Source organism: Massilia sp. FBCC-B171 (assembly GCF_059134155.1).
Genome location: NZ_CP101443.1, coordinates 4,385,141 through 4,442,209 on the forward strand (window position 1 = coordinate 4,385,141; position 57,069 = coordinate 4,442,209).

A 57,069-nucleotide genomic window follows, 5' to 3' on the forward strand; every position below is an offset into this window, starting at 1 on the left:
GTGCGCCGTCGGTTGCTCTGCGTTTGCAGCGCTAATAGCGTCAACGCGACGCATACTTTCGCGTGGGCACGAAGTGCCCACCCTACGAAGCCCGCGATTCAAGCCTTCAATGCTCCACCCACCCCTTGGCATGCTCCACCGCCCTCGCCCAGCGCGCCCGCAACTCAGCGCGGCGCTCGGCCGGCATCTCAGGCTCGAAGCGCCGCTCGGCGCACCAGAGCGCGCCGATTTCTTCACGCGACGCCCAGAAATTCTCGGCCAGGCCGGCCAGGTAGGCCGCGCCCAGCGCCGTGGTTTCCGTGACCAGGGGGCGCACCACCGGCACGCCCAATAAATCGGCCTGGAACTGCATGAGTAAATCGTTGCGCGATGCGCCGCCGTCGGCGCGCACTTCCATCACCGGGCAGGCGGCGTCCTTTTGCATCGCCGCCAGCAATTCCGCGCTCTGGTAGGCGATCGCCTCGACGGCCGCGCGCGCGATGTGCGCTGCCGTGGTGCCGCGCGTCATGCCGACGATGGTGCCGCGCGCGTACGGGTCCCAGTGCGGCGCACCCAGGCCGACAAAGGCCGGCACCAGCATCACGCCGCCGGCGTCCGGCACCGAGGTGGCCAATGCTTCGACTTCGCTGGAATCCTTGATGATGCCGAGGCCGTCGCGCAGCCACTGGACGGTTGCCCCGCCCATGAAGACGCTGCCCTCTAACATGTAGTCGGTGCGGCCGTCGACCTTCCAGCCGATGGTGGCGAGCAGGCGGTTGCGCGAGACCGGCGGCACGTAGCCGGAGTGCATCAGCATGAAGCAGCCGGTTCCGTAGGTGTTTTTGACCATGCCCTTGTCGTAGCAGGCCTGGCCGAAGGTGGCGGCCTGCTGGTCGCCGGCGATGCCGGATAAAGGGATCGGCGCCCCGAACCATTCTTCGCGTGCCATGCCGACGCGCTCGGAGCTGCGCACCACGTCCGGCAGCATTGCCTCGGGCACGCCGAACAGGTCGAGCAGGAAGGGGTCCCAGCGCATCGTGTGGATGTTGTAGAGCATCGTGCGCGAGGCATTGCTCACGTCCGTGACGTGGCGTCCGCAAAGCTTGAAGGCGAGCCAGCTGTCGACCGTGCCGAAGCACAGCTCGCCCTTCTGCGCCCGTTCGCGCGCGCCCGGTACGTTCTCGAGCAGCCATTGCAGTTTGGTGGCGGAGAAATAGGCGTCGAGCTCGAGACCGGTGTTGCGGCTGATCTGGCGCGCATGGCCCGCTTCGCGCAATCGGTCGCAGGCGCCGGCCGTGCGCCGGTCCTGCCAGACGATGGCGCGGGAGATCGGTTCGCCCGTGGCCCGGTCCCACACGAGGGTTGTCTCTCGCTGGTTCGCGATGCCGATGGCGGCCACTTGCGCTGCACTGACCCGGCTGTCGGCCAGGACCGTGCGCGCGCAGGCGAGCTGGCTGTTCCAGATGTCGAGCGCGTCGTGCTCGACCCATCCGGGCTGGGGAAAATGCTGGGGAAATTCTTGCTGGGCGCAGGCGAAGACCTGACCCTGGCGGTCGAACAGGATGGCGCGGGAACTGGTCGTTCCCTGGTCAAGAGCAAGGATATATCGAGGCACGTGTCCCCCTGCTGGTATTCAGTGTAAAGCAGGCCGATAGGCCGGATTCTGTGTAGTGGTTTCCCTTGCGGGACGCCCCTATGACAGCCATTCCTCTAGGCGCCGAATTACTCCGGCGCTCAAGCTTCCTACCCGCACGCTCCGCGAGCAACATCAACGCGTGCCTATTTGGAATTGCTCCGAGTGGAGGTTACCGCGTTTCACCGTAACTTAATACGCTCGTCTCTGTGGCCCTATTCCTCGCCTTATACCTCCTCGGCTTGCGCCGAGCAGGCTTTCAGCGGACGGCCGTTAACCGTCACCCTGCTCTATGGAGTCCGGACCTTCCTCCCGCCAGCACCTTGAGAGTGCCAGCCAGCGGCTGTCTGGCCTGCTTCACGGGGACCATTGTAACCGATGGGGGGTAAGGATCGCGATTTCTGAAATTTGGTGTCGCCATTTGAAAAGCCCCGCCCGCATCGATTGCATAGAATGCCACGATGCCCAACCTAGAGGACACCCGACACATGACGCACCCTTCCCGCACCGGCGGCCAGATCCTGGTCGATGCACTCCACATCCACGGCGTCGACACCGCCTTCGGCGTGCCCGGCGAAAGCTATCTCGATGTGCTCGACGCGCTGCATGACTCTAGCATCCGTTTCATCATCAACCGCCAGGAAGGAGGCGCGGCCTTCATGGCCGAGGCCTACGGCAAACTCACCGGCAAGCCCGGCATCTGCTTCGTCACGCGCGGCCCGGGTGCGACGAATGCCTCGATCGGCGTGCACACGGCCTATCAAGATTCCACGCCGATGATCCTGTTCATCGGCCAGGTCGGCAACGACTTCGTCGACCGCGAAGCCTTCCAGGAAATCGACTACCGCCGCATGTTCGGCGAGATGGCGAAATGGGTCGCGCAGATCGACCGCGCCGACCGCATCCCCGAATACATCGCCCGCGCCTTCCAGGTCGCCACCAGTGGCCGTCCGGGCCCGGTGGTGCTGGCGCTTCCCGAAGACATGCTGATCGAGACCGCGATCGTCGCGGATACGCGCCGCTACCAGCCGGTGCAGGCCGCGCCCGCAGCCGCCCAGATCGACGCCCTGCGTGCGATGCTGGTGGAAAGCCAGCGCCCGATCGTGCTGCTCGGCGGCGGCACCTGGAACGCCCAAGCCTGCGCCGACCTGCAAAGCTTCGCCGAAGCGAACGCGCTGCCGGTGGCCTGCAGCTTCCGCTTCCAGGATTTACTCGATAACGACCATCCGAACTACATCGGCGACGTCGGCATCGGCATCAATCCGAAGCTGGCCGCGCGCGTGAAGGATGCCGATCTCGTGATCGCCATCGGCCCGCGCCTGGGCGAGATGACGACCGGCGGCTATACCCTGCTCGCTTCTCCGGTCCCGAAGCAGCGCCTGGTCCACATCCACGCCGACCCCGAAGAGCTGGGCAGCGTCTACCAGGCCGACCTGATGATCGCCAGCGGCGCACCGCAAATCACTTCCATGCTCGCTGCCATGGCGCCGGTCGATGCTCTCGCCTGGCGCCACACGGTGGCCGAGGCAAAAGCCGATCTCGCCGCCTTCCAGCAGCAGCCGCCGATTTTTAAAGATGGCACGGCGCCCCTCGACCTGTGGCAGCTGGTGCAGGACCTGATGGCCGCGCTGCCGCACGACGCCATCATTACCAACGGCGCCGGCAACTACGCCTCCTGGGCGCACCGCTTCTACCGCTACGGCGGCATGCGCACGCAACTGGCGCCGACCAATGGCGCGATGGGCTATGGCGTGCCTTCGGGCGTGGCCGCGAAAATCGTCGAGCCGGGGCGCACCGTCGTCACTTTCGCGGGCGACGGCGAATTCATGATGACCGGCCAGGAACTGGCCACCGCCGTGCAGTACCGCGCCGGCGTCATCATCATCGTCTTCAACAACAGCATGTTCGGCACCATCCGCATGCACCAGGAAAAAACCTATCCGGGCCGCGTGTCGGGCACCACCCTGCACAATCCGGATTTCGCGGCGCTGGCGCAAGCCTATGGCGCGCATGGCGAAGTGGTCGAGAAGACGGCCGATTTCGCCCCGGCCCTGGCGCGGGCGCTCGAACACGCGAACGGCAAGCAGCTGCCGGCACTGATCGAACTGCGTTATGACGGCAACCTGATTACGCCGAACCTGACGCTGGACGCGATGCGCGAGGTGGCGCAGGCAGCCAAGGCCTGACCCGACGCCGCTCCACCGACAGCCCCTGCCCTGCGGGGGCTTTTTCGTTTCCGGCGCAATGCCTCCCGCATGCCCGCACACCCTTGCATGATTGCCAAAAGCACCATTTTGCCGAACAGGCTATGCTGCTCGGCGGACAGGCTGCTTTACGCAGCCCTTGCGCCGGCAATCATGCGTCCCCCGGGGCGCCGAAGCAGAATAACGAGGAGAGCTAGTACCGTGAGCAACACCCCAGAAGTGGTCCTGTGCATTCCCGGCCCATGGGACAGCAACAAGGCCCTGGTTGACGAAATCGCCGCCAGCGGCACCGGCTATGTCCTGGACGGGACCATGCTGCGCGAACATGACACCGGCTTTGCCTGCGAACTCGTGCTGCAGGCGGCCGACCCCGCACTGGCCGACGATTTCGCCCGGGCCGGCCCGCACTGGGCCAAAACCGAAGCGATGGCCGATATCGACCTGCATGCCACCGTCGCCTACCTGATGGCGCCGGGCGGCTCGCGCGAAGCGGCCGACGCCATGATGCGCGCCGGTGCGGCCCTCATCGACGCCGGCGGCATGGGCGTGAAGGTGGACAGCAGCGGCATCGCCCACGCCCCCGCCTACTGGATCGACATGTGCGAGCAGCTCGACCAGCTGACGGCGCACCGGGCGCTGGTGGTGTACGTGGCCGGCGCCGACGTGTACTCCTGCGGCATGCACAACTTCGGCTTGCCGGAAGCGATTACCAGCGCCAGCGACAAGGCGCAGGCGGCCGACATGCTGCGCTTTTTTACGCGCTATTTGCTCGAACACGCGCCGTCCCTGGCCGACGGCCATACCTTTTCGGTCAGCGAAGGCAAGCAGGTGTACCGGGTCGAGCAGGTTCCCGCGATCGACTACGGCCCAGGCTCGCTGTTCAACAACCCCTACGGCGCCTGGCGCCTGAGCCCGGTGGCAGCGGAAAAGAAGGGCAACTGGTGGGCGCGCAACCGCCAGTAAATACGTTTTTGCTCACGGAGGCAGCAGGGGTTCGAGTTCTGCCGGCAAGGACAGCGGCCCGTCGAACACGCTCTGCTGCTCGGCCGTGGGTTGCGTGAGAAACAAGGCGACCAACGCAATGAAAGCCCAGGCGACGACCTGGCGCAGCGTGGTGGCGGCGCCTGGCGCAAGCTCGCCATCGATAAGGCGCCGGAACAGCGTGGACAGTTTCATGGCTTTCCTTCCTCTGCAGGATTCGATTCCCTCTTACTGTAGACTTCCCCGCACGGGCCTGCCAGTGCGCACGTTTGACGCCCTCCAGGCTGTTGGACAACAGGCGCAGCCGTCCGCCGAACTGTCGCGTTTGCGCACGCTGCAAGCGCCTCCGCAAGCTCCCTTTCGTTGCCGTTTCGTCAGTACGTCCCTCTGGTAAAATACGCGCGACCCATTTCGTCGTGCCGGTGTCCGAACCCGGCATGTGCATGCACTACCTCCACCAGATACCCATGTTTAGTTTCTTTAAAAGAAAAAAAGCCGCCCCCGAAACGCCGGCACCGGAAGCGCTGGAGCAGGCACCCGCTGCGCCTGCGCCTGCGCCTGCGCCTGCGCCCGCCGCCCCCGCGCCTGCCCGTGCGCCTGCCCGTGCTCCTGCTCCCGCTCCTGCTCCTGCGTTGACGCCGGCCCCGGCGCCGCTGCCCCTGCCTGAAGCCGAACTCTTCATCGAGGAGACGGCCGAGCGCCCGGTCAGCGAAGCGGAAAAGAAACGGTCCTGGATGACGCGCCTGAAGGCCGGGCTGTCGAAAACCTCGAGCAACCTGTCCCTGCTGTTCGTCGGCGCGCGCATCGACGAAGACCTGTACGAGGAACTCGAGTCCGCGCTCCTGATGTCGGATGCCGGCATGGACGCGACCCAGTTCTTGCTCGATTCCCTGCGCCGCAAGGTCAAGGAAGACAAGCTGCTCGACGCCGCCGGCGTCAAGGCCGCGCTGAAAAGCCTGATGATCGAGATGCTGGCGCCCCTGGAAAAGCCGCTGGAACTGGGCCGCCATGAGCCGCTGGTGATGATGCTCGCCGGCGTCAACGGCGCCGGCAAGACCACCACCATCGGCAAACTCGCCAAGCACATGCAGCGCTCCGATCAGTCGGTGCTGCTGGCCGCCGGCGACACCTTCCGCGCCGCGGCGCGCGAGCAGCTGATGGTCTGGGGCCAGCGCAACAACGTCACCGTCATCTCGCAAGCCTCGGGCGATCCGGCGGCCGTGGCGTTCGACGCGGTCCAGTCGGGCAAGGCGCGCGGCGTCGACGTCGTCATGGTCGATACGGCCGGGCGCCTGCCGACCCAGCTGCACCTGATGGAAGAGCTGAAAAAGATCAAGCGCGTAATCGGCAAGGGCATGGAGGCCGCGCCCCACGAAATCCTGCTCGTCATCGACGGCAATACCGGCCAGAACGCCCTGGCGCAAGTAAAAGCCTTCGACGATGCGCTGCAGCTGACGGGCCTGGTGATCACCAAGCTCGACGGCACGGCGAAAGGCGGCGTGCTGGCCGCGATTGCGCGCACGCGCCCGGTGCCGGTGTATTTCATCGGTGTCGGCGAAAAGCTCGACGACCTGCAGCCGTTCAGTGCAGAAGAATTCGTCGAAGCGCTGCTGGGATAAACGGCGATGATCGAATTCCACTCCGTTTCCAAGAAATACTCCGTCGACGCCACCGCCTTGCGCGAGGTGTCCCTGAACATCAACAAGGGCGAGCTGGTCTACCTGGCCGGTCCCTCGGGCGCCGGCAAATCGACCCTGATGAAAATGATCGCGGCCATCGAGCGTCCCAGCAGCGGGCGCGTGATCGTGTTCGGCCAGGACATCGGCAAGCTGACACGGCCCGGTATTCCCTTCCTGCGGCGCAAGCTCGGCCTGATCTTCCAGCACCAGCGCCTGCTGAACGACCGCAACATCCTGGCCAATACCATGCTGCCCCTGCTGGTGTCGGGCGCACCAAAAGCCGGCGCCGAACAGCGCGCCCGGGCCGCGCTCGACAAGGTCGGCCTGCTCGACCGCGCGAAAGCGTATCCGCTGGAACTGTCCGGCGGCGAGCAGCAGCGGGTGGCGATCGCCCGTGCCATCGTCAACCGGCCGCAGATCATCCTGGCCGACGAACCGACGGCCAATCTCGACCGCGTGGCGGCGGACAAGGTGCTCGACGCCTTGCGCGCCTTCCACTCGGTGGGCGTGACCTGCCTGATTTCGACCCATGACGAAGAAGTGCTGGACCGCGCGGGACGCGTGATCCGGCTCGAACATGGCCAGCTCGTCCCTGGCGACCGTGTCGGGAGCGCCGCATGAGCCCGTGGTTACGCGAGCACCGTTTCGCGCTCGGCTCGGCGCTCACCACCGTGCGCAAGGCGCCGGGCAGCTTCCTTTTCAACGTCGTCGTCGTCGCCGTCGCGCTGGCGCTGCCGTTTGCCGGCATCACCCTGCTCGACAACGTACGCCCGATGTCGGAACAGCTTTCGGTCGATCCGGAAGTGAGCCTGTTCGTGAAACCGGAGGCCACGCGCGAGGAAGCGCAGTCGCTGGAGCCGCAGCTGCGCCAGATCCTGCAGGGCAGCCAGGCCCGCATCGAATTCGTGCCGCGCGAGCAGGCGCTCGACGACCTGAAGGAGCGCAGTGGCCTGTCCGACGCGCTCGATGCGCTGGGCGGCAATCCGCTGCCCGACAGCTATGTGATGCGGCTGGAAGGCTTCACCACCGCGCTGGACGCCGCGCGCGTCGACGGCATCGTCGAGCAGATGAGCGCCCTGCCCCAGGTCGATACCGTGCAGGTCGATTCGGCCTGGGTCAAGCGCCTGGCCGCCCTGCTCGGCATCCTGCGCCTGGCGCTGCTGCTGCTGGCCATCACGCTGGGCGTGGTCGTGATCGCGGTCGTGTTCAACACGATCCGCCTGCAGGTGCTGACCCAGCGCGAGGAAATCGCCGTCTCCAAGCTGCTGGGCGCGACCGATAATTTCATCCACCGGCCTTTCTATTACACGGGCGCCCTGCTGGGCCTGTGCGCCGGCGCGGTGGCCCTGGGCGCGGTCATGCTGGGCCTGAATCCCCTGAACGGCGCCATTGCCGAGTTTGCGCGGCTGTATGCCTCGGAATTCCAGCTGGCGCCGCTGGGCGCGCTCGAGGCGGGCGGCTTGCTGGCCATCAGCGCGGGATTGGGTTTGACCGGCGCCTTGCTATCGGTGCAACGGCATCTGGCGCGCATGCGCTGAACGTTTCTTTTCGAATGCAAGCGACGGGCGATATGGCGCAGGCTGTATCGCCCGTTTTCAATGGGGGCTTGAACGCCGCCGGCGCATATGGTGCATTTCCACAATTTTTCACGCCCGCGTTTGTAGGCATACGCGCCGCCATCACGCCAGACATCGGCGCACGCACCTGACGATCGCCCTCCTCGGTGCGCCAACTAACAGAAAACGGTCGTCTTGAACCCGTAACCTGAGCCCTGTCCGCTGCCGCAAGCCCGGCACATTTGATCTATCTCAACAGTTATGCAGGGCTCTGCTCTACAGTAAATCGCAGGTTTTCGATTCTCAAAAGAAATACTTTGACGAAACTTAAACGCCCTGCCGTTTCCGGGGGGTCGCTGGCACTCTCACAGGGGGAGTGCTAATATATGTGCTCAAGCGAAGGTAAACAAGGTTTGCAACGTATCCTGCGCGCCGTCGCGCACAGCTTCCGGGATGTCCCGGTCGACTGAATGGATGCAGTAAAGATTACTCTACGGGGAAAAATGATGTCCGCACAATCCGCATTGGTTCCGACCAGCAATCGTGCCCTGAACCTCGGTTTCACTGGGCAGCTCGGTAATATCGACGCGTATATTTCCGCCGTCAACCGTCTGCCGATGCTGACCCACGAGGAAGAGGTCTCGCTGGCCAAGCGGCTGCGGGACGCGAACGATCTGGACGCCGCGCAAAAACTGGTGCTGTCGCACCTGCGCCTGGTGGTGTCGATTGCGCGTGGCTACCTGGGCTACGGGCTGCCGCACGCTGACCTGATCCAGGAAGGCAATATCGGCCTGATGAAAGCCGTGAAGCGTTTCGACCCGAACCAGGGCGTGCGCCTGGTGTCGTACGCCATGCACTGGATCAAGGCCGAGATGCACGAATACATCCTGAAGAACTGGCGCCTGGTAAAGGTCGCCACGACCAAGGCCCAGCGCAAGCTGTTCTTCAACCTGCGCAGCAACAAGGTGGGCCTGGACGCGATGACCCCGACCCAGGTCGACGACCTGGCCAAGCTGCTCGACGTCAAGCGCGAAGAAGTGATCGAGATGGAAACCCGCCTCTCGGGCCGCGACATCGCCCTGGAAGCGCCGACCGACGACGAAGACGACAAGTTCTCGCCGATTGCCTACCTGTCGTCGGACATGCAGGAGCCGACCAAGGTGCTGGAAGCCGAGCAGGTCACGCGCCTGCAGTCCGAAGGCCTGGAAACGGCGCTGGGCAAGCTCGACCCGCGTTCGCGCCGCATCGTCGAAGCGCGCTGGCTGGCGAATGACGACGGCTCGGGTGCGACCCTGCACACGCTGGCTGAAGAGTTCGGCGTGTCGGCCGAGCGGATTCGCCAGATCGAGTCGGCGGCATTGAAAAAGATGAAAGGTGCGCTGGCGGCGTTTGTGTAAGCAGCCAGGCATCGAGCAGGACACGGCGGCCCCGCGAGGGCCGCCTTTTTATTGGCGCTGTTCGCGTTAAGTGTGGAATTTTCCGGAACGGCTGAGGTCCAACCTCGACCGTAATTAGACCGGAGAAGCCATGCGAGCACGTCCGTTCGATCACTTTCTCAAGCAACTTCCAGCGCTGACCCGGCGCCAGCGCGAGCGCCTGCTTGGGCTGCTCGTGCCGGCGGCCAAACGCGACCAGGCTGTCGACCTGATCGAGCAGGCCGCGGCGCAGCGGATCGCCTGTCCAGGCTGCCATTCGCGCCAACTCCACCGGCACGGGCGCGCGCACGGCCTGCAGCGCTATCGCTGCAAGGACTGCGGCCGCACCTGCAACGCCCTGACCGGCACGGCGCTGGCGCGCCTGCGCCACAAGGAGAGATGGGTCGATTACCTGGGCGGCATGCTCGACTCGCGCAGCATCCGCCGCACCGCTACCGATCTAGGCGTGGCCGGCGCCACCAGTTTTCGCTGGCGCCACCGCTTCCTGAAAGTCAGCAAGGACGACCGGCCGCAATGCCTGGGCGGCATTGCCGAGGCGGACGAAATGTATGTACTGGAGTCGCACAAGGGATCGCGCACGCTCGATCGCCCGCCACGCAAGCGCGGCGGAAAAGCCACAAAACGAGGAATATCGAACGAGCAGGTGTGCGTGCTGGTGGCCCGGGATCGCACCGGCCAGACCCTGGACTGGGTTCCCGGCAACGGAGCATTAACGCTGGCGCAATTGCACCAGCACCTGCTGCCGCGCCTGGAGCGCGATGTCCTGTTGGTGTCCGACGGCCATCCCGCCTACCGGGCCTTCGCACGGCAGGCCGGCATCACCCACGAAGCGGTCAACCTGAAAGCCGGAGTCCGGGTGCGCGGTGCCATCCACGTGCAGAACGTCAACAGCTACCACAGCCGGCTGCGCGGCTGGCTGCAGCCGTTTCGTGGCGTGGCCAGTCGCTATTTGACTAATTACCTGGGCTGGCGCTGGGCGCTCGATGGCGGGCGCATCGGCACGCCAGAGAAATTGCTACGGGCGGCGCTGGGCATTGGGCGCCAGGCGGAATTCCACACTTAACGCGAACAGCGCCTTTTTTATGGGCCGAGCACATCGCTCCAGATCCGCTGCGCCCAGGCATCGGCATCGATCCCTTCCCGCGCCGACGCGTGCTCCGACAGATTGCTTGCGCCGTCCGCCTGCATGCTCTTTTTCGCCGCATCGTAGCGATACAGCGTCGAAATGTGCATGGCCTGCCTGTCGTCGATATAGCTGTAGCAGGTGTTGGCAAAGGCCGGCGCCGGGTCGGGCGCCTGTCCCAGCATCAGGTCGACGATGGCGCGCGCGCAGATCTTCGCCTGGGCATTGGCCATGTGCGCCGACTTGGGCAAGCCGGAGTCGATCGCGTCGCCGATCACGTGAATGTGCGGCGAGACCGCCGATGCATAGGTGAGGAAGTCGACCTCGCACCAGCGCCGCTCGATATTCGCCAGGCCGCAATCAAGCGCAATCCTGCCGGCCCGCTGGGGCGGAATGATGTTCAGCACGTTCGACCTGACCGTATCGAAGGCCGTCCTCACCGTTTTGTTCGCCACCTCGACCTGCTGCAACTCGCTGCCGGGCATGTAGTCGATCATGCCCGGATACAGATCGCGCCATGCCCGTTCGAACAGCGCGCGTTTCGACGTAATCACGGGATTGGCATCGAGCACAATGACCTTGGAGCGCGGCTTGTGCTTCTTGAGGTAGAACGCGGCCAGGCAGGCACGCTCATACGGCGCGGGCGGGCAACGATAGGGCTGCGGCGGCACCACGATCGTGAACACGCCGCCATTGGGCATGGCGAGCAGCTGCCGGTGCAGGTTGCGCGTTTGCGGCCCCGCTTTCCAGGCATGCGGGATCTGCTGCTGTGCGTCCGCGAGCTGCGGAAAGTCGTCGTAGATGAAGTCGATGCCGGGGGCCAGGACCAGGCGGTCGTAGGCCAGCGTTTCCTTGCTTGCCAGGACGATGCGCTGTTTATCTGCATCGATTGCCGTCACGCTGCCGCGCAGGAATGTGATGCCATGCTGCTGGCGCAGCGCATCGTAGCCAAAGGTCAGCTGCTCGAGCGTTCTCTGGCCACCCAGCACGCGGTTGCTCACCGGGCAAGAGGTGAACGCGGCGTTCTGGTCGACCAGGATGACCTCGATGCGCCCGCCACTCAGGCTGCGCAGATACCTGGCCGCGGTCGCGCCGCCATACCCGGCGCCCACGACAACCACCCGCCCCAGCCTCGCATGGCCGGATCGGCCGCGCTTGCCGAATGCCCCGGCCAGCGCTGGCCAGGCCGTTCCGGCCAGGGCGTATGCAAGCACCTCGCGCCTGCGCATCCTTATTCCCATTCCAGGGCGGGATACAGCAGGTTGACGTTGCGCCGGTTGACGACGTCGAACAATTGCCAGCGCCCGCGTTCGGCGGCGGCGGCTTTCTCCATCGTCTCGCTCATGCCGCTGCCCTGTCCTATGCCGGCGCGAACGTCGCGCAGCAAGGCCGCCAGGTAGTCGCGCTGCCTGGCCAGCGCCCCGTTTTTATCGCGGGTGACGGGGCCGTGTCCGGGAATGGTGGCCGCTGCCGGCAGCTGCTGCAAACGCTCGATCGCAGCGAGCCAGCCCTTGACGTCGCCGTCGATGGAAGGGGTACGCTCGATAAAGAGCAAATCGCCCGTCCACAGGGTGCCGCTGGCGCTATCGAGCACGGTGAGATCATGGTTGGTATGCGCGTTCGGCCAGGCTTGTAACTCGAGCCTGCGCCGGCCCAGGTCCAGGCTCAGGCGGTCCTGCACGGCGATGCTCGGCGGGACCAGCCGGCTCTGGTGCGCCGCCGCTTCTCCCAGCTGCTTTTTGAGGTTGCGCATATAGGCGTCGCTGCGTGCGCCCATCGCCTGCGCCAGCATGGCATGGCCGATGAATTGCGGCTGCATGCCGTCAGCGGCATCGATGAAGGCGGCGTTGCCGAAGACGTGGTCGGGGTGTCCATGCGTATTGATCACATAGCGAATCGGCAGCCGCGTGACGGCGCGCACCGCTTCTTTCAGGGCCATGCCGACGGCGTAGGAGCCGCCGGTATCGATGACGGCGACCGCCTCGCTGCCGACCACGAAGCCGATGTTGGCGATATCGCCATCGTACCCATCCTCGAAATCCTGATGCTTCCCGATGTGCACGTACACGCCGGGTGCGACCTGGTCGACGCGCAGCGGCGCCGCGCCGGCCTGCGCGGCGACAGCGGCCAACAGCCAGGCCACGAGGAGCCAGCGCATCTAGCCTCCGACGGCGAAGGATTGGCGGAAGGTGGCGCCGCGGTTGTCGCGTATCACGACTTGCAGGTCGCCGGGCTGGTCGGCGAGGAAGCCGAACTGGATGAAGGGATCTTCGCTGATGCCGATTGCGGTATCGGCCGCCAGTACCGGCTTGCCGTTGAAGCTGACGTCGATCTTGTCGATATAAAACGCCGGTCGGTAGCCGTGCGTGTTCAGGTCGCGCTGCAAACCCGTGTACATCGGATGCTTGATCAGGAGCCTGGCTTTGCTGACCTGTCCGCGCCTGAATGGCCCGTCGAGCGCGATCTTCATTTTCCCTGCTGCGGCCAGCGCTGCCGCATTGTCTCCCCCGACCGGACCGCCGCAACCGCCGGAGGCTTTCACGGTGGTTGAATTCACATACAGCTTGCCATCGCTCGCTTCGGCAACGACGTGTACCAGCGAATCGGATTCAAAGCGGATCCTGGTGGACAGCTCGGCCTTGCCGCTCTGCGGGTTGAAGTGAAAGACCGCCGTCAGGGGCACCGGATTTTCATCGACGAACAGGGTGACCGACTTGATGTAACGGCTCGCCGTCATCGGGTGGTCGATGCTGAACGCGAAGGGCACCTGTTCGCCGCTGGGCGCGCGCGAGGGCGCGGTCAAGTGGATGAAGGGCGCCTCCTGCAGTGTCTTGCCCGGGAAGTGAGCCTGCTGCAATGCGCTCCAGGACGTGCCGGCCGCCTGGGCGAGCGCCCACTGCGGACACACCGGCAAGGCCAGCGCCCCCAGGCCGAGAGAAAGAATCAGGCGGCGCTTGCCGTGGTGACGATTTTTCATAAAATCAACCTGTATCCATGGTGGATGCACGATGTTTCTGCTCGATCCGGCACGCCAGGCTGCACGCGTCGCAATGATGACTATAACGCATGACACCCTTGCATGCGCAAAGCAGTGTCGCGGATCGGGATGGCCCTCCTCCTGTTTCCCTTAACTAATTAGTGCTAATGTCACTACTTTCCCTCACACAAGGACGATCATGTTCAAGAAACTGGCGGCGGAAGCACTGGGCATCAGCGATATCGGCGTCATCGTCGGACCGGCTGAATACAGCAAGGTCGATGCCGACGATTACCTGTTCAGCGAAGACGGCGAGCAGATCTTCTTTCTCATCAAAAGCAAGAAGGACGAGTACTGCTTCACCAATCTCGCGCTGATCCATGTGGACGGCGACTCGGCAGTGTCGTCGAAGCGCTCGATCAAGCGCTACGATTACGCATCGCACCTGGTGTCGAGCGTCAGCATCGAAACGGCAGGCACGCTGGACATGGACATCGAGCTCAAATTCAAACTCGATAACACGGTGTTCTCGATCGACGTCAAGAAGGCCTTCATCGAGCAGCTCAAGGACATCTACAAAGCCTTGATCTCGATTGGAAAACAGCAGCAGCGCGATGCCGTCTGCCGCGACAATGCCTTGCGCACGCTCGACGCCACCGCGTCCGTCCACAAGCTCAATATCGCCCCGGGCGCGGGCAGCCTGGTGAGCCAATACGGCGAACTGCTGGCGGCCTTGAACACGGCCATGTTAGACACCCACACGAAGCGCGATTTCAGCGACGTGTTCGTCAAATACATTCACAACTGAGGCGTCGGTCGTTGCTACCCCGCTGGGAAGAGACAGAATTTCGAAAATTCATCAATTTCGTCAATATTTTAGGCTCGCATCCAAATTTACGTAGGATAATGCTTACATCGAGGCCGGCTTGCCGGACTCAGTGTGGTCCACAACCTACTTCATCTGGATGCCATCATGCCCTCTTCACGCGCAGAGCGGGACCAGCCTGTCGATCTCGAACTATTTGAGAACAGTCCCGACTGTATCAAGATCTTGCATCTCGACGGCACCATCAGATCGCTGAATGCCGGTGGGAAAATTGCGTTGGAGCTCGAGCATGCAGCGCAACTCGATGGCATGAGCTGGTCCAGTCTATGGCCGGGCAGCGAACAAGCAAGGGTGGAACAGGCCGTTGCCGCAGGACGCATGGGCAAGCGTACGCAATTGCTCGCCTTCTGCCCGACCGCGAAAAATACGCCGCGCTGGTGGGATGTCGTGGTCACGCCCATCAAGGGCGCCGCGCACGACATGGCGGGATTGCTAGTGGTCTCGCGCGATGTCACGGAACTGGTCCAGGCCAGGGAAGAACTGGTGCGTGTCAACGCGCAGAAGGATACCTTCCTGGCAACGCTCTCGCACGAATTGCGCAATCCCCTGGCCGCGCTGGCCATGGCGGCCAAAGTGCTCGAGACCACGCATGGCGGCAATCCCCAGCTGAGCAAGATCAGCCAGTTGATTGAGCGTCAGGTCGGCGTCATGGGGCGGCTCACAGAGGACCTGCTCGACGTGTCGCGCATTACGCGCGGGCAGATCAACCTGCAGCTGGAAGAAGTCGATGTGCGCGATATCGTCCATGATGTGCGCGAACAGCTGGAACCGATGCTGGCGTCCAAACGACAAGCCTTGCGGGTCGCGGTCCCGGCCTTGCCGGCACGGGTAAGGGGCGACCGCATGCGCCTGGGTCAGGTGCTGGGCAACCTGGTGGCCAACGCCTCGCGTTATTCGCCGCCCCAGTTGCCGATCGAGGTCGCCGTCACGGTCACTGAAGAACACGCCATCGTCGCGGTGTCGGATAGCGGGAAAGGCATCGCCGGCGGCATGATGCCGACCCTCTTCGATCTGTTTTCCCAGGCCGAAGCCGGTACCGACCGCAAGGGCTCGGGCATCGGCATGGGCCTGGGCATCGTCAAGGGACTGGTCGACCTGCATGGCGGCAGCGTGACCGCCGCCAGTGAAGGCCTGGGACTAGGCAGCCGGTTCACGGTCGCCCTGCCCCTGGCCGACCGCCGCCGCGCTGCGGCCTAGGAACTCCTGCCCGCCAGGGCGGCACTGAGTGCATCGACGTCGTAGGGCTTGCTCAGCATGACCGAGCGCTCCAGGCTGGTCGTGGCGCTGCGCCCGGATGCGAAGACGACGGCCAGCTCCGGCGCCAGCGCGCGCGCAGCAGCGGCCAGCTGCTCGCCCGACATGCCGGGCAATTCGAGGTCGGTCATGAGGACGTCGGCCGAGGCCAGGGCTGGCAGGGCCAGCGCTGCCTCGCCGTTGGCCGCCGCGCTCACCGAATGGCCCAGCAGTTCGAGCAGTTCGGTGGTCGTAGCGCGCAGCGACTCGTCGTCTTCGACCAGTACGATCCTGAGCGCGGCGGGCGCCGTGCGCTCATGCCTGGCCTGGCTGCGTGCCTGGGCCAGGTCGCGCGCGGCGCCGCTGCGCTGGTCGCGGTTGGCCAGCACATGGCGGATTTTCGACGCGAGCGCGGCCCGCGTATAGGGTTTGCCCAGCAAATCAACGCCGGGATCGAGCCGCCCGCCGTGGACGATGGCGTTCTCGGTATAGCCAGAGGTGAACAGCACCGCCAGGTTCGGAATCGCTTCACGCGCCTTGCGCGCCAGGTCGGGACTGCGCAAGGGGCCCGGCATGACCACATCGGTAAACAGCAGGTCGATCGGGATGCCGCTCGAGACGATCGCCATTGCACTGGCGGCGTCCGCCGCCTTCAGCACCCGGTAACCCAGCTCGCCCAGCAATTCGACCACGGTCTCGCGCACGCCCTCGTCATCCTCGGCCACGAGGATGGTTTCGGTACCGCCGGTGGGCTCGCGCAAGTCGACCGGATCGAGCGCGTCTTCCACTTCGAGCGAACGCGGCAGGTACATCTTGACGGTCGTACCCAAGCCGACTTCGCTATAAATCTTTACATGGCCACCGGACTGCTTGGCGAAGCCGTACACCATCGACAGGCCCAGGCCGGTGCCCTTTCCTTCCGGCTTGGTCGAAAAGAACGGTTCGAAGGCTTGCGCAATGATCTCGGGGGGCATGCCCGAGCCGGTATCGCTGACGGCGATCATCACGTACTGGCCGGGCGTCACGTCCGGCTGCGTCCTGATGTAATCGTCGTCGAGCTTGGCGTTGCCGACCTCGATGGTCAGCTTGCCTACGCCGTCCATGGCGTCGCGCGCATTGATGCTGAGGTTGAGGATGGCGTTTTCGACTTGCGAAATATCGACGAAGGCATTCCACAAGCCAGCCTGGATCACTGTCTCGAGCTCGATTTCCTCGCCCAGTGCGCGGCGCAGCATGTCGTCCATCGCGGCGACGTTGCGGCCGATGCGCACCACCTTCGGTTCGAGCGCCTGGCGGCGGCCGAAAGCGAGCAGCTGGCTGGCCAGCTTGGCGCCGCGCAGCACCCCGCCCATCGCATTCTCGACACGGCGCTGCGCCCGCGGGTTGGTGGCCACGTCGGTGCCGAGCAGCTGCAGGTTGCCGGCAATGACTTGCAACAGGTTGTTGAAGTCGTGCGCGACACCGCCGGTCAGCTTGCCGATCGTCTCCATTTTCTGCGATTGCTGCAAGGCCTGTTCGGTGCGCCGCATGGCGGCGGCGGCTTCACGCTCGGCCGTCACATCGCGCGCGACGGCATGGATGAAGCTGGCGTCCGGTGCTGCGGACCAGGCCAGCGTGCGGTAACTGCCGTCGCGGTGGCGGTAGCGGTTCTCGAAACTGAAGGTGGTCTGGCCCCCGCTCAGCCCGCCCACTTCGCGCAGCGTCGCTTCCACGTCGTCGGGATGCACGAGCGCCAGGAAGGGGCTGCCCACCAGGCTCGCTTCGCTCCAGCCGAGCACCGCGGTGAATGCAGGATTGACCGCGACGATGTTCGATTCGAAATCGGCCACCAGCATCAGTTCCGTCGAGAGCAGCCAGATGCGGTCGCGCTCCGCCGTGCGCTGGCTGACCTGGTCAGCCAGGGTGTCGTTCAGGGTTGCCAGCGCACGGGCGGCCGCCTTCTGGTCTTCGATGTCGGTATTCGTGCCGACCCAGCGCGTGATGGCGCCGGTCTCGTCGCGAATCGGCAAAGCGCGCCCCAGGTGCCAGCGGTAACTGCCATCGCGGTCGCGCAGGCGAAACTCGATCTCGTAGGTGCTTCCGCTGGCCAGCGCATTCCCCCATGCCGCTGCCGCCGCTTTGATGTCGTCGTCATGCACCATGCTGGTCCAGCGCCCGCCATCGAGTTCTCCCTGCTGGTAGCCGGAATAGCTGTACACGCGCTCGTTGTACCAGTCCAGGACGCCGTCCGGCGGCGCCGCCCAGACCTGGTTCGGCAAGGCCTGGGCCAGGGTGCGGAACAGGGTTTCGCTGGCGCGCATGGCTTGCTCGGCCAATACCCGGTCACTGACGTCGGCACCCTGGACGAAGATGCCGTAGACAGCGCCGGCCTCGTCGCGCAAAGGCTGGTAGACGAAGTCGACAAAGCACTCCCTGGCCGGCAAGTCACCCGCGGCACCGACGGAAAACGGCGTGGCGACGCCGGCAGAGGCCTCGCCGCTCGCGTACAGGCTGTCGAGCAGGTCGCCGAAGCCTTGCGCGACCGCTTCCGGCAACGCCTCCGCCAGGGTCTTGCCGACCACATCGCGCCGGTTCACGAGCGTCAGGTAGGCCTGGTTGGCATGGGCGAAGCGGTGCTGCGGGCCTTCGAGCATTGCCATGAAACCGGGTGCCTGGTCGAACATCGCCTGCAGGCGCGTGTGTTCGCTCTTGAGGAAGCGCTCGACGCGCACCTCGTCGCTGGTGTCTTCCACCATGGCCATCACGCCCACCGGCACGTGGTCCTCGCCGATGATGGGCGAGTAATGCAGGTTGAACCAGATCTGCTCGTCGCGGCCCTCGCGGTGCAGGGTCAGTTCCTGATTGGCGTAGTGCAGAGTTTTGCCGGACATGCACACATGCATGACCTGGTCGTTGAAGGCACGCGCTTCGGGCCAGGCGTCGCGCACCTCGACCCCGAGCAGGGCCGGGTGCTTGTCGCGGGCAATCTCCGCGTAACCGCTGTTATAGATCAGCACCCCGCTCTCGCCCCACATCGTGGCGATCGGGAACGGAGAGTGAAGGATCAGCGAGACCGTGCTTTTGACGCTTTGCGGCCAGGTGTCGATGGCGCCGAGCGAGGTTGCAGACCAGTCGTGGCGGGCAATGAGGGCACCGAGCTCGCCCGTGTTATCGAGAAACGACAGCGGCGCGGGCGAGGGCTGGATGCACAGATCGGTCATTCGGCGTAGAGGACAAGGGGCGGCTCACGATTATACGTGAATGCCCGCCGCGTCCCGGTCCGCCTGCGTATCAGTAAATCGCCGCGCCCGAACCATCCTTCAGCTGGGCTTTCCATGCGCCCTGCACCAGCTTGACGACAGACTCGGGCATCGGCACGTAGTCCAGTTCCGCCGCTGCGGCGTCGCCGTTCTTGTAAGCGTAGTCGAAGAATTTCACGACCTCCTTACCCTTGGCTGCGTCAGCCTGGGCCTTGTGCATCAGGATGTAGGACACGCCCGTGATCGGCCAGCTGTTTTTTCCCGCAGTATCGGTCAGGACCACGGCGAAGCCCGGGGTCTTGGTCCACTCGGCGCTGGCGGCGGCGGCCTTGAAATGTTCGTCGTCAGGCTGCAGGAACTGGCCGTCCTTGTTCTTCAGCTGGGTGTGCGACAGCTTGTTCTTCTTGGCGTAAGCCCACTCGACATAGCCGATCGAGCCCTTGATGCGCTGCACGTTGGCGGCGACGCCTTCGTTGCCCTTGCCGCCTACGCCGGTGGCCCACTTGACGGCCGTGCCGGCGCCGATTTTCGACTGGAATTCCGGGCTGGTCTTCGACAGGTAGTCGGTGAACAGGAAAGAGGTACCCGAGCTGTCGGCGCGGTGCACGACGGTGATGTCATCGGCCGGCAGCTTCACGCCGGGATTCAAGGCGGCGATTTCAGGCGCGTTCCACTTGGTGATCTTGCCGAGGTAGATGTCGGCGATGAGCGGGCCGGTCATCTTGAGCTGGCCCGGCGTCACGCCTTCGACGTTGACGACCGCGACCACGCCGCCCATGATGGCCGGGAACTGCATCAGGCCCGCTTCTTCGAGTTCGGCGGCTTTCAGGGGCATGTCGGAGGCGCCGAAGTCGACGGTTTTCGCCTTGATCTGCTTGATGCCGGCGCCCGAGCCGACCGACTGGTAGTTCATGCCGTTGCCGGTGGCGCCCTTGTACATCTCGGCCCACTTCGCGTAGATCGGGTAGGGGAAGGTCGCGCCCGCGCCCGTCACGTCGGCGGCGAAGCTTGAAGCCATCATCATCATGGCAGCGGCGCCGGCGATCATCGTTTTGAACATGTGCTTGGTTTTCATTTTGTCGTCGCTCAGGGTGGGTAAGTGATGGACGCAGTCTAGCCACCGAATATGACGGCAATGTGACGCCTTCCCACGCGCCCGCACCCCAGCCTTTTTGCTATGCTCGCCCTACCGACACGACCATTCACCGCGATGCGCCACCTGCTGTTTCCCATCGTTTGCGCCACCCTCGCCGCCTGCGCCGCGCCGGCCGCGCCGCTCCCCGAGCGCAGCTTCACGCTCGAGCGGGGACAAGCCGTGGACCTGGCGCCCGGCCTCAGCCTGCGTTTCGACGAGGTGGAGGACAGCCGCTGCCCGCCGGGCGTGCAGTGCGTCTGGGCCGGCAAGCTGAGCTACCGCTTCAGCATCCGGCGCGCTGGCGCCGCGCCTGAAACCTTCACGCTCTCGCCCGCCGCGCCCGGTGCCACACCCAAGGCGGTCGACGGGCGCCGCATCGTGCTCGATGAAACGACCATCCCCGCCCCGCCCGCGCCCGGCGCCTCGCTTGTCTACCGCGCCACCATCCGCATCGTCCCTTCCAACTCGCCCACCACTCCATGACCCGATCCGCGACCGCCCTCACCTGCACGCTTACCCTTTCCATCATCCTGCACGCGCCGCTGGCGCTCGCCAAAACGCCCGTTGCCACCGGCACCGGCGGCGCGGTGGCCAGCATCAGCGAACAGGCCTCGCAATCGGCGCTCGCCATCCTCAACAAGGGCGGCAATGCGATCGATGCGGCGGTGGCCGCGGCGGCGACGCTGGGCGTAACCGACCCGTTCAGTTGCGGTATCGGCGGGGGCGGCTTCATGGTGATTTACCTGGCCAAGGACAAGCGCGTGATCACGATCGATCACCGCGAAACGGCGCCAAACTCCTTCACCCCGGCGGCATTCCTGAACAACGGTATAGAGATCGATTTCGAGCTGGCGGTGGCCAGTGGCGCAGCCGTTGGCGTTCCCGGCACGGTGCGCGGCTGGCACGAGGCGCTGGAGCGCTACGGCAGCATGAATTTCAAGCAGGTGCTGGCGCCGGCCATCGACGTGGCCACCAAAGGCTTTACGACGAGTGAAATTTTCTCTCATTTAACGCGTGAAAATGAAAGGAAATTTCAGCAGTTCGCCCCGACGAGCGCGCTCTACCTGAAGAACGGCAAGGCGCTCCCGGCCGGCACCGTGCTGCGCAACCCCGGCATGGCCAAGGCCTACCGCGAGATCGCCGCCCGCGGCCAGCGCGCCTTTTACGAAGGCCCGATGGCGCGCGCGATCGTCGACGCCGTCAACCAGCCGCCGGTCGCCAACGGCGCCAGCGTGCGCGCCGGCCGCATGACGCTGGCCGACCTGGCCAACTACGAAGCGCGCATCCGCCAGCCCGTCGCCAGCACCTACCGCGGCTATGAACTCTACGGCATGCCGCTGCCGAGCAGCGGCGGCGTGACGGTGGCCGAGGCGCTGAATATCCTGGAAGGCTACGATTTGAAGGCCATGCCGCGTGCGCAGGCCGAGCACCTGTACCTGGAAGCGAGCCGCCTCGCCTTTGCCGACCGCAACGCCTATCTCGCCGATCCCGAATACGTCGATGCGCCGGTCGCCGGCCTGCTCTCGAAACAGTTCGCGGCGCAGCGCCGTGCGTCGATCGACCCGCAGCGCGCCGCAGCGATTGTCGCGGCCGGCGACCCGTACGCGTACCAGGAGGACCAGAGCATTCCCCTGCGTCCGCAAGCGCGCCCGCTGCAAAGGGAGAACGCCCACACCACCCACTTTACGGTCTCGGACAAGGATGGCAATGTGGTCTCCTACACCTTCACCATCGAGTCCTGGGGCGGCAGCGGCATCGTGGTGCCGGGCTACGGCTTCCTGCTCAATAACGAGATGACCGATTTCGATTTTTCCGGCCCGCGCCCGAACGTGCCGGAAGCCGGTAAACGTCCGCGCAGCAGCATGGCGCCGACCATCGCCCTGAAGGACGGCAAGCCGGCCTTTACCATCGGCAGCCCGGGCGGTTCGACCATCATCACCACGGTCCTGCAGACGATCGTGAACTATGTCGACTTCGGCATGACCATGGATGCCGCGATCAATGCGCCGCGCCTGTCCGAACGCAATGGCGCAACGACCTCGGTCGAACCAGGCTTCGCCGCATCGAGCCAGGCGCGCGGCCTGGAAGCCTTCGGCCACAAATGGGAAACGCCGCCCGAGGAAATCGGCGCGGCGAATGCCATCGTCTTCAATCCCGATGGCACCGTGACCGCGGTCAGCGAAGGCAAGCGCCACGGCGTCGGCACGGCGCTGGTACAGCGCAAGGGCCACTGAAGCTCAGGCCAGGCGTCCCACAGGGAAAGCATGCGAGGTCCCACGAAGCCGGCGCCAGCGCCATGATACCGCGCCGAGCGCCAGCACCATCGATGCCAGCGCGGCCAGCGGCAGCACCGGCGTACCCAGCAAGTAGCCTGCGACCGCACCGGCAAGAAAGCACAAGCCGATCGAGACGAGCAGCCACAGGAACAGCCCCCACACGTCGCTGCCGCTGCGGGTGTCACGGCCGTAATCGCGCAGGGTCGAAGCGAGAATCGGCAGGGTCAGGCAGCACATGCAGGCCTGCATCCAGAGGGTGGTGCCGGAAGCCCCGCTGATGGCAACAAGCGCCAGCACCATGGCCGAGGTGCCCGCCCAGTCGATCAGCCCGGTGCACAGCATGCGCGCGGCCAAACGGCGGTTGAACGCGTCCGCAGCGCCCGGCATCAGCGGCGCCAGCCGCACCAGGTTTTGCTCGCCGTACGTGGCCGCCACACGCATGAGACGCTGTTCCTGATCGCGTAACTGGAAAATCAGCGCCCAGGAAATGCCGACCCAGCTGCCACCTGCGATCGTCGCCAGCGTGCCGGCGCTCGCCTGCTCGCGCAACAGGGCCATGGCGACGGCCGCGCCGCCGACGATCGTCAGCAACGCCAGGCAGCGCTGCGTCCAGTGCACGGCCGGGCCGAGCACGTGCATCAGGAGCGCGCCGCCATGATGGCGGGCGACATCGCGGCGCAGCGCGGCCCCATACAACCACTCGCCCACGCGCGGGAGGTGCGCTGCCTTTAACTGCCCTTCCTTGCCTGCCTGACCGCTAGCCTGTTTCTGCGCATTGCGCAGACTGAAATGGCGCTCGCCGCCCTGCGCAAACATCATGTCGAGCGTGTAAGTGCCCAGGGCCAGCATCAGCATGGCCAGCACCACAAGGACAACAGGCGTTGCCAGCAGCGCCAGCCACTGCGCCGGAATGACCGGCTGCATCACGAACAGGATCGGCAGCAGGAACTGGAGCCATGGGCCGGCGCGGTGACCGCTGCGTGCCATGCCCTGTGCGATCAGCCCTAGGCCGATGCCGAAAAAAGCCAGGTGGGCGGGAATCCGGGTGCCCAGCGTCAGCATCGCACCCAACAGGGTGGCGCATACCCAGACCGATACGGTCAACTGCCTGGCGCGGCAGCGCATGCGTGGCACCAGCACCGCATTGGCAGGCGTATTGAGCTTGATCGCACCGGGAATGAAATACATCAGCACGCCCAACACCAGCAGCAACGACGCGGCACGCAGTGCGTACACCAGCGTCTCGAGCATGTCGCCCGTCTTGACGAATACCAGTGCGCCCACGAACAGCGCGAACAGCAGCGCGGATATGGACACCCAGACATTCGCATACGGATGGCGCGTTGTCAGCGCCGCGCGCCACAACAGGGCGAAGTCCCTCAGCGCGGAACTCATTGCGTCACCTCGATGAACAGGTCTTCCAGGCTCAGGCTTTCAACGCGCACGCCGGCTTGCGAGGCGAGCGCGCCGAGTGCCGCGCCGCCGTGCGTGACGACGCTGACCGAGCCGTCACGGCCACGCTGGCGCCGCACTTCGCCGGCTACCCTTACGCCATCGAGCACGGCGCCCGGGCCCACCACGCGCCGGGCGCCCTCGATCAGTTCGTCGAGCCGGCCCTGCAGCGCGATCTTGCCGTCCTTGAGGAAGGCGACATCAAGGGCGACCCTTTCCAGGTCCGACAGGATGTGGGTCGAGAAGACGACCGTGGTGCCGCGCTCGATCACGCCGTCGATCAGTTCGCGCAGGAAGTCGCGCCGCCCGACCGGGTCGAGGCTCGACACCGGCTCGTCGAGGATCAGCAGGTCCGGGTCGGGCCCGAGCGCGCGCACGATCGACAGGCGCTGTTGCTCGCCACCCGAGAGCTTGCCGATCGCCGTGCTCTGCCTGGCCTGGTCGAAGCCCCAGCGCGCGAGCAGCCCGTTGACCTTGGCCTCGTTCCAGCGCGGGTAAAGCGCCTTGAAATAGTCCAGCATCTGGCGCGGCGTCATCCAGTCGAACAAATCCGACTTCTGCGGCACATAGCCGATCCGGGCGCGGGTGGCATCCGTCAGGGCATTCACGTTTTCGCTGTAGAGTGTGACCGACCCACTATCCGTCTCGCGCAGGCCGAGCAGGCATTCGAGCAGGGTCGACTTTCCGGCTCCGTTGCGCCCCAGCAGGCCGATCACCTGGCCCGGCATCACCTGCCAATCGACGCCATTCAAGACGAGCTCGCTGCCAAATTGCTTGCGGATCGAAGTAAGCCGGACGATCGGGGTGCTCATGCTAGTTCCTTCAGGATGTGGGTGAAGAGGGAGAGGACGGTCTCGGGATCGAGTTCCAGCTGGCGCGCTTCGATTGCCGCGCGTTCGAGAATGGGACGCAGGAGTTCGGCGCGTTCGGCGCTGCTGTGCTCCCTGCCCGCCCGTTCGGCTACGACCATCCCCATGCCGCGCCGGCGCGTCAGCAGGCCTTCCATCTCCAACAGGCTGTAGGCCTTGGAGACGGTCATGGGATTGAGCGCAAGCGACTGCGCCACTTCGCGCACCGAGGGCATGCCGTCGCCGGGCGCCATCTGGCCGGCGGCAACCAGCCGGCGCACCTGCTCGACGAGCTGGCGGTAGATGGGTTCGGAGGAGCCGGTCGAGATCGAAAACAGCTGGGCAGTGTGGGTGTACATGGCGTCTAGTGTATTAGTTGATTAATACAGTAGACGCAGCTTGGCGCGGTGTCAACAAGAATATTGAACACGATTGACCCGCTATCGATCCCGGCAACCATCATCGCCCCGACCCAGCAGGCGTATGCTGGCGCAGCCATCCCACTCCCGGAGACCACCATGACCAGACTGACAGCAAACGATTTCGATCCCGAAGTATTGCAACTGTTCGACGGCTACGTCCACGGCCGCCTCTCGCGCCGTGAATTCCTGTCGGCGGCTTCCCGCTATGCCGTCGGCGGCGTGACCGCGGCCGGCTTGCTGGCGCAGCTGTCGCCCTCCTTCGCGGCTCCCCTGGTCGCAGCGTCCGACAGCCGCCTGAAGACCAGTTATGTGGAGTTCCCGTCGCCGCAAGGCTATGGCACGCTGCGCGGCTATCTGGCCGTTCCCGCGAATGCCAGGGGCAAGCTGCCTGCGATCCTGGTGGTCCACGAGAATCGCGGCCTGAACCCGCATATCGAAGACGTGACGCGCCGGCTGGCGCTGGAAGGCTACCTCGCGTTCGCACCCGACGCGCTGCATCCACTGGGCGGCTATCCGGGCGACGAAGAAAAGGCACGCACACTGTTCCAGACCCTGGACCAGGCGAAAACACGCGCCGATTTCGTCGCAGCGGCGGGCGCGCTCACATCCCACCCGCAGTCCACCGGCAAGCTCGGCGTGGTCGGCTTCTGCTACGGCGGCGCCATCGCCAATTACCTGGCCACCGTGATCCCCGACCTGGCTGCTGCCGTGCCCTTCTACGGCAGCCAGCCAGCCGCTGCCGATGTACCGAAGATCCGCGGGCCGCTGATGATCCACGACGCGGGCAAGGACGCGCGCATCCTGGCCGGCTGGCCGGCCTACGAAGCGGCGTTAAAAGCCAACAAGGTCGAGTACCAGCACTTCGTGTACGAAGGCGCCGAGCACGGCTTCAATAACGACACCACGCCACGCTACGATGAGGCTGCGGCCAAGCTGGCGTGGAGCCGGACTGTGGGGTTTTTCAAGGCAAAGCTGGGGTGATGCGCGGGGCGCACCGGTGCGCTAGCGCGCTTGCGCCGGTTTCACCTTTCGCAGCTGCTCGTTCATATAAACGGACTGCCGCGCATAAACCGACCCAAGCTTCCTGACGAGTTCCTGCAAGCGCGCGACATACCGGCAACCGGCCGCCGGTTCCTTGATCTCGCCCCGCTGCAAAGCTTGCCACCCGCTCCGCAGCTCCGCGAGCAGCAGCGCGATCTCTTTGTTGAAGTCCGCGTACCGCTTCGACTGAAACACGGTTTCAGAAAACCTGGCGCTGTCCTGCTCACTCCACGTCGCCCGTGCTGTGGCCAGGCCGGCTTCCAACTCAGCCTGTTGCCGGCCCATCGCTTCCATCAAAGAGGCCAGCATTGCCTGTGTTTCCGCTGACGCCCTGGCTTTGCCTTGAAGGCTTGAACAATCGAGCGCTGACTGGGCCAATGCGGGGCAGCTGATCGCAAACCATGCGACGAGAACGAGTACGTGCTTCAACATGGGAATGCGGTATCGGATCAAGATTGCCTCAATTGGTTTGACTTCGCGCCTATCGAATTAGCCGCACGTAACTCTACATAATCGGCGCTTGCTTTACCACGGCTACCTGCCTGATCGCATGCATATCCACCGCCGGTCGCCATCACCCGCGACTTCAGCCATAATGGGTTCACCTTCCTCCTGGATGCCTTCGATGCCGCGCTTTCGCCTTCCTGCTTCGCTCGTCCGTACCCCTGCTCCGACAGCCGGGCAGCGGGAGGCAGGCGCATGAAGCCGGATTCACGCGAATTGCGGGCCTCGCGCCTGTACGAAGTGATGGACCTGATGCTCGATTCGGTGGGCGACCCGCTGGCGCTGAAGAACCTGGCCGCGTCGGCCAGCTATTCGTCCTTCCACTTCGACCGCATCTTCCGCGAGCTGACCGGCTTTTCCGCCGTCGACTACCAGCGCAAGCGCCGCCTGCGGCGCGCGGCCCACCTGCTGCGCCACGAGCCGGACGTGTCGATCCTGCGCATTGCCCAGGACTGCGGCTTCCCGTCGAACGCGGCCTTCGCCAAGGCCTTCAAGCAGCAGTTCGCGATGTCGGCCAAGGCCTGGCGCGAAGGCGGCTGGCGCACCTACATGGACCAGCAGGTCGGGCGCGAGAGCGACGTCAGCTTCTTTGTCGCCGAACCCGACAACCTGGCCGTCATCCTGGCTCCCTACTGCCCGCCCGAGCCGGGCAGCGTGGCCGCGCGCATCCGGGTCCAGGCGCTGCCGGCGATTCACCTGCGCTACCAGCGCTTCTTCGGCCAGTCCGGCGCTGCCCTCTCGATGGCCTGCAATGTGTTCTTGTGCGAACGCGAGCGGCGCGGCGATACGGTACCGGGCACGCCCTGGTACGGCGTCTTCGACGAAGACCCGGGTTTCACGGGCGAGCGCGAATACTGCTACGACTTCGGCTACGCGGGCGACACGCGGCCGGACCCGAGCCTGGGGCTGCGCGTGCTCCCCGCCGGCAGCTATGGCGTGCTGGAATTCTGCGGCGACTGGCCGCGCTTTCGCTCGATGTACGAAGACTGGCTCGACCGCCAGACCTTCTGGCGCCTCGACAGCACGCGTCCGCACATCCAGCGCGTCGAGCGCGGCCTTGACGGCGCCTGGCGCGGCTGGCTCGCGCTGCCTGTCAAGAAGCGCTAGCGGCGCTCTTCGGGCTCTCCAGCCGCACGAAGCAGCTCAGCACCAGCACCGGCAGCGCGCACGCCAGCACCCACAGGAAGAAGGCGCGGTAGCCGAGGGCTGCCTGGACGTCGCCGCTGATCACCTTGAACAGCACGAAGCCAAGCTGCATGAAGCCGGTGCCCAGCGCATAGTGGGCGGTCTGGTATTTGCCGCTGGCGACGACCTGCATGATGAACAGGATGATGCCGACGAAGCCGAAGCCGTAGCCGAACATCTCCAGGCCGAGCGACGCCGCAATCACGGTCAGCGAATCGGGCTGCGCCGCGCTCAGGTAGTAGAAGACCAGGTTCGGCAAATTCATCGCCAGGATCAGCACCGGCATGGCGCGCTTCAAGCCGATCCAGGCCGTGAAATAGCCGCCGGCGATGCTGCCGGCCAAAAAGGCGACCGTGCCGGCCGTGCCGTACACGGCGCCCACCTGCGCCGTGCTCAGGCCCAGGCCGCCGACGGCGCGAGCGTCGCGCAGGAACAGCGGGCCGATGGTCTGGATCTGGCCTTCGGCGGCGCGAAACAGGATGATGAACAGGATCGCCAGCCAAATGCCCTCTTTCGCAAAGAAGACTTTGACGACATCCACCAGCGTGCGGGCGATGTCGCGCGCCGAGTTGTCGCCCGAGGGCGCGTTCAGGGTGCCCGGCAGCGCCCAGCTGTGATACAGGCCGAGGCCCACCAGCGCGGCGCCGAGCAGGCCAAACACCACCGTCCAGGCACTGGCCGTGCCGATGCGCGCTTCGAGAAAGCCCGCCAGGATGACGAGGCCGCCGAGCGAAAGGAATTTGGCGGCATTGAAGAAGGCGCCCTGCCAGCCGGCGTAGGCCGCCTGCTGGCGCGCCGACAGGCTGGCGATGTACAGGCCGTCGGCGGCAATGTCGTGGGTGCTCGAGGCCAGCGAGACCAGCGCCAGCAGCGCGATGGCGAGCGCGAACCAGCCAGGCAGCTGCAACGCAAGCGCGACCGCGGCCAGCGCGCCGCCGCCCAGCATCTGGAAAATCACGACCAGGCGCTTCTTGCTGCGCGCCAGCTCCAGGAAGGGACTCCACAGCGCCTTGAACACCCAGGCCAGGCCGAGCACCCCGGTCCAGCGCGCGATCTGCTCGTTCGGCACGCCCATGCTCTTGAACATCAGCCCGGCGACCAGCGCCACCGCATAGAACGGCAATCCCTGCGCCAGATACAGGGTCGGCACCCAGGCCAGCGGATGGCGCGTTGCGACAGCAGGCGCCGCGGCAAGGGAAGCATCAGGCATCGGGAACATCCTTCAGGGCGAGGGTGACGACGCGGCCGGCGCGGCCGCGCGTATCGAAACTGGCAATTCTAAACGTGGCGGCAGCCGGCGGCACGCAAAGCGGCTGCGCATACAGCGGGCTGCCCGCGTGCGGCGCGCTGCCGTCGAAAGTAAAACGCAGCGCCAGGCCGGGCAGCGCGGCGTTGGCGTGAATGCGCCCGTCTTCCACCAGCGCGCCCGGCGGCGGCAGGCGGTAGCCCCAGGCCAGCGTGCGGTCGAGCTGGGGCAGCGCGTACTGGCCGACGCGGTTGGCGAATTCGTTCCACGCGCGCGCCGGGTCGCCGGCGCCGTCTTGCGATTCCGGATCTGGGCTCCAGGCCCGTTCGGCCAGCGCCAGCAGGCGCGGCGCGGCCAGGTATTCGATGCGCGCGCGAGAATGGGCGTTTTCTCCCCACAGCTGGCCTTGCAGGCCGAGGATGCGCTCCGGCGCGGACAGTCCCACCAGCCGGGCCGCGGCCTGGGCCGACAGCGGCCGGCCCATCTGGTCCGCGCCGGACAAGGGATCAAGGTCGAGCGGACGGAAAGCGAAGACGCTGCGCGTGTCGACGAAACCGGCCCAGTAATAGCCCGGCTCCTGCGGGTCCTTGGCATGGGCCAGGTCGAAGTACAGGTGGGCGGCGTTCGCCAGCACGACCTCGTAGCCGGCGTTGGCCAGGCGCCAGGCGCAGTCCTCCTGGCTTGATCCGGTCGCGTTGTTCCAGGCATAGACCTGGAAGCCTGGCCCGGCGAAGCGCGGGTCGGCCACCACGCCCCCGTCTGCCGAGGCGGCGAGCGCGTTCTCGTCCCAGCCGGCAAAGCCCAGGCCGTGGCGCGCGAGGATGGCGCGGCAGCGGGCAGTGAAATCGGCGCGCAGTTCGTGCACGGTGTGCCAGCCCTGCTGCGCCATGCGTGCGCGGCAGATGGACGAGCCGAGCCAGGCGCCGGCCGGGACCTCGTCGCCGCCCAGGTGGACCGTCCGTAGCGGTACGCCCGCCTCGCGGTAGAGCGCCGCCACCTCGCCCACCACCGTGTCGACAAAGCGGTCGCAGGAGGGGCGCGCGATGCAGATCACGTTGTCGTGCCAAAGCTGGACCGATTCGTAGACCGAGGTATCGTCCGGGTCGTCGAGGCGGAATGCGTCGGCGCCGGCCGCGTCGCCGGCGGCCAGCAGCCGCTCGTGGCGCACACGCATGGCCTGCACCGCCGCCCGCGCGTGGCCGGGCATGTTGAATTCGGGGATGACCTCGATGTGGCGCGCCTGTGCGTAGCGCAGGATGCGAATAAAATCGGCATGGCTGTAATGGCCGCTGCCGGCCGATGCATCGACGTCTGCGCCGGATCCGAAGGACGGCGGCAGGCAGCTGCTGCCTTCCCCCGGCACGCCGCGGCGCGCGCCGACCTCGGTCAATTCGGGCAGCGCGCTGATCGGCAGGCGCCAGCCCTCGTCGTCGGTGAGGTGGAAGTGAAAACGGTTCAGTTTATATAGCGCCATGCAGTCGAGCAGGCGCAGCACCGTTTCCACATCGGCGAAATGGCGCGCCACGTCCAGCATCATGCCGCGGTAGGCGAAGCGCGGCGCATCGCCTACGCGCCCGAGCGGCAAGCGTCCCTCCGGATCGAGCAGCTGGCGCAGCGTCTGCAGGCCGTTGAACACGCCGTGGCCGTCCGCGCCACGCAGGCGCACCCTGCCGGTCTCGATCTCGAGCAGATAGGCTTCGCCGGCAGCCGGCGTATCAAACTCCAGCGGGCCGGTGTCCAGCACGATCTCGCCTTCCGGCGCCGGCGCCAGGCCGGCCAGCAGCGCGCGCAGGAAGGCCGCTTCGTTCTCGAGGCCGGGCGCGTGACGCAGCTGCGTGTTGCAGCCGATACGCACCTGCTCCTCACTGAAATCAGCAGACAGCGGACGCGGCGTGATGCGGCCCACCTCCTCCAGCGGCAGCAGCGACACGGCGCGATTTTCTTCGAACCGGTGCGCCGCATCCATCGGCGCGATGCGGTCCTCGCTGTGGCGCTGCAACTGCGCCGGGCGCGTAAAGGGCAGGATCCGCGGATCGCCCAGGTCGAGCGCCACGCCGCCGGCGGTGACCAAATAAAAGCCGAGCGGCGCATCGGTGAGGCTGATCGCCCAGAAGCGCGCCTGGTAGGCGATCTCGAAGGCCTCGCCCGGCAGCCAGGGGGCGGCGTCCAGCCGGGCCAGCCGGAACAGGTCGCCGTTCACGTGCGCGATGGTGAAGCCTGCGCTCACCGTCTGCGGCAGCACCTTGCGGCAGGTGTTGAAGTACAGCGCCCAGCCGGGGGCGATCGCTGCATTCGACTGGTTGCGCAGCGCCAGCCGGGCGGCGAAGCGCTCGCCGTCGATGCCGTTGGCCACGCATTCCCAGTCGATCTCCAGCGCAGGAGTTGTCGGCATCGTCGACCGGATCACAGCTTGCCGCGCAGGCCCAGGTAGAAGGTACGGCCGTTCGAGTAGAAGGCCCGCGGGCGGTCCTTGTTCTCGGCGTACATCTTGATGGTCTCGTTCGACAGGTTGAGTGCATCGAAGGTGAGCGTCAGCTGCTCGCTCAGCTTGACGTTGACCGAGGCCGCCAGCGAAGGCATGTCGTCCACGTGCTGGCTGGCGCCGCGGTCCACGCCTGCCTTGTAGGCCGAGCGGAAGTTGTAGGCCAGGCGCGCGCTGAAGCGCTCGTTCTCGAAATAGCCGGTCAGGTTCCAGGTGCGTTTCGAGGAATTGAGCAGCTCGCCGCCGTCGTCCAGCTCGCCGTCGGCGTAGGTGTAGTTGGCGAGGAAGCCGAAGTTGCTCATCAGGGGCTGCTGCCAGCTCAGCTCCACGCCCTTGTTGGTGCCGGTCGTGTTGAAGGGAGAAGTGATCTGGTATTCGGCCAGGGCGCTCCGCTTGTTGTTGTAGTAGGTACCGGTGCTCGTACCCTGGGCCACGATCGAGCGCAGGTCCATGTAGAACAGGCCGGCCGAGAGCAGCGCCTTCGGTGCGAAATACCATTCGGCCGAAAGGTCGAAGTTGGTCGAGCGCACCGGATCGAGGTTGACGTTGCCGCCGCTGCCGCTCAGGGCGTCGTCGTTGAGCGAGACCGAGCCGCCCAGCGCCGAGTAGTCGGGACGGGCGATGGTCTTGGCGACGGCGCCGCGCAGCACCAGGTCGTCGCGCGCATCGAACTTCAGGTTCACGCTCGGCAGGTAGTCGCGGTAGGTACGCTTGAAGGTGGTCGGCGTGTAGGGACCGAAGGCCGAACCGGTGATCGGCGCCGGTCCGCCCGGCAGGTTCACGACCGTGCTCTGGCGCGTCTCGACCGCGCGCAGGCCGAGGTTGCCGCTCCAGCGCTCGCCGCCCAGTTCCAGCATGCCGTACAGGGCCGAGGTCTTTTCGCCGACCTGGAATTCGTCCATCCAGTTGTGGCGGATCGTGTAGTCGAGCAGGCGGTTGCCCGGCACCGCGCCCCAGGCGCCAAGCGCCGCGCCGTCGTACTTGAAATAGGCCGACGACAGGTTGCCGCCGAGGTCATTGGCGAAGTCCGACGGGTATTTCTGGCCGTTCCAGGCGGGGCCGGGATTGGTCAAGCCGAGCGGGCCGGGACGCGTTTCCAGCGGGTGTTCGGCGGTGCGGTGGTGGTCGGTGAAGCGTGCGCCGAAGCGCAGCGCGGTGACCAGCGAATCGCGCACGCGCCAGTCGGCGTCGAGTTGCGCATACTTTTCCTGGTCGACCGACTGCGCCTCGCCGCCGCCGGCCCAGGCGGTGCTGCCGGGCGTGAGCGTGTTCCCGCCGGGGTAGCTGACGCTCGCGGGCGACAGGCCATTGAGCGCATACACCATGCCGCCGTCGACATTGTTCTGATAAAAAACATCGTCGCGGTCATAGCCGACGCCGTGGGTCTTGCCGAGCTTACCGGAGAGGCTCAAGTCGTCGCTGACCTTGAACTTGCCATTGAAGTCGAGGTACCAGGATTCGCCGCCGGCGTTCGGGCGGTAGATGTTGTCGACTTCGCCGTTGTTCACGGCAAAGCCGGCGCCGACCAGGGTATTGCTGCGCACCAGCGGGTTTTGCGGAATCTGGTTGGCGCTGTTGATCGAGTTGGCGGGTGCGGCCAGCCAGTTGGTGTTCTGGTGCGGCGCCTTGAGTTCGGAATAGAAGCCGTTCAGGTCCAGCGTCAGGGCGCGCAGGGGCCGCACTTCGACATCGAAAGCGCCGCCGCTGCGCTTCTTGGTCTGTTCGAACAGGGTCGCGCCGATGAAGGTCGGCACCAGCACGCCGGCCAAGGCAGGATTGGCGGCCGCCGCGCTGCTCGTGGCATTGATCGGCGTGTAGCCGAGGATTTCCTGGCCGTCGCGGCGCACGGCCGCCTTTTCGGAAAAGCCCTGGATCAGGAAGCCGGCCGTGTTCGCGGCGTTCTTCCAGGCCACCAGGCCGGAGAGGTGCGGCTTGGCTTTATCGGACAAGTCGTTGTAGTTGGCCTGCACCGAGCCTTCCACGGTGAGCTGCTTGCGGAAATCGAGCGGACGGCGCGTGATGACGTTGATCGCACCCGAGACGCCGCCTTCGACCAGGTCGGCGCTGGCGCTCTTTTGCACGACGATCGAGCCGACCAGTTCGGACGGCAGCAGCGAAAAGCTGCTCGAGCGGCCGACGTTGCCGCCGATCTGATTGAGCAGGAACCAGTCGCCGGTGCTGATGGCGTGGCCGTTGAACAGGGTCTGCTGCAGGCTGGGACTGGTGCCGCGCAGGCTGACGCGGTCGTTCTCGCCGAAGCCGCCTTCGCCGCCGGCGGACGATTGCGTGTTCACGCCGGGCAGGCGCTGGATGGCATCGGCGACGTTCTTGTCGGGCATCTTGCCGATGTCTTCAGCGGTGACGACTTCGACCACCGCATCCGCGCCGCGCTTCTGGCGCAGCGACTGTTCGAGGGCGGCGCGCACGCCGGTGACGACCACTTGCTGCATGCCGGCTTCCCCGCCCTCGGCCTGCTGGGCGCGCGCCTCGATTGCCGTCGTCATTGCCAGCACCATCACCGCGCTGGCGATTGCCGTAACCCTGTACTCCCGCCGTGCCATCAACTGATTCATGTTCTCTCCAAAACATTGTGGTTTACCAGTGCAACCCGTTTCGAATTCGTCGGGCGCTGCGCAACGCCTCTCTCTTCGTATGCAGCGCATTGTGTTGTTATTTTTGCGCCCATGTTTGTCAAATCTTGCTGACCGATACAATCATCCGATGCGAACCGATTTCAAAATACGCGCCGCCACCCTGGCTGACCTGCCCGTGCTGCAAAAACTGATCGCACGTTCCGGCATTGCACTGTCGGCTGGTTTCTACACGCCGGAACAGGCGCAGGCGGTCACGCGCGAAGTGTTCGGCGTCGATACCCAGCTCATTCGGGACGGCAGCTACTTCGCCATCGAAGACGAAACCCGCATCGTCGCTTGCGGTGGCTGGAGCAAGCGCTCGACGCCCTACGGCGGCGATCAGCACAAGGCCGCGGCGGACCGTCTTCTCGATCCGGCCACCGAGCCGGCGAAGATCCGCGCTTTCTTCGTCGATCCGGGGATGGAGCGCCAGGGTCTCGGCTCGATGCTCATGCGGCACTGCACCGGGCAGGCACTGGCGGCAGGTTTCACATCCCTTGAACTGACGGCGACCATGCCGGGCGTGCCGCTGTACACGGCACATGGCTTCGTGCCAGTGCACGACCTGAGTTTGCCGCTGGCGGGCGGACAGGTCACGGTGCCCCTGACGCTGATGCGCAAGGCGATCGGATAACTCGGTGTGGTACCGCACCTAGTGCAAGCCGAACATGGGCTATGCTGGGTTCGTTGTAGCTTGCCCCACCCCGGGCGCCTACCTGCTTCATTCTCTCGCTGCAGTCAGCCTGGCTCACTGCGCGTCCTTTCGACGGTTTCTCTTGCCGCTCAATGCAGCGCCACAGACCCACCCGTCGCTATCCACTTCCACGAAAGCACCCATGTCATTCAATAACGCAGTCGTCTGGCTCGACCATACAAAAGCACAAGTCATCCATTTCGATAAAAATGCGTCGGAGTCGGAGTCCCTCAAGACGCACTCGACCCATCCGCACCCGCACCAGAAGCACGGCGACAACCATGCCGATGGCGATGACAACACCCGCTTTTACAAAGATATTGCTGGCGCCCTGGCCGATAGCGAGCAAATCCTCGTGGTCGGGCCTGCCGAAGAAAAAACGGCCTTCGTCACGTATGTGACCGGCTCGCTGCCTGACATCGCATCCCGGATCAAGGCGGTCGAGACCGTCGATCATCCGACGGACGGCCAGCTGCTGGCCTACGCGCGCCAGCATTTCGTGAGCACCGGCGGCATGCGCTAAGCCCAGCGTATCGCACGCCGAAACCCGCTTGCCGTCATGGCAAAGCGGGTTTTTTTACGACAGTGCTGCCGTCCAGGTTGCGGCAGGGGCTGAAATCTGGTTACAAAGATTGCCAAAATACAAATTTCCGCTACTATGAGCAGTCGATTAAATTTCCAGCCAACAACATGAACGCTGTCGAGCTTGATTCCGTCACCCACCGTTATGGCAAGGTTCAAGCCCTCGACGGTCTCAATCTCACCGTCCGGCAGGGCGAAATGTTCGGCTTCCTCGGCCGCAACGGCGCCGGCAAGACCACCACCCTGAAACTGCTGATGGGCTTGCTGCGTCCGGACAATGGCAACATCACCGTGCTGGGCCGGTCGGTGAAACGCATGCCGGCATCGCTCAAGCAGCGCATCGGCTACGTCTGCCAGGAGCCGAATTTTTATCCCTGGATGACGGCCGACGAGCTGGGCGCCTTTGTCGGCAGCTTCTATCCGACCTGGGACGGGCCCGAATTCCAGCGGCTGCTGCGCATGCTCGACGTGCCGCGCGACCGGCGCGCATCGGAGATGTCGGGCGGAACCCGAACCAAGCTGGGCCTGGCGCTGGCACTGGCGCCGCGGCCCCAGTTGCTGTTGCTGGACGAACCGACCGCCGGGCTCGATCCGGTGGCCAGGCGCGAATTCAACGATCAGTTGCAGGCCTTGCAGCGCGAACAGGGCACGACGGTGATGTTTTCCTCGCACCTGGTGGGGGAAGTCGAGCAGCTGGCGCAGCGCGTCGGCATCGTCCAGGGCGGCCGCTGCCGCTTCGAGGGAGAAGTCGGTGCACTGCGCGCACGCGTGCGCAGGATCGCCTTTGACGCCGCCCTGCTGCCCGGCGAAGGCTTTACGCAGTTGCGCGGCGATATCTGGCAAGCCGAACCTGCCCTGTGGGAGCAGGCCAGCTGGTCACCCGGGACGGTCATCGAGACACTGTCGCTGGAAGACATCTTCCTGGCCTTCGCCCGCACCGACCGCGTGCTTGCCTGATGCGCGCCCTGCTCTACAAGGAGTTGCGCGAACACCGCTGGGTGCTGCTGGCCATGCTGCTCTTGCTGGCGCTGGCCCAGGCCGTGGCGCTGCGGGGTGCGGCGATGATGGGCAGCCCCATGGTGGCTTTCCAGAAAATCCTCGTGCTCATGGTGCCCTTGATGGCGCTGGTGCTGGCCAACCGGCTGGTGGTGCGCGAATACATGGGCCGTACCCAGCTGTTTCTGGAGACCTTGCCCGTTAGCCGCACCCAGGTGCTGGCAATCAAATGGCTGCTCGGACTTGCCGTGCTGCTGCTGGCCATGGCGGCCTGTTTCGGCGCCGCCCTGCTCGTTGCGCGCGGCAAGGTCCTGCTGACGCCGCACTACGTCGCCATGGTTGCCATCCGCAGCGCCAGTTTCGTTTTCCTCAGCTACGCCCTCGCCTTCGCGGTCGGATTGACCGGCCGCTACCGTTACGTCATCTGGGGCTTGCTGTTCGTCTGCATCGTCACAGGGAACGCGGCCGGCCAGTCGGACATCCAGAACTGGGCGCCCTTCTACCTGGTGCAGGAAGCCATGGTCTACGAACGGCTGACCCTGCCATTGCCGGCGGTACTGACCACCTGTGCCATCGCCGCGGCGCTGGTTGCCGCCACCTTCGCGCTTGCGCTGTCGGCCGAGGGTTCGCTCGTCGTGGCCCTGTCGCGCCGCATGAGCTCGCGCGAAAAATCCGGCGTCACCATCAGCTTCCTGGCCTTGCTCATGGCGTTTACGGTCATCGAAGCGCGCAAACCAAAGCCGCCCTTCGCGCTGACGCACGCCGTGCGCAGCGCGAGCGGCCCGGCCGTTGTGGTCGGCATCGCCGGGCCTGCGGAGCAAGCGCAGCAGCTGGCCAATGCACTGGGGTCCGACCTGGCGCGCATGCAGGCTTTCCTGGCACTGCAGAGTCCCCCAGCGCTGACGGCCTTGCCTGACGACAACCTCGATGGCGACGCCTTCCAGCGCGCCGCCTTGCCCAATGCCGATGGCGTGGTGGTGCGCGCGGCCTTCAACAACACTGCCTTCGACGGCGAGGGATTCCGCGCCTACGCACTGGCGTCGTGGCTGCAATGGCATTCCCGTGGCCGCGCCGCCGAGGAAAACCGGCGCTGGCTGCTCGATGGCACTGCGCAGTGGCTGGTCGCACGCGAGCTGCCGCAGCAGCAGGAGAAGCTGGCGCTGCGTGCGGCCTTTGCGGCGCGCCTGTTGCAGGCCGGGCCCGGCGGCGCGAGGCGCGCGGTGCACGAGTGGCTCAGCGTGCGCGAACAGCTCGGCCCCTGCCTGGCCGATGCGCTGGCCTGGCGGATGGTGGCCTCGCTCGCGCAGCAGATGGGCGAGCCCCGCTTCCAGGCACTGAGCCGCTCGGCATTGGCGGAACGCCCGCCGGGCGACGCGCGCGCTTCGCTGTTCGACCCCGGCTTTGCCCGGCTGCTGGCCCAACAGGGCGCGCCGGACCAGGCCATGTTGACGCAGCAGTTCGACCAGCTGTTCGGCGCCGAGCAGGCGCGCATGGCGGGCACGCTCGGCCGGATCGCCATACCGCAGGCGCGCTTCACCGCGCAGCGCATGGCGGGCAAGACCTATGAAGTGCATTACCAGCTGGGCGCATCGGCTGGCGAAGTTCCACCGTTTTCGGTCCTGTACGTCGCCCTGGGGCCGTGGGATGGGGAACTTCCGGCCGAGGCGCTCGCCAGGGTCGACGCCATCCGCGCCGGTGTGCTGCCGGCCTCGTTCGCGCGCGGCACGCGGGTGTTCACCGCGGTGGAGCGGCGCGAAGCACTGCTCGGCTGCAGCGTCAGGCTGGCGGCGCGCCGCTGGGAGGTGAAATGAACGGCGCATTGTTTCGCAAGGAAATGCGCAGCCTGCGCCCCTTCGTGTTTGTCGTTCTGACGCTGTCGCTGCTCGATCTGGTCGACGCCTTCCTGGCCCCCTTCGGCGCGCGCTCCTTCCCCCATCGCCTGCTGACCTTGTCCGACGAGCTGGCGATCCTGCAGATCGTGCTTGGATTCGCCCTGGGCGCCAACCTGCTCGTGCGCGAAATCGACGACGGCACCCTGAATTTCCTCGATGGCCTGCCCCTCAGGCGCGGGGCCATCTTCGCGGCGAAATTCCAGGCGGCGATGCTGGTGCTGCTCGTTTTCCCCGCCAGCATGCTGCTGTTGAACGCGGCCCTGCACGCAGCGACGCGCGGATCGCTCGATCATGCAATGCGGCCGTCCTTGCTGCTGACCATGTTCATTCTGTGCGCCCTGGTCTCGGCCGTTGCGCTGACGGCCGGCATGCTGCTGGGCTTCCTGCGTTATGTGTCCTGGCTGGTACTGGCGCTGTGCGCGATCGGGATCAAGCTCCTCGAAGACACGGCGCCGTCGACAGCGGCAGCCCTGAACACCGCCGACCTGCTGACCCTGCGTTTCACCGGGACAGCCTGGCAACTGCCGATGGCGACCGTCTGGACCCAGCTTGGAGCGGCGCTGCTGTTCGGTTCGATGGCCTTCGCTTTGTTCTGCAGCGCGGGCAAGGTGCGCGCGCGGGTGCAGCGTAGCGGCAGGCTGCGGCGCTGGCTGCTCAGGCTTGGTATCGCACTGATGGTGCTCGCCGTGCTGGCGGGGATCGCGCGGCTGGCAGAGCACAGCAAGCATGACAAGGATGGAGGCGCTGGTACCGGCAAGGATCGCGCCGACGCCCTCGAGTTCTTGCCCGTTGCAAGCGGCCATGCCACCACCAGGCACTACACGTTCAGCTATCCGGCCTTGAGTGCGGCGCGGGCGCGCGCCTTGATCGACAAGGCCGACGCGACCTTCGGCGCAGTCGCGGCCCTGCTCGGTATCGAAGGCGGGACGCCGATCGACGTCGACCTCTCCGGCACCACCGAGAACCACGCCGGCACGGCCTATCTCGACCGCATCCGCATGCGGGTGGGCGACGACAGCGCGGTGTCGACCCTGGCGCATGAAACCGCCCACGTGTTCGCCACGCGCCTGGCCGGTGGAGCCCGCGGGCGCCAGCTGCAAAACATGATGGTATTGAATGAAGGTCTGGCCGAATGGGTCGAGGGCAAACTCGGCAAGCAGGCAGGCGTGACCGAGGCGCAGGAATTCGCGGCGGCCCTGGTTTCGGCACGCCGGCTGGTCACGCCGCGCCAGCTGACCGATCAAGCCGCCTTCGTCAGCGCCGTCGACGAAAACCTCAAGTACCCGCTCGGCGCGATTCTTATCGACCGCCTGGTGCAGCGCTACGGGTCGGCGGCGCCGAAAACGCTGCTGCTGGCCATGGCAAGCGAGGACTTCCCGCGCGATCTCGAGGGCTATGCCTTGTGGCAGACCGCCTTCCAGCTGGCCCGCTTCGATCTCGACCTTGTGCTCGACGATTATGCGCGCCACCTGAAGCAGCTCGAGTCGAAGCATGCGCGCCAGATTGCAAAGCTGCCGCGGCCGCGTGGCAGCCTGGTCGAGCTGGATGACGGCTACGCCGTTGCGCTGCGCTTCGATCAACCCATGCCGGCGAACGCCACGCCGCTGGTACGTTATCGGCCCGGAAAAATCGGCGATTCGTCCAGCTATCGCACCGAGTACGGCGACCTGTCCGACGACGGAGGGTATAGCGCCGACGTGCCGGAGAACATGGTCACACGCGGCGAGGTGTGTTTCCAGCCGGGCGTGGTGCGTGACGGGCTGATCATGTACGAGCCGTGGGTGTGCCTGCCGGTGGATTCGGCGAGCGAGGACTGAGGATCGCGCCTGGCGGGCGTCTTCGCCTACCCCGCCCTGCCGGATGCATTGTTGCAAAAAACAAACGGGATGAGAAAGCGAAGTGGTCGGAAAAGCGACAGGGAATACCGGCCGCGCACGCATGCTCAGTGTGGTACCGCACCTAGTGCAAGCCGAACATGCGGTATGCTGATTTGGTTGTAGCCTGCCCCAATCCCGGCGCCTACCTGCTTCATTCTCTCGCTGCAGTCAGTTTGGCTGACTGCGCCTCCTTTCGACGATATGTCTTGCCGCTCCATGCAGCGCCACAGGCCCACCCGTCGCTATGCACTTCCACGAAAGTACCCATGTCATTCAATAACGCAGTCGTCTGGCTCGACCATACAAAAGCACAAGTCATCCACTTCGATAAAAACGCGTCGGAATCGGAGTCCCTAAAGACCCACTCGACCCATCCGCACCCGCACCAGAAGCACGGCGACAGCCATGCCGATGGCGATGACAACACCCGTTTTTACAAAGATATTGCTGGCGCCCTGATGGAGAGCGAGCAGATCCTCGTGGTCGGGCCGGCCGAAGAAAAAACGGCATTCGTGACCTATGTGACCAGCTCGCTGCCTGACATCGCGTCCCGGATCAAGGCGGTCGAAACCGTCGATCATCCGACGGACGGCCAGTTGCTGGCGTACGCGCGCCAGCATTTCGTGAGCACCGGCGGAATGCGCTAAGCTCGCCGTATTGAGCACCGAAACCCGCCTCCCATCGTGGCAAGGCGGGTTTTTTTACGATCCTGCCAGCCTTGCGTGAGATGTTTATACGTGCACGTAAAAGAAAAAAGCGGCGTCATGGCCGGCATCGGGTCTGCCTATAGAATGGCCAGATGCGAACTTATTTCAAGATACGCGCCGCCACGGCAGCGGACATACCAGCGCTGCAAAAGCTGATCGAACGTTCCGGTATCGCACTGTCGGCCGGTTTCTACACGCCTGCACAGGCGCACGCGGTAACGCGCGAGGTGTTCGGCGTCGACTCCCAGCTCGTTCGCGACGGCACCTATTTCGCCATCGAAGACGACACACGTATCGTCGCCTGCGGTGGCTGGAGCAAGCGCTCGACGCCCTACGGCGGCGACCAGCACAAGGCCGCACCGGACCGCCTTTTGAATCCGGCCACCGAGCCGGCGAAGATCCGTGCCTTCTTTGTCGATCCGGGCATGGAGCGCCAGGGGCTTGGCTCGATGCTCATGCAGCACTGCACCGAACACGCACTGGCGGCAGGTTTCACTTGGCTTGAACTGACGGCGACCATGCCGGGCGTGCCGCTTTACACGGCACATGGCTTCGTGTCCGTGCACGACCTGAGTTTGTCGCTCGCGGGCGGACAGGTGTCTTTGCCGCTTGTGCTGATGCGCAAGGCGATCGGATAGCAAGCAAACCCCGCCCATGCAGAACCGATTAGCCACCCGCTACAAAAAATCGGTTGGCCCAGCGCCGCCGCTCCTCCATCTCGCCGTCCGGCGCAAATCCCGATACAAGCTGTTTGCCGTTTTTCTCGACATCACACAGCGCTGCCAATGCAGAGCCGACCGCGCTTTGCAGGGGTGCGGCCTCACCCGCTTGCCTATCTCCGAGTACCGGTGCCGGTCCCGCCTTGATGACCATTGCCCCTCTGGCAAGCGCATCGAACGTGATCATGTTCCGTAGCGTTGCCGGTAGACGGCCCGACACTTGTTCAATACCGCCCGCCCTGGCAGCCAATTCCGGACCGAGCAGCGTGTACCATCCGACGTCGACCAATCCTGCGCGCGCAGGCTCTAATTGCGCGAGAAAATTCGGGTGCATGAGTCCCGGATAGTTGGCAAGGCAGCGTCGGAAGAAGTCGGCCAGCCATACCTCATCGGACGGGAAGCTGTGATTCCACAACAAGCTCAAACCAACATAGCCCGACGCCAAGGGGAAATCGGCCGCCAAAATTTCCTGAAGAATCCCATCGATACCCCCTGAACCACATTCCTCCAAATACGCGAGTGGCAGGGAAATCGCCGCAAATGGCTCGGAAACGCGCGCCCTTTTCCAGTACAAAAACGCTGGAGCCAGCCATTCCCCTTTTTTCGATGGTGCGAGCAGTTCCGCAACCGCTCCCCTGGACAGTGTCATTTCCCGGCGCATCGCCTCGAGAACAGCTGCACCACCTTCCTTCGGCCAGCGTTTCGGGTTGGCTTGATGAAAGCCGTTGCGATACCAGCCTATGTCCTTGCCAAAGCGGCCAACGAAAGCATCCAATGGCGCCGTGAGACCTGGGGCTGCATCCATAGCCCTGCCAAACAGCACGATACTCAAACATGGCTGGCAGAGCTGACGCTCGCTGTTATGGACGACAAGTGTTTTCGCAACTGTAAGATTCATGGCTTTCTCTATTCCACGAGTACTCGGTGTCAGGTTTGACATTTAGACACGACATCGACATTAACTAGTCACCTGCGTGATCTTACGATGTAGGGTTGAGGTCGTGCCTTGAAGCCAGACCTGCCCCCGTCCTTACGCGACACCGTTGAATTGCGGCTCTTCAAATCTTCCGGTTTCTGGGTCGTAGACCACTCCCCAGAAGCTGCTGCCGCCATCGCATACGACCACTGGCCGCTCTAGAATAGGCCATCCCCGCTGTGGTTCGGACTCATTAATGGGTAACAAGCAGGAGTTTTTCAGACGCTTCCAATAAACGAAAAAAAACCGGGGACGCATGAACTGACCCCCAAAAGTTGGACACAACTTTTGGGGGTTTTTCATGACGAAATACGATGAGCAACTCAAGCTCAAAGTCGTCCGCGAGTATCTGCACGGGACGATGGGGTATCAGCGGCTGGCCGAGTTGCACGATGTCCCACGCAAGAGCCTGGAGACTTGGGTGAAGCTGTACCGCGCCCATGGGGCTGATGGGCTGAAGAAGAAGTTCAGCCATTACAGTGCACAGTTCCGACTTGAAGTGATACAGCGCATGCGGGCCGATGAGCTTTCTAATGCGGAGGCTGCTGCGTTATTCAATATTCGCAGCGCTGGATGCATCGGACGATGGAAGCGCTGTTATGATGCGGGCGGTCTAGAAACGCTGACGCCGCGCAAGCGCGGCCGTTCAAAGAAAATGCCTCAAGTGCCGGATACAAAAACAGAAGCGCTGCCTGATGCAGCTGGCCGTACCCATGAAGAGTTGGTCGCTGAGGTGAACCAGCTGCGCATGGAGGTAGCTTACCTAAAAAAGTTGAGAGCCTTGGTTCAAGCGCAGCAACAGCAGCGGACGACAACGCGCAAAAAGCGCAAGTAGTCATTGAACTGAGGCGACACTTCCCTCTTGCCGGCCTGCTGAAGCTGGCTGGTTTGGCGCGCAGCACCTTCTACTATCAACAGAAAATAGCTCAGACGGGCGATAAGTACGAAGCCTTGAAAACGCAGATCGGTACGCTCTTCGCCCGCCACAAAGGGCGCTATGGCTACCGGCGCGTGACGGCAGCCATTCGACAGCTTGGTACGAAGGTCAATCACAAGACGGTGCAAAGCCTGATGGGTAAGCTCGGCCTGAAGTCACTGGTTCGACCCAAGAAATACCGCTCGTACAAAGGAGAAGTGGGCAGTGCTGCGCCAAATGTTCTGCAAAGGCGCTTCGAGGCCACGTGCATCAATCAGAAATGGGTGACTGACGTCACCGAGTTCAATGTGGCCGGCGAAAAATTGTATTTGTCCCCGGTCATGGATTTGTACAACGGCGAGATCATCGCTTTCGAGACCGCCAAGCGGCCTGAATTTAGCCTGGTAGGCAGCATGCTCAAAAAGGCGCTGAAAAAGCTCAACCCGGGAGACCAGCCGATCTTGCATTCGGACCAAGGGTGGCAGTATCGAATGTCGGCCTACCAACGGGCCTTAAGGCAGAAGAGCGTCGAGCAGAGCATGTCACGCAAGGGGAACTGCCTGGACAACGCCGCCATGGAAAGCTTCTTTGCCGTGCTGAAGTCGGAGTTTTTCTACCTGAACAAATTCAGCAGCGTCGACGAACTGCAAACCGGTCTCAAGAACTACATCCGCTACTACAATTACGACCGCATCAAGATGAAGCTAAAAGGGCTGAGTCCTGTTCAATACAGAACCCAGCCCTTTGCAGCTGACTAGATTTAACCGTCCAACTTTATGGGGTCAGTTCACGCATCCCCGGTTTTATCTAACGCCTACGAAAAACGATTACAAATGCGGCGTAATCGCCGGCATCAAATCATCAAACGTACGGCCGCTGGCATTCTCGCCAATCGCATGCATCTTCCACTCGCCGTTATGGCGGTACAGCTTGGCCATCACCTGCGCGGTGTGGGCGCCCTGCACCGACAGGTCGTAGCGCGCCACTTCCTTGTTGCCGGACGCATCCAACAGGCGGCAGTAGGCGTTTTGCACTTGCGAGAAGTTCTGGCCGGTGAAGCTGTTGACCGTGAACACGAGCGACTTGATGTTGCCTGGCACGGCGGAGAGGTCGACGTTGATCTGCTCGTCGTCGCCGTCGCCGGCGCCGGTGCGGTTGTCGCCGGTGTGGACGATGCTGCCGTCCTTGCTTTTCAGCTGGCGGAACCAGACCGTGTCGACCGGGCGGTTCGATTCGTCGAACATGACGACCGAGGCGTCGAGGTCGACGCTTTCGGTCTTGGCGCCGAAGCCGAGGAAGCCCTTCGATTTGATGGCGTCCCAACCGAGACCCATGGTCACACGGGTCAATGCGCCACCGCCCTCTTTCGAGAGCGAGATTTTCTGGCCTTTTTGCAGACTGACTGACATTGCGTTACTCCTTGTGAGCGAACTTATTTGGCGGGGGTTTGCATCCAGGCTTTGAAGGCGGCGCGGTTACGCGAACACACGTAGACCTTGCCCTTGCCCGAAAAGCGCAGGACCATGCCCTCGCCGCTGGTTTGGCTGTTGATCAGGTTACCGAGGAAGCCGCCGCTGGTACCGGTCGTGATCGAGATCTCGTAGCGCAGCGTGCTGTCCCAGCACACGACGTGCGAGTTGTCGATGATCGCGTCCTTGCCCGGCTCGACGTCGAGCACCGACATCGACCCGAAACCCGACACCGCCACCTGGCCCTGGCCACCGGTCTCGGTGACGAAGAAGCCGCCGCTGTTGGCGAAGAGCGCATTGCCGATGTTCTGGGTGCGCACCTTCAGCTCGACACCGGACGATGCCGCGACAAAGGCGCCGTCGCTGAGGATGTACTGGTTCGGGCCGACGTCGACGATCTGCATGGCACCCGGCAGCGTCGGCGAGAGCAGGCAGTCGCCTGCGCCGCGCGTGGCTTCGATGTGCTGCTGGAAGAAGGACTCGCCGTTGGCGAAGGTGCGCATCAGCGCGCTGCCCAGGCCCCCGCGCATCTTGCCTTTCAGGTCGAGGGTCGATTCCATCATCACCATCGCGTCGGATTCGCAATAGATGGTTTCGCCCTGACGCATCGAGACATGCAGGAAGGGATCGACATCCCCGGTCACGGTAAAAGTTGGCATGTTTAGATGGCTTCCTTTTGACGGGCAGCCTCCATTGATGGATGCCGCCCGCAGGTTGTTGATTTACTTTTAATTAGACGTTGACGCCGTAGTTCTTGGCGAGTGGTCCCAGGCCGCCTGCAAAGCCCTGGCCGATGGCGCGGAACTTCCAGTCGGCGCCGTTACGATACACCTCGCCGAAGATCATGGCCGCTTCCGTCGAGCCGTCTTCCGACAGGTCGTAGCGGGCGATTTCCGCGTCGCCGCTGGCGTTGACGCAGCGGATGAAGGCCTTGCCGACCATGCCGAAGTTCTGGCGGCGGGTCTCGGCGTCGTGGATGGTCACGGCCAGCACGATCTTGTCGACGTCGGCCGGCACTTTGCTCAGGTCGACGCTGACGTATTCGTCATCGCCTTCGCCGGCGCCGGTGGTGTTGTCGCCCGAGTGGACGACCGAGCCGTCGGCCGATTTCAGGTTGTTGTAGAAGATGAAGTCGGCGTCGGAGCGGACTTTGCCCGACGAATTGAGCAGGAACACTGCGCCGTCGAGGTCGAAGGCGGCGCCGTCGGTGGCGCGGGTGTCCCAGCCGAGGCCGACCTTCAGGTTGGACAGGCCAGGGGCTTCTTTCGACAGGTTGACGTTGCCGCCTTTTTGCAGACTGATTGCCATGATGTGTATCTCCTTGTGAGTGCTACTTTTTTGAACACCGGGGTAAGACGCTCAGCGAACTGGTGTTCTGCCATTCGCCGTGCGGTTCGTTGTGCGAAGGCGCTCGCTTTGCGGCGCTCTCGCGAAATTCTGTGCTGCTGTTTTTGCGGTGTACCGCGTGGGCACGGAGTGCCCACCCTACGGTGCACGACCGTGCGTAGCAAGATCATGCAACCGTTGGCCGCGGCGCACCGTAGGGTGGGCACTCCGTGCCCACGCGGTACGACGCGTCCGCTATCAAGGCGGTGGCCACCATCGCCACCGCCCGCCCTACTTACGCCAGCTCTTTGGCACCTTCGTGCGCCTCAAGCAAAGCATGCTTCTTCTTGTACTGGATCGACGACCACAGCGAGGCGGCAATGAAGGCCACACCCGTCAAGCCGGTCACCAGCTCAGGCACGTGGAACTTCATACTGGCCAGCATGATCACGGCCAGGATACCGATCGCGTAGTGCGCGCCGTGCTCCAGGTACACGAACTCGTCCAACGTACCCTTGCGCACCAGGTAGACCGTCATCGAACGCACGAACATCGCGCCAATGGCCAGGCCCAGCATGATGATCACGACGTCGCTGGTGATGGCAAACGCGCCGATCACGCCGTCGAAGGAGAACGATGCATCGAGCACTTCGAGGTACAGGAAGCCGCCGATACCGCCGGTCTTGACCATGTCGCCGACATTGCTGTTTTCATCCGACTCGCTCTTTTCCAGCAAGCTGCTGATCATGTCCACGCCGACGTAAACCAGGATGCCGTAGATACCGGCGACCAGCACGATCATGCGCTGGGCATCGTCCACAAAAGTAGAGGCGAACAACAACGCCGCCAGCGACAGCATCACCGAAATCGACGACACTTTGCCGAAGGTGCCGAGTTTCTTCTCGAAGTTGCCCAGCCAGTGGGTTTCCTTTTCGTCGTCGAGCAGGAAGTTCAGAAAGACCAGCATCAGGAACATGCCGCCGAAGGCCGCCACTTCTGCATGGTGCGCCGTCAGGTGGCCGGAGAACGCTTTCGGATCGTTCAGCGCCAGGTTCCAGACTTCGGTCATGCCGAGGTCGGCTGCGACCGCGACAATGACCAGCGGGAACACCAGGCGCATGCCGAACACGGCAATGATCATGCCAAGACCGAGGAACAGCTTGAGCCAGAACTCGTTCCAGCCCTTCAGGACCGAGGCGTTGACCACGGCGTTATCGAACGACAGCGACACTTCCATCACCGACAGGATGGTGGCAATACCCAGCGCGGTCAGCGCGCCTGATACGCCGCCATGCTCGTAACCCCACCAGGCTGCCAGCGTCAGGCAGATAACCGTAACGAGGAAAGATCCTCTAAAGTGCTTCATGTTGATTTCCTTTCAATTAAAAAGTTCGGCATATTGTTGTTCCTTCAATCTTGAATTGATAGAACGCAGTGTACGGCTATACGGCTTATTGAAAAAGCGAAGATAATCGAAGGATTACTTCGAGAAAACGGAAGACATGAAACACGCAGGCACCAATTTTCGGCATCTGTACTACTTTTGGGTCGTTGCCAAGGAGGGTAGCATCACCCGGGCGGCCGAACGATTACATCTTGCGGTCCAGACCGTCAGCAGCCAGATCACCTTGCTCGAGCAGTCGGTGGGCAAGTCGCTGTTTACCCAGCAGGGACGGCGCTTGGTGCTGAGCGAAGCGGGCCGCCTTGCCCTCACCTATGCCGACCAGATCTTTCTTCTCGGCGAGCAGATGCAGGACGCGCTCGACCAGACCTCGACCCTGCGCACGCGCCTGTCGGTCGGCATTTCCGATTCGCTCCCGAAGCTGACCGCCTACCGCCTGCTGGAAGCGACCACGCGCCTGGCCACGCCGGTGCGCCTGGTTTGTTCGGAAGACCAGTACGAGTCGCTGCTGGCCGACCTGGCCCTGCATAAACTCGACCTGGTCCTGACCGACCGCGCCCTGCCCCAAGGCGGTACCCTGCGCGTGTTCAGCCACATGCTGTTCGAAAGCGAGATGACGGTGGTCGGCACGGCCGAGCTGGCGGCGACCTATGCGCAAGATTTCCCGAAGAAATTGAATGGCGCGCCTTTCCTGCTGCCGACACGCAATAATGCATTGCGCGGCAAGATCGACGAATGGTTCGAGCTGCGCGGCGTACATCCGGACGTGGTCGGCGAGTTCGAGGACAACGCGCTATTGAATACTTTCGGCCGGCGCGGCCTGGGCCTGTTCTTTGCGCCGGCGGCGCTCGCCGGCGACCTGCTGGAACAGCTGCAGGCGGTGCTGGTGGGACGGGTACCCGAGGTGCGCGAGCAGTTCTATGCCATCTCCAACGAACGCAAGATCGTCCATCCGGCGGTCGAGGCGATCCTGGCGGCGGCGCATCAGGGAACGCTTGCCGGAGGTTGAAGCAAGGGAACCTTGTACAATGCTCATCAGCTTTGCCTTTTATTAACTCTGCTTTTATATGGAAAATATTCTATTTGTCGTTCTGGCGATCTTCCTGGTTGCCCTGAACGGCTTCTTCGTGGCGGCCGAATTCAGTATCGTCACGTTGCGCAAGACCCGCGTGCGCGCGATTGCCAAAACCTCCGGCCTGCGCGGGCGCATCCTGGCCAAGGTCCATGGCCAGCTCGACGAATACCTGTCGGCCTGCCAGCTCGGCATCACCCTCGCCTCGCTCGGTCTGGGCTGGGTTGGCGAACCTGCCTTTGCCAGCCTGCTCGAGCCGCTGTTCGCGCTCGTCGGCGTGACCTCTCCGGAACTGATCCACGGCGTCTCCTTCGTCGTCGCCTTCAGCGTCATCTCTTTCCTGCACATCGTGGTCGGCGAACTGGCGCCCAAGACGCTGGCAATCCGGCTGCCGGAATCGGTCGCGCTGTGGTGCGCACTGCCGCTCTTCGGCTTTTACTGGGCCATGTACCCGGCAATCTGGGTCTTGAACAAGAGCGCGAACGGCGTGCTGCGCCTGGCGGGCCTGGCCGGCAGCGGCAGCCACGACACCCATTATTCGACCGACGAACTGAAACTCATCCTGCGCACGAACACCAGCACCAACACGGGCGCCGGCGCCGGCGCGGATAAATTCACCCACGACGAACGCCACATCCTGGCCCAATCGCTCGAGTTTTCCGAAATGGCCGTGTCCGACCTGATGCGGCCGATCAACGAAGTGATCGCCCTGCACGAAGACCTGTCGATCGAGGAAAACCTCGACACCGTGCGCCGCAACCGCTTTTCGCGCTACCCCTTCTTCGACGAAGAAGGAGAAGAAGTCCTGGGCGTGATCCACCTGAAAGACCTGTTCTTCGCCCAGCAGGCCGGGAAAGACATCAGCGACCTGACCCAATTCCTGCGGCCGGTCGAGACCATCTCGGCACGTACGCCGGCGCAGGACATCTTCCGGCGTTTCCGCACCGGCGCACCGCACTTCGCGCTGATCGGCGAAAAGGGCAAGCGCCCGGTCGGCTTCATCACGCTCGACAACCTGCTGGGGGCAATGGTCGGCGAGATCCGCGACGAATTCCGCATGAACGAAAACGACTGGCTGCCGCAGTCGGACGGCACCTATATCGGCAAGGCGTCCCTGCCGATCTATTCGCTGGAACGCCTGCTCGGGATCGACATCGACAACGAGGAAATGGGCCTGGACGACGTCGAATCGGTCGGCGGCCTGTTAATGGAAAAGCTGGGCGACATCCCGAAGCAAGGCCAGCGCATCGAATTCCCGAAATTCGACGTGGTCGTGAAAAAGACCAATGGACCGCGCATCCTGCTGGTGAAGGTGATCCCGCGCCTGGCCCGCGGCGAGGACGATGATGATCTTGGCTAGGCTGTTAGGCGTTATAATATTTAATTGATAAGCGTCTGAGTCCTCTGACTTTGGAAAACAGCATGCCTGTACATACTCGCCATAACGTTTCCATTTTAGGCAGCGGCAACACGACCATGGTCTTCGCGCATGGCTTTGGGTGCAACCAGGACATGTGGCGGCTGATGGCGCCGGCCTTCGAGGACCGCTTCCGGGTCCTCAAGTACGACCTGATGGGCAGCGGCGCCTCCGACCTGTCCGGCTATGACCGTACGAAGTATGGCAGCCTGCACGGCCATGCCCAGGACCTGCTCGAGATCATCGCCGCCTGTGCCGAGGGGCCGGTTATCTTCGTCGGCCATTCGGTGAGCGCGATGATCGGCATGCTGGCAACGATTCGGGCGCCAGAGCGTTTTGTGGCCCAGATCATGATCGGCCCCTCGCCCTGCTACATCAATGACGGCGACTATGTCGGCGGTTTTTCGCGCGGCGACATCGACGAACTGCTCGACACCATGGACTCGAACTATCTCGGCTGGTCGAGCAACCTGGCACCGGCCATCATGGGCGCGCCAGGCCAGCCGGAGCTGACGGAAGAACTGGCCAGCAGCTTCTGCCGCAACGATCCGGAGCTTGCACGGCACTTCGCCAAGGTCACCTTCCTGTCGGACCATCGCGCGGACGTCGCGCAGTCGACGACCCCGGCGCTGATCCTGCAGTGCAGCGACGACATGATCGCGCCGCGCACGGTTGGCGACTACCTGCACGCGCACCTGCCGCACAACGCACTGCACGTGATCGAGAACATCGGCCACTGCCCGCACATGAGCGCCCCGTGTGCCAGCACGCGCGCCATCGACGACTTCCTCGCCACCCAACTAAAATGACATCCGACGCGGGTCTTCCTGCGCTCGAGGTCCTGTACGAACACGCCGGCTGCGGCCTCCTCGTCACCGATACCAAGGGCCTGATCCTGCGGGTCAACACAACCCTGTGCCGCTGGCTGGGCTTCGAGGCGCACGAACTGGTCAACCAGGTGCGGATCCACGACCGGCTGCCCGTCGGGGCGCGCCTGTTCCACCAGACCCATTGCGAGCCGATCCTGCAGATGCAAGGTTCGGTGGCCGAACTGCAGGTCGAGTTGTTCGACCGCGAGCGGCAGCGCGTGCCGATGCTAGCGAACATCGCACGGCGCCGCCACGGCGACCAGGTATTCGACGAATGGGCATTGTTTGTCGCCAGGGACCGCCGCTCCTACGAACGCGAACTGCTCGCAGCGCGCAAAAGCGCCGAACAGGCCCTGGCGGCCCAGCTGGAAGCCGAGCAGCAACTGCGTGGACTGAACGAGGCGCTGTCCGACGCGGACCGCCGCAAGGACGAATTCCTTGCGACCCTTTCGCACGAACTGCGCAACCCGCTGGCGCCGATGCGCAGCGCGATCGAGGTACTCAAGCTGGGCCGCGCCGACGGCCCGCCGCCGGCACGGCTGCTGGCGGTGTTCGACCGGCAGCTGCACCACCTGACGCATCTGGTCGATGACCTGATGGATATTTCGCGCATCACGCAGAACCGGATGGAGCTGCGCCGCAGCCCGATCGGACTTGCCGCAATCCTGCAAAGCGCCGCGCACGACGCGGCCCCCCAGATGACGGCCGCCGGGCACACGTTGAGCGTCACGCTGCCAATGCCCGATGTGATCGTCGACGCCGACGTCACCCGCATGACCCAGGTCGTCGTCAACCTGCTGACGAACGCGGCAAAGTACACGCCAGACGGCGGCATGATCACGCTGCGTTGCTGGCACGAGGACGGCCAGGCGTTGATCGAAGTGCGCGACAACGGCATCGGCATCCCGGCGCACGCACTCGACAGCGTGTTCGGCATGTTTTCCCAGCTTAAGCCGGCGCTCGACCGCTCCATGGGCGGACTCGGCATCGGCCTGGCGCTGGTGCGCGGCATCCTCGCCCTGCACGACGGCAGCATCAGCGCGGCCAGCGCGGGCGAAGGCCATGGCAGTACCTTCACGGTGCGCCTGCCGTTGGCGCTGGCGCCTGCACGCGCGCTGGCCACGGCATCGCCTGCTGCAGCCGTTCAGCCACGCAGGATCCTGATCGTCGACGACAACGAGGATGCCGCCGAAACCCTGGTCATGTTCATGGAACTCTACGGCTGCAGCGCGCGCGCAGTGCACAGCGCGGCGGCGGCACTCGACGCACTGCCAGGATTTGCGCCCGAGGTCGCCCTGTTCGACATCGGCCTGCCCGACATGAACGGCTACGAACTGGCCCGGCGCGTGCGCCTGCTGCCGGGCGGCGCCGGCCTGCTGCTGGTCGCGGCCACGGGCTGGGGACAGGAATCGGACAAGCAGCTGGCGTTCGCGGCGGGGTTCGACCATCACCTGACCAAGCCGATCGATTTCGACAAGCTGCGCGCCTTGCTGGCCGGTCAAGCGCGATCGTGACGCCTTTTTTGCGTCCAGCGCTTCAGCGGCCACAGCAGGCACAGCGCTGACGCCAGCAACAGCGGCCAGTTCCCAAGCACCATGAATGGCGTCTTTCCAGCCAGTAGCCGCACCCGTCCAGCCAGCACGCCGGGCTCGTTTTCCGGCAGGCGCGCCTGTACGCGGCCGCGGGCATCGATCAGCGCCGTTACCCCCGTATTCGATGCCTGGATGAACCAGCGCCCGTTTTCCAGGGCGCGCATCTGCGCCACCTGCAGGTGCTGCACCGGCGCGTAGGAGCCGGCGAACCAGGCGAAGTTGGTGAGGTTAAGGATGACGTCCGCGTCGCTGGCCTGGCGCGCGATCGCCGTCTCGAACAAATTCTCGAAGCAGATGCTCAGTGCGACACGGGCGCCATCGACCATCAGCGGCGGCTGCCCGGGACGGCCCGGCGTCAGGCCATTGCCCGCCATGCCGAGCCGCTCGCCAATCCATCCGCTGCCGCGCGGCAGCGATTCGGCAAAGGGCACCAGGTGGTGCTTGTCGTAGCGGTAGGGCGTGGCGTTTGTGCCGGCACGGCGCGGGCGCAGGGCGATGGCGCTGTTCATCAGCTGGCCCTCGGCGCCGGCACTGCCGGCGCTGTGCACGACGCTGCCGATGACAATGGTTGAACCTGTTGTGTCGGCGATATCCTGGAAGGCCTGCCCGACTGCAGGAGGCATCATCGACCATTCGAGCGGCAACGCGGTTTCGGGCAGGACCGTCAGCTGGCCCCGGGCCGACGCCGCCATGTTCCCGTAGACGTTCACGGCACGCGCGAAGCCGGCATCGGTAAATTTTTCCGACTGCCCCAGATTGCCCTGCAACAGGCTCACGGCCAGGGTGCGTCCCGTATCCGTGCTCCAGTCGATCTGCCGCAACAGCGCGCCGCCGGCGAGCACGAGCAGGACAGCTATCCCCGTCTCCAGCCACAAGCGCAGGCTCTGGTTTGCGCGCACCTGCCAGCACGCGCATGCCAGTAGCGCCGCGATCCACGCGTTCACGAAGCCCAGCCCGACAACGCCGACGATGGGCGCGAATCCGGCCAGCGGGCCGCTGGTGTGCACATAGCCCGTCGACAGCATCGGAAAGCCGCCGAACAGCGTCCCGCGCGCCCACTCCGCCATCGCGAATACCAGCGCCATCCGGGTAGCGCTCCACAAACGGCCGCGCAAGCCCGGCTTGGCCGCTTGCCGGCACCGGGCAAGCACGACGGCGGCGCAGGCCGGGAACAGGCTCAGGTACACGACGAGGGCCGCCGTCAGTTGGAAGCTGAACAGCATGCCCGCGTCCGAAAAGCTGTCCAGCGCCGGCAGAATCCACCAGAATCCCGCGCCGAACCAGCCCAGTCCGAAACAGCCGCCGATGGCGAAGGCGCTGCGCCCCTGCCCGCTCACCAGCAGCATCAGGCCAGCCACGCAATACGGTGCGAACCACCATGCCTCGGCCGGCGCGAAAGCCATGGTCAGCGCCACGCCGAACACCAGGCCCAGGCCGGATTTCAGCAGCAAGGCCCCGGCCCCGGCCAGTCCCGGGACATGCTGCGCCACCACCCCGCTGGCCGGGAGGCTTGCGCTCATGACAGCACCATGAACTGGCGGTGCAGGTGCGGACGGCGCCACACGACCGATTCGATGTGGTAATGCATGAAAGTCAGGAAAAAATTAATGCCGATGAAGAGCGGAAGCTCATTGATTTGAAGCGCATATGCCAGCCCGACCGATACTGTCGGCAAGATCCAGAATGCCACCGTGCGCCCCTGCCGCGCGCGCCGGTAGAGCAGGTTATGGCCGTGCTGCGCATTGCGGTTGCTGTCGTGGTTGAAATAGACCAGGTAGGCGGTCAGGTCGTGGATGATGCGCGGAATCAGGAGAATGAATACGGGATAGCGCCAGACGAAAGCGGCAAGGACCGCCGCCATCATGGCCCAGTTGCTCCACACATAAACGACGGCGCAGCGGTCGACCGCGCAGCGCGCCAGGAACGCCGTCGACACCAGCAGGGGCGCCAGCAGCGCCGCCCCGCCCAGCACTACGAGCGCATGCGGATCGAGGCCGCCCAGCGACGCGGCAGGGAGGTTCGTGTCGAGATACAGTCCCGCGTACACGAGCACACCGAATACCAGCATTGTCCATTTCCACAGGCGCATCCAGCCCAGGGGCGGCTTGCGCAGCATCGTGAAGGCGAGGCCGATCTGCTGGGTCAGCAAATGCGTGACCGTGTAAAAACCGAGCCAGAGCGCGACGCTGAAAGTAAGCTGGCCCGGCCCGGTTGCCGCCGCGATCGAGATCGCGCCGAAACCCAGCAATGGCCAGCGCAAGCGGCGCCGGTAATAGCCAAGGTATTCGCGGTCGGCCATCGTGAGCAATCCGGCGATCACGTGCGGCATGCCGAACAGGATCGTCCACGCCGGCCATTCTTCGGGCGCCACCGGTAGCACCGCCTGCCGCAGATAGCTGTCCAGCACCAGCTGGTCGAGCAGTATGACGCCCAGGGCAAACGGCACTACCGCATACAGCACCAGCAGCCAGCGCCGGTCGAGGGTGTGGAATGGCGGCGCACCAGCGGCCGCCTGCGCGTCACCTGGCGCGCCCATTGCCGTGCCGCGCGATCAAGGAGCCGCTACCGGATACGTCAGCGTGACCGGCAAGCTCGTCACGGTGCCCAGCGGGGTCGTGATCGTCACGACCGTCGAACCCTTTGCCGTGGCCGGACCACCCTCCGCGCATTTGCCGGCGTCGGGCGTGAGCACAATCGTCTGGCGCGTACCCTGTCGCCGACGACGACGCCGTTGGTGAGGACGGGTCCTTTCGATGGCACCGCCCCGGGCAGGATATCGGCGAGCAGGTTGGACTGGTTAGTTGCTGCCAGCGCCGTATCCTTCGGCATCGGATTCCTGTTGAGTAACTGACGATAACCGGAAGATTTAAAACAGGAAAACATATACCTTATCTAAAGTTTCCCAAGTGAATTTTTTAAACACTTTGAATTACTTTCAATAACGGTTTTAATAACATCCGTTAAAATCTTGCACATCTCAATTCTTTGAAACGAACATGCGCCAATACCCTGCAGCTATCGTTCTGGCAGCCGTGAGCTTTTGCTTGGCTGCCTGTAAACCAAAAGCCCCCGCACCGCACCCAGACACCGCGGCCGCTACCGCGATCTCATCGCCAGAGTCGACCGCAGCGGGTGCTGCGCCGACTAACGGCGGCGCGCAGGCGTCCAGGGCACAGTTCGATATCGAAAAAATCCCGGTCAGTAATGGCGTGCTGCCACCCTTCCCTTATCTGGAATACCCTCCAGGCATTGGCGAGGGGGGACGCTTTACGGACAAGGCGAATTTCGATTCGCTCTACGTGGTCACCGGAAAGCAACTCAGGAAAGTGGAAGGCCGTGTCGAGTCACATAAGTTTTACCTGAGCGATGCACATATGAGCGAAGCGGAAGCGCGGCGCAATTACGAAAACCTGATCGCACAGATGGGTGGTGTGAAGGTCAACGATGCGGCACCTTCCGAACTGGCTCCCGCCTTGAGCAAAGAAACCTCGGCAAACGAGCAGAAAACCCGCTTTGACTCGGGCACGACTTACGACGTCTATCTGGTACGGAAACCCGACCAGCTGGTGTGGATCGTGCTCATGTCGAACAACAGCTACGTCATCACACGCGCGGTGGCGGAACAGCCGTTCAAGCAGACAGTCGCCTTTGTCACGGCCGATGCCATGCAAAGCCAGCTGGCGTCGGCCGGCCACGTCGCGCTGTATATCAACTTCGATACGGACAAGGCCGGCATTCGCCCGGATGGCAGGCCGGCCGTGGACGAGATCGCCAAGCTCCTGGAGAAGGACCCTTCCCTGAAGCTGACCATCGAAGGCCATACGGACAATGTCGGCGATCCGGCGCACAACAAGGCCCTGTCGCAGCAGCGGGCGGACGCCGTGATGGGTTCACTGATTGCCGCGGGCATCCCCAAGGAGCGTCTCAGTACCCTGGGTCTGGGCGATGCCAAGCCGGTGGCCGATAACAAGGACGAGGCGGGACGCGCCAAAAACCGGCGCGTCGAGCTGGTCAAGCGTACCTGAGGCGTGGGCGGACAAGGCACGCCCGACCATTGTAGAAACCATCCATCACGCAAAGGAATGACATGAAACACGGATTGAAACTCGCCGGCATGATCGCTGCCATCGCCCTGCATTTTTCGGCCCATGCCGACGACAGGCTGGACGGCCTGAAGAAGATGAATGCCGATGGATGCATGACGGTGATCGAGTTGGACAAAAACGCGCCCAAGGATCCCAAGCTGGCGAAGCCTTATTGCACCTGCGTGTATGACACCTACTACGACAATTTCACCCAGGCCGAAAAGAACAACATGTTCCTGGGGACGCCGGCGCCTCCGAACATGCAAAAGAACCTGCAGATCCGCCTGCAGGCCGCTTCGGCGGAGTGCCGCAAGAAGGTCGGCTCCTG

General features: G+C 64.3%; 48 protein-coding genes and 1 other RNA gene (1 of these 49 running past the window's edge). 27 read left to right on the forward strand and 22 right to left on the reverse strand.

The features are described 5' to 3' along the window. Positions 1–106 precede the first annotated feature (106 nt). A complete protein-coding gene (gene glpK, locus NMB41_RS19860) occupies positions 107–1,594 on the reverse strand; it encodes a glycerol kinase GlpK (RefSeq protein ID WP_494379519.1) in 1,488 nt (495 codons plus the stop codon). A gap of 21 nt (positions 1,595–1,615) precedes the next feature. After that, positions 1,616–1,971, reverse strand: an RNA gene (gene rnpB, locus NMB41_RS19865) — RNase P RNA component class A. A gap of 129 nt (positions 1,972–2,100) precedes the next feature. Here rnpB and NMB41_RS19870 point away from each other — a divergent pair. Together NMB41_RS19870 and NMB41_RS19875 are read left to right on the forward strand one after the other, a co-directional pair. Further along, positions 2,101–3,798, forward strand: a complete 1,698-nt coding sequence (locus tag NMB41_RS19870) for a thiamine pyrophosphate-binding protein (protein ID WP_494379520.1) — start codon at positions 2,101–2,103, stop codon at positions 3,796–3,798. Positions 3,799–4,017: 219 nt separating this feature from the next. Continuing rightward, positions 4,018–4,779, forward strand: coding sequence for a DUF4261 domain-containing protein (locus tag NMB41_RS19875; RefSeq protein ID WP_494379521.1), 762 nt, complete (start codon positions 4,018–4,020; stop codon positions 4,777–4,779). 12 nt (positions 4,780–4,791) lie between these two features. Here the strand turns inward: NMB41_RS19875 and NMB41_RS19880 are convergent, their stop codons facing one another. Next, positions 4,792–4,992 (reverse strand): hypothetical protein, encoded by a 201-nt coding sequence (locus NMB41_RS19880; protein WP_494379522.1) that lies wholly within the window; start codon positions 4,990–4,992, stop codon positions 4,792–4,794. Positions 4,993–5,264: 272 nt separating this feature from the next. On the opposite strand from NMB41_RS19880, the gene ftsY reads away from it, so the two are divergent. The 5 genes from ftsY to NMB41_RS19905 all read left to right on the forward strand — a co-directional run bounded on the left by ftsY (position 5,265) and on the right by NMB41_RS19905 (position 10,531). After that, positions 5,265–6,416 (forward strand): signal recognition particle-docking protein FtsY, encoded by a 1,152-nt coding sequence (ftsY, locus tag NMB41_RS19885; protein WP_494379523.1) that lies wholly within the window; start codon positions 5,265–5,267, stop codon positions 6,414–6,416. Between the two features lie 6 nt (positions 6,417–6,422). Then, positions 6,423–7,097 carry a cell division ATP-binding protein FtsE gene (locus NMB41_RS19890; RefSeq protein WP_494379524.1) on the forward strand — a complete coding sequence of 225 codons (675 nt, stop codon included), beginning with the start codon at positions 6,423–6,425 and terminating at the stop codon, positions 7,095–7,097. Beyond that, the gene (ftsX, locus tag NMB41_RS19895; protein WP_494379525.1) at positions 7,094–8,014 is read left to right on the forward strand and encodes a permease-like cell division protein FtsX; all 921 of its coding nucleotides are present in this window, start codon (positions 7,094–7,096) and stop codon (positions 8,012–8,014) included. Before NMB41_RS19890 ends, ftsX begins: the two co-directional genes overlap by 4 nt. Before the next feature lie 521 nt (positions 8,015–8,535). Beyond that, entirely contained in the window at positions 8,536–9,429 is an 894-nt protein-coding gene (gene rpoH / locus NMB41_RS19900; protein ID WP_494379526.1) for an RNA polymerase sigma factor RpoH, read from the forward strand. 130 nt (positions 9,430–9,559) lie between these two features. Beyond that, positions 9,560–10,531 (forward strand): IS1595 family transposase, encoded by a 972-nt coding sequence (locus tag NMB41_RS19905; protein ID WP_494379527.1) that lies wholly within the window; start codon positions 9,560–9,562, stop codon positions 10,529–10,531. A gap of 17 nt (positions 10,532–10,548) precedes the next feature. Here the strand turns inward: NMB41_RS19905 and NMB41_RS19910 are convergent, their stop codons facing one another. From NMB41_RS19910 to NMB41_RS19920, 3 genes are read right to left on the reverse strand one after another with little or no spacing between them, the layout of a single operon-like run. Continuing rightward, the gene (locus NMB41_RS19910) at positions 10,549–11,820 is read right to left on the reverse strand and encodes an FAD-dependent oxidoreductase (protein ID WP_494379528.1); all 1,272 of its coding nucleotides are present in this window, start codon (positions 11,818–11,820) and stop codon (positions 10,549–10,551) included. Between the two features lie 2 nt (positions 11,821–11,822). Then, on the reverse strand, positions 11,823–12,749 hold the full coding sequence (locus NMB41_RS19915; RefSeq protein ID WP_494379529.1) for a quinoprotein relay system zinc metallohydrolase 2: 927 nt from the start codon (positions 12,747–12,749) through the stop codon (positions 11,823–11,825). After that, positions 12,750–13,568, reverse strand: coding sequence for a quinoprotein dehydrogenase-associated SoxYZ-like carrier (locus tag NMB41_RS19920; protein ID WP_494379530.1), 819 nt, complete (start codon positions 13,566–13,568; stop codon positions 12,750–12,752). 199 nt (positions 13,569–13,767) lie between these two features. Here NMB41_RS19920 and NMB41_RS19925 point away from each other — a divergent pair, with 199 nt between their 5' ends. Together NMB41_RS19925 and NMB41_RS19930 are read left to right on the forward strand one after the other, a co-directional pair. After that, the gene (locus NMB41_RS19925; RefSeq protein WP_494379531.1) at positions 13,768–14,376 is read left to right on the forward strand and encodes a PH domain-containing protein; all 609 of its coding nucleotides are present in this window, start codon (positions 13,768–13,770) and stop codon (positions 14,374–14,376) included. Positions 14,377–14,541: 165 nt separating this feature from the next. Beyond that, on the forward strand, positions 14,542–15,651 hold the full coding sequence (locus NMB41_RS19930) for a sensor histidine kinase (RefSeq protein WP_494379532.1): 1,110 nt from the start codon (positions 14,542–14,544) through the stop codon (positions 15,649–15,651). Here NMB41_RS19930 and NMB41_RS19935 read toward each other — a convergent pair. Together NMB41_RS19935 and pstS are read right to left on the reverse strand one after the other, a co-directional pair. After that, entirely contained in the window at positions 15,648–18,887 is a 3,240-nt protein-coding gene (locus tag NMB41_RS19935; protein ID WP_494379533.1) for a hybrid sensor histidine kinase/response regulator, read from the reverse strand. The genes NMB41_RS19930 and NMB41_RS19935 overlap by 4 nt on opposite strands. Positions 18,888–18,957: 70 nt before the next feature. Continuing rightward, a complete protein-coding gene (gene pstS, locus NMB41_RS19940; protein WP_494379534.1) occupies positions 18,958–20,001 on the reverse strand; it encodes a phosphate ABC transporter substrate-binding protein PstS in 1,044 nt (347 codons plus the stop codon). Between the two features lie 102 nt (positions 20,002–20,103). Between pstS and NMB41_RS19945 the strand changes: the two genes are divergently transcribed. Continuing rightward, positions 20,104–20,544 (forward strand): hypothetical protein, encoded by a 441-nt coding sequence (locus tag NMB41_RS19945; protein WP_494379535.1) that lies wholly within the window; start codon positions 20,104–20,106, stop codon positions 20,542–20,544. After that, a complete protein-coding gene (gene ggt, locus NMB41_RS19950) occupies positions 20,541–22,295 on the forward strand; it encodes a gamma-glutamyltransferase (protein ID WP_494379536.1) in 1,755 nt (584 codons plus the stop codon). Before NMB41_RS19945 ends, ggt begins: the two co-directional genes overlap by 4 nt. Positions 22,296–22,298: 3 nt before the next feature. Here the strand turns inward: ggt and NMB41_RS19955 are convergent, their stop codons facing one another. The 3 genes from NMB41_RS19955 to NMB41_RS19965 are packed head-to-tail and all read right to left on the reverse strand — an operon-like array spanning position 22,299 to position 24,996. Continuing rightward, on the reverse strand, positions 22,299–23,732 hold the full coding sequence (locus NMB41_RS19955; RefSeq protein WP_494379537.1) for a hypothetical protein: 1,434 nt from the start codon (positions 23,730–23,732) through the stop codon (positions 22,299–22,301). Beyond that, positions 23,729–24,601: an ABC transporter ATP-binding protein gene (locus NMB41_RS19960; protein ID WP_494379538.1), complete on the reverse strand. Its 873-nt coding sequence runs from the start codon at positions 24,599–24,601 to the stop codon at positions 23,729–23,731. The genes NMB41_RS19955 and NMB41_RS19960 overlap by 4 nt, the downstream gene beginning before the upstream one ends. Further along, on the reverse strand, positions 24,598–24,996 hold the full coding sequence (locus NMB41_RS19965) for a GntR family transcriptional regulator (RefSeq protein ID WP_494379539.1): 399 nt from the start codon (positions 24,994–24,996) through the stop codon (positions 24,598–24,600). The genes NMB41_RS19960 and NMB41_RS19965 overlap by 4 nt, the downstream gene beginning before the upstream one ends. Positions 24,997–25,155: 159 nt before the next feature. Between NMB41_RS19965 and NMB41_RS19970 the strand changes: the two genes are divergently transcribed. Then, positions 25,156–26,040, forward strand: coding sequence for a dienelactone hydrolase family protein (locus NMB41_RS19970; RefSeq protein WP_494379540.1), 885 nt, complete (start codon positions 25,156–25,158; stop codon positions 26,038–26,040). A 21-nt stretch (positions 26,041–26,061) separates the two neighbouring features. Here NMB41_RS19970 and NMB41_RS19975 read toward each other — a convergent pair whose 3' ends face one another. After that, positions 26,062–26,409: a hypothetical protein gene (locus NMB41_RS19975; RefSeq protein WP_494379541.1), complete on the reverse strand. Its 348-nt coding sequence runs from the start codon at positions 26,407–26,409 to the stop codon at positions 26,062–26,064. A gap of 390 nt (positions 26,410–26,799) precedes the next feature. Between NMB41_RS19975 and NMB41_RS19980 the strand changes: the two genes are divergently transcribed. Then, positions 26,800–27,711 (forward strand): helix-turn-helix domain-containing protein, encoded by a 912-nt coding sequence (locus NMB41_RS19980; protein WP_494379542.1) that lies wholly within the window; start codon positions 26,800–26,802, stop codon positions 27,709–27,711. Here the strand turns inward: NMB41_RS19980 and NMB41_RS19985 are convergent. From NMB41_RS19985 to NMB41_RS19995, 3 genes are read right to left on the reverse strand one after another with little or no spacing between them, the layout of a single operon-like run. After that, positions 27,698–28,999 (reverse strand): MFS transporter, encoded by a 1,302-nt coding sequence (locus NMB41_RS19985; RefSeq protein ID WP_494379543.1) that lies wholly within the window; start codon positions 28,997–28,999, stop codon positions 27,698–27,700. The genes NMB41_RS19980 and NMB41_RS19985 overlap by 14 nt on opposite strands. Beyond that, positions 28,992–31,427 carry a family 20 glycosylhydrolase gene (locus NMB41_RS19990; protein ID WP_494379544.1) on the reverse strand — a complete coding sequence of 812 codons (2,436 nt, stop codon included), beginning with the start codon at positions 31,425–31,427 and terminating at the stop codon, positions 28,992–28,994. Before NMB41_RS19990 ends, NMB41_RS19985 begins: the two co-directional genes overlap by 8 nt. An 11-nt stretch (positions 31,428–31,438) precedes the next feature. Beyond that, entirely contained in the window at positions 31,439–34,090 is a 2,652-nt protein-coding gene (locus NMB41_RS19995; protein ID WP_494379545.1) for a TonB-dependent receptor, read from the reverse strand. Between the two features lie 148 nt (positions 34,091–34,238). Between NMB41_RS19995 and NMB41_RS20000 the strand changes: the two genes are divergently transcribed. The 7 genes from NMB41_RS20000 (at position 34,239) to NMB41_RS20030 (ending at position 41,536) form a co-directional block, all read left to right on the forward strand. Beyond that, complete coding sequence (locus NMB41_RS20000; protein ID WP_494379546.1) at positions 34,239–34,784, forward strand: GNAT family N-acetyltransferase; 546 nt, start codon at positions 34,239–34,241, stop codon at positions 34,782–34,784. Between the two features lie 202 nt (positions 34,785–34,986). After that, a complete protein-coding gene (locus NMB41_RS20005; RefSeq protein ID WP_494379547.1) occupies positions 34,987–35,367 on the forward strand; it encodes a translational machinery protein in 381 nt (126 codons plus the stop codon). 167 nt (positions 35,368–35,534) lie between these two features. Beyond that, positions 35,535–36,383 (forward strand): ABC transporter ATP-binding protein, encoded by an 849-nt coding sequence (locus tag NMB41_RS20010; protein WP_494379548.1) that lies wholly within the window; start codon positions 35,535–35,537, stop codon positions 36,381–36,383. Further along, on the forward strand, positions 36,383–38,233 hold the full coding sequence (locus NMB41_RS20015) for an ABC transporter permease (RefSeq protein WP_494379549.1): 1,851 nt from the start codon (positions 36,383–36,385) through the stop codon (positions 38,231–38,233). Before NMB41_RS20010 ends, NMB41_RS20015 begins: the two co-directional genes overlap by 1 nt. Next, positions 38,230–40,131: an ABC transporter permease gene (locus tag NMB41_RS20020; RefSeq protein WP_494379550.1), complete on the forward strand. Its 1,902-nt coding sequence runs from the start codon at positions 38,230–38,232 to the stop codon at positions 40,129–40,131. The genes NMB41_RS20015 and NMB41_RS20020 overlap by 4 nt, the downstream gene beginning before the upstream one ends. 326 nt (positions 40,132–40,457) lie before the next feature. Continuing rightward, positions 40,458–40,838, forward strand: a complete 381-nt coding sequence (locus NMB41_RS20025) for a translational machinery protein (RefSeq protein WP_494379551.1) — start codon at positions 40,458–40,460, stop codon at positions 40,836–40,838. A gap of 152 nt (positions 40,839–40,990) precedes the next feature. Continuing rightward, on the forward strand, positions 40,991–41,536 hold the full coding sequence (locus NMB41_RS20030; protein ID WP_494379552.1) for a GNAT family N-acetyltransferase: 546 nt from the start codon (positions 40,991–40,993) through the stop codon (positions 41,534–41,536). 28 nt (positions 41,537–41,564) lie between these two features. Here the strand turns inward: NMB41_RS20030 and NMB41_RS20035 are convergent, their stop codons facing one another. Next, a complete protein-coding gene (locus NMB41_RS20035; RefSeq protein ID WP_494379553.1) occupies positions 41,565–42,515 on the reverse strand; it encodes a type VI immunity family protein in 951 nt (316 codons plus the stop codon). 379 nt (positions 42,516–42,894) lie between these two features. Here NMB41_RS20035 and NMB41_RS20040 point away from each other — a divergent pair. Beyond that, a protein-coding gene (locus tag NMB41_RS20040) for an IS3 family transposase (protein ID WP_494378262.1) occupies positions 42,895–44,267 on the forward strand; the annotation gives its coding sequence in 2 pieces (ribosomal slippage) (positions 42,895–43,369 and positions 43,369–44,267; 1,374 coding nt in all). A gap of 69 nt (positions 44,268–44,336) precedes the next feature. Here the strand turns inward: NMB41_RS20040 and NMB41_RS20045 are convergent. The 4 genes from NMB41_RS20045 to NMB41_RS20060 form a co-directional block, all read right to left on the reverse strand. After that, the gene (locus NMB41_RS20045; RefSeq protein WP_494379554.1) at positions 44,337–44,918 is read right to left on the reverse strand and encodes a TerD family protein; all 582 of its coding nucleotides are present in this window, start codon (positions 44,916–44,918) and stop codon (positions 44,337–44,339) included. 23 nt (positions 44,919–44,941) lie between these two features. Further along, positions 44,942–45,637, reverse strand: a complete 696-nt coding sequence (locus tag NMB41_RS20050; protein WP_494379555.1) for a TIGR00266 family protein — start codon at positions 45,635–45,637, stop codon at positions 44,942–44,944. Between the two features lie 73 nt (positions 45,638–45,710). Then, on the reverse strand, positions 45,711–46,286 hold the full coding sequence (locus NMB41_RS20055) for a TerD family protein (protein WP_494379556.1): 576 nt from the start codon (positions 46,284–46,286) through the stop codon (positions 45,711–45,713). 313 nt (positions 46,287–46,599) lie between these two features. Further along, positions 46,600–47,670, reverse strand: a complete 1,071-nt coding sequence (locus tag NMB41_RS20060; RefSeq protein WP_494379557.1) for a DUF475 domain-containing protein — start codon at positions 47,668–47,670, stop codon at positions 46,600–46,602. Positions 47,671–47,806: 136 nt separating this feature from the next. Here NMB41_RS20060 and nhaR point away from each other — a divergent pair, with 136 nt between their 5' ends. From nhaR to NMB41_RS20080, 4 genes are all read left to right on the forward strand, one after another. After that, positions 47,807–48,715, forward strand: coding sequence for a transcriptional activator NhaR (gene nhaR, locus NMB41_RS20065; RefSeq protein WP_494379558.1), 909 nt, complete (start codon positions 47,807–47,809; stop codon positions 48,713–48,715). A 58-nt stretch (positions 48,716–48,773) separates the two neighbouring features. Next, positions 48,774–50,138 (forward strand): hemolysin family protein, encoded by a 1,365-nt coding sequence (locus NMB41_RS20070; RefSeq protein ID WP_494379559.1) that lies wholly within the window; start codon positions 48,774–48,776, stop codon positions 50,136–50,138. A 62-nt stretch (positions 50,139–50,200) separates the two neighbouring features. Beyond that, positions 50,201–51,004, forward strand: coding sequence for an alpha/beta fold hydrolase (locus tag NMB41_RS20075; protein ID WP_494379560.1), 804 nt, complete (start codon positions 50,201–50,203; stop codon positions 51,002–51,004). Next, positions 51,001–52,578 carry a hybrid sensor histidine kinase/response regulator gene (locus NMB41_RS20080; RefSeq protein ID WP_494379561.1) on the forward strand — a complete coding sequence of 526 codons (1,578 nt, stop codon included), beginning with the start codon at positions 51,001–51,003 and terminating at the stop codon, positions 52,576–52,578. Before NMB41_RS20075 ends, NMB41_RS20080 begins: the two co-directional genes overlap by 4 nt. Here the strand turns inward: NMB41_RS20080 and lnt are convergent. Both lnt and NMB41_RS20090 read right to left on the reverse strand, forming a co-directional pair. Further along, positions 52,563–54,176 (reverse strand): apolipoprotein N-acyltransferase, encoded by a 1,614-nt coding sequence (gene lnt / locus NMB41_RS20085; RefSeq protein ID WP_494379562.1) that lies wholly within the window; start codon positions 54,174–54,176, stop codon positions 52,563–52,565. The genes NMB41_RS20080 and lnt overlap by 16 nt on opposite strands. Then, positions 54,173–55,192, reverse strand: coding sequence for a hypothetical protein (locus NMB41_RS20090; protein WP_494379563.1), 1,020 nt, complete (start codon positions 55,190–55,192; stop codon positions 54,173–54,175). The genes lnt and NMB41_RS20090 overlap by 4 nt, the downstream gene beginning before the upstream one ends. 460 nt (positions 55,193–55,652) lie before the next feature. Here NMB41_RS20090 and NMB41_RS20095 point away from each other — a divergent pair, with 460 nt between their 5' ends. Both NMB41_RS20095 and NMB41_RS20100 read left to right on the forward strand, forming a co-directional pair. Beyond that, the gene (locus NMB41_RS20095) at positions 55,653–56,681 is read left to right on the forward strand and encodes an OmpA family protein (protein WP_494379564.1); all 1,029 of its coding nucleotides are present in this window, start codon (positions 55,653–55,655) and stop codon (positions 56,679–56,681) included. A 62-nt stretch (positions 56,682–56,743) separates the two neighbouring features. After that, positions 56,744–57,069 carry the 5' portion of a hypothetical protein gene (locus NMB41_RS20100; protein WP_494379565.1) on the forward strand. 1 nt of this gene lie beyond the right edge of the window, so the window shows 326 of its 327 coding nt (coding positions 1–326); it begins with the start codon at positions 56,744–56,746; its stop codon straddles the right edge of the window (only 2 of its three bases are visible, at positions 57,068–57,069).

What these genes read in the sequence shown, in the direction of transcription:
- NMB41_RS20070 (WP_494379559.1), top strand. Translation starts at nt 48,774, where the DNA reads ATGGAAAATATTCTATTTGTCGTTCTGGCGATCTTCCTGGTTGCCCTG.
- NMB41_RS20030 (WP_494379552.1), top strand. Translation starts at nt 40,991, where the DNA reads ATGCGAACTTATTTCAAGATACGCGCCGCCACGGCAGCGGACATACCA.
- NMB41_RS19870 (WP_494379520.1), top strand. Translation starts at nt 2,101, where the DNA reads ATGACGCACCCTTCCCGCACCGGCGGCCAGATCCTGGTCGATGCACTC.
- NMB41_RS20035 (WP_494379553.1), bottom strand. Translation starts at nt 42,515, where the DNA reads ATGAATCTTACAGTTGCGAAAACACTTGTCGTCCATAACAGCGAGCGT.
- NMB41_RS19930 (WP_494379532.1), top strand. Translation starts at nt 14,542, where the DNA reads ATGCCCTCTTCACGCGCAGAGCGGGACCAGCCTGTCGATCTCGAACTA.
- ftsX (WP_494379525.1), top strand. Translation starts at nt 7,094, where the DNA reads ATGAGCCCGTGGTTACGCGAGCACCGTTTCGCGCTCGGCTCGGCGCTC.
- rpoH (WP_494379526.1), top strand. Translation starts at nt 8,536, where the DNA reads ATGATGTCCGCACAATCCGCATTGGTTCCGACCAGCAATCGTGCCCTG.
- NMB41_RS19915 (WP_494379529.1), bottom strand. Translation starts at nt 12,749, where the DNA reads ATGCGCTGGCTCCTCGTGGCCTGGCTGTTGGCCGCTGTCGCCGCGCAG.
- pstS (WP_494379534.1), bottom strand. Translation starts at nt 20,001, where the DNA reads ATGAAAACCAAGCACATGTTCAAAACGATGATCGCCGGCGCCGCTGCC.
- NMB41_RS20095 (WP_494379564.1), top strand. Translation starts at nt 55,653, where the DNA reads ATGCGCCAATACCCTGCAGCTATCGTTCTGGCAGCCGTGAGCTTTTGC.
- NMB41_RS19910 (WP_494379528.1), bottom strand. Translation starts at nt 11,820, where the DNA reads ATGCGCAGGCGCGAGGTGCTTGCATACGCCCTGGCCGGAACGGCCTGG.
- NMB41_RS19980 (WP_494379542.1), top strand. Translation starts at nt 26,800, where the DNA reads ATGAAGCCGGATTCACGCGAATTGCGGGCCTCGCGCCTGTACGAAGTG.
- NMB41_RS19880 (WP_494379522.1), bottom strand. Translation starts at nt 4,992, where the DNA reads ATGAAACTGTCCACGCTGTTCCGGCGCCTTATCGATGGCGAGCTTGCG.
- NMB41_RS20050 (WP_494379555.1), bottom strand. Translation starts at nt 45,637, where the DNA reads ATGCCAACTTTTACCGTGACCGGGGATGTCGATCCCTTCCTGCATGTC.
- NMB41_RS19960 (WP_494379538.1), bottom strand. Translation starts at nt 24,601, where the DNA reads ATGAGCACCCCGATCGTCCGGCTTACTTCGATCCGCAAGCAATTTGGC.
- NMB41_RS19890 (WP_494379524.1), top strand. Translation starts at nt 6,423, where the DNA reads ATGATCGAATTCCACTCCGTTTCCAAGAAATACTCCGTCGACGCCACC.
- NMB41_RS19990 (WP_494379544.1), bottom strand. Translation starts at nt 31,427, where the DNA reads ATGCCGACAACTCCTGCGCTGGAGATCGACTGGGAATGCGTGGCCAAC.
- NMB41_RS20025 (WP_494379551.1), top strand. Translation starts at nt 40,458, where the DNA reads ATGTCATTCAATAACGCAGTCGTCTGGCTCGACCATACAAAAGCACAA.
- NMB41_RS20075 (WP_494379560.1), top strand. Translation starts at nt 50,201, where the DNA reads ATGCCTGTACATACTCGCCATAACGTTTCCATTTTAGGCAGCGGCAAC.
- NMB41_RS19985 (WP_494379543.1), bottom strand. Translation starts at nt 28,999, where the DNA reads ATGCCTGATGCTTCCCTTGCCGCGGCGCCTGCTGTCGCAACGCGCCAT.
- NMB41_RS20060 (WP_494379557.1), bottom strand. Translation starts at nt 47,670, where the DNA reads ATGAAGCACTTTAGAGGATCTTTCCTCGTTACGGTTATCTGCCTGACG.
- NMB41_RS20045 (WP_494379554.1), bottom strand. Translation starts at nt 44,918, where the DNA reads ATGTCAGTCAGTCTGCAAAAAGGCCAGAAAATCTCGCTCTCGAAAGAG.
- nhaR (WP_494379558.1), top strand. Translation starts at nt 47,807, where the DNA reads ATGAAACACGCAGGCACCAATTTTCGGCATCTGTACTACTTTTGGGTC.
- NMB41_RS19970 (WP_494379540.1), top strand. Translation starts at nt 25,156, where the DNA reads ATGACCAGACTGACAGCAAACGATTTCGATCCCGAAGTATTGCAACTG.
- NMB41_RS20055 (WP_494379556.1), bottom strand. Translation starts at nt 46,286, where the DNA reads ATGGCAATCAGTCTGCAAAAAGGCGGCAACGTCAACCTGTCGAAAGAA.
- NMB41_RS20010 (WP_494379548.1), top strand. Translation starts at nt 35,535, where the DNA reads ATGAACGCTGTCGAGCTTGATTCCGTCACCCACCGTTATGGCAAGGTT.
- NMB41_RS19975 (WP_494379541.1), bottom strand. Translation starts at nt 26,409, where the DNA reads ATGCTGGCCTCTTTGATGGAAGCGATGGGCCGGCAACAGGCTGAGTTG.
- NMB41_RS20090 (WP_494379563.1), bottom strand. Translation starts at nt 55,192, where the DNA reads ATGGGCGCGCCAGGTGACGCGCAGGCGGCCGCTGGTGCGCCGCCATTC.
- NMB41_RS20005 (WP_494379547.1), top strand. Translation starts at nt 34,987, where the DNA reads ATGTCATTCAATAACGCAGTCGTCTGGCTCGACCATACAAAAGCACAA.
- NMB41_RS20020 (WP_494379550.1), top strand. Translation starts at nt 38,230, where the DNA reads ATGAACGGCGCATTGTTTCGCAAGGAAATGCGCAGCCTGCGCCCCTTC.
- NMB41_RS19935 (WP_494379533.1), bottom strand. Translation starts at nt 18,887, where the DNA reads ATGACCGATCTGTGCATCCAGCCCTCGCCCGCGCCGCTGTCGTTTCTC.
- NMB41_RS19965 (WP_494379539.1), bottom strand. Translation starts at nt 24,996, where the DNA reads ATGTACACCCACACTGCCCAGCTGTTTTCGATCTCGACCGGCTCCTCC.
- NMB41_RS19955 (WP_494379537.1), bottom strand. Translation starts at nt 23,732, where the DNA reads ATGAGTTCCGCGCTGAGGGACTTCGCCCTGTTGTGGCGCGCGGCGCTG.
- NMB41_RS20000 (WP_494379546.1), top strand. Translation starts at nt 34,239, where the DNA reads ATGCGAACCGATTTCAAAATACGCGCCGCCACCCTGGCTGACCTGCCC.
- NMB41_RS20015 (WP_494379549.1), top strand. Translation starts at nt 36,383, where the DNA reads ATGCGCGCCCTGCTCTACAAGGAGTTGCGCGAACACCGCTGGGTGCTG.
- lnt (WP_494379562.1), bottom strand. Translation starts at nt 54,176, where the DNA reads ATGAGCGCAAGCCTCCCGGCCAGCGGGGTGGTGGCGCAGCATGTCCCG.
- NMB41_RS19995 (WP_494379545.1), bottom strand. Translation starts at nt 34,090, where the DNA reads ATGAATCAGTTGATGGCACGGCGGGAGTACAGGGTTACGGCAATCGCC.
- NMB41_RS19945 (WP_494379535.1), top strand. Translation starts at nt 20,104, where the DNA reads ATGCTCGCCCTACCGACACGACCATTCACCGCGATGCGCCACCTGCTG.
- NMB41_RS19925 (WP_494379531.1), top strand. Translation starts at nt 13,768, where the DNA reads ATGTTCAAGAAACTGGCGGCGGAAGCACTGGGCATCAGCGATATCGGC.
- ggt (WP_494379536.1), top strand. Translation starts at nt 20,541, where the DNA reads ATGACCCGATCCGCGACCGCCCTCACCTGCACGCTTACCCTTTCCATC.
- NMB41_RS20080 (WP_494379561.1), top strand. Translation starts at nt 51,001, where the DNA reads ATGACATCCGACGCGGGTCTTCCTGCGCTCGAGGTCCTGTACGAACAC.
- ftsY (WP_494379523.1), top strand. Translation starts at nt 5,265, where the DNA reads ATGTTTAGTTTCTTTAAAAGAAAAAAAGCCGCCCCCGAAACGCCGGCA.
- NMB41_RS19905 (WP_494379527.1), top strand. Translation starts at nt 9,560, where the DNA reads ATGCGAGCACGTCCGTTCGATCACTTTCTCAAGCAACTTCCAGCGCTG.
- NMB41_RS19920 (WP_494379530.1), bottom strand. Translation starts at nt 13,568, where the DNA reads ATGAAAAATCGTCACCACGGCAAGCGCCGCCTGATTCTTTCTCTCGGC.